At 68.8% G+C, this 52,897-nt stretch carries 69 protein-coding genes and 1 tRNA gene (2 of these 70 running past the window's edge); 48 read left to right on the top strand and 22 right to left on the bottom strand.

The window, feature by feature from the left end:
- Positions 1-657 carry the 5' portion of an ABC transporter substrate-binding protein gene (locus tag CK500_RS08885; RefSeq protein WP_233139050.1) on the bottom strand. 501 nt of this gene lie to the left of the window's left edge, so only the first 657 of its 1,158 coding nucleotides appear in the window; it begins with the start codon at positions 655-657; its stop codon lies off the left edge, out of view.
- A gap of 385 nt (positions 658-1,042) precedes the next feature.
- Between CK500_RS08885 and CK500_RS08880 the strand changes: the two genes are divergently transcribed.
- Positions 1,043-2,092, top strand: a complete 1,050-nt coding sequence (locus CK500_RS08880) for an AAA family ATPase (RefSeq protein ID WP_095636876.1) — start codon at positions 1,043-1,045, stop codon at positions 2,090-2,092.
- A gap of 2 nt (positions 2,093-2,094) precedes the next feature.
- Positions 2,095-2,727 carry a protein sorting system archaetidylserine decarboxylase gene (locus CK500_RS08875; RefSeq protein WP_095636875.1) on the top strand — a complete coding sequence of 211 codons (633 nt, stop codon included), beginning with the start codon at positions 2,095-2,097 and terminating at the stop codon, positions 2,725-2,727.
- A gap of 63 nt (positions 2,728-2,790) precedes the next feature.
- Here the strand turns inward: CK500_RS08875 and CK500_RS08870 are convergent, their stop codons facing one another.
- The gene (locus tag CK500_RS08870; protein ID WP_095636874.1) at positions 2,791-3,474 is read right to left on the bottom strand and encodes a haloacid dehalogenase type II; all 684 of its coding nucleotides are present in this window, start codon (positions 3,472-3,474) and stop codon (positions 2,791-2,793) included.
- Between the two features lie 81 nt (positions 3,475-3,555).
- Positions 3,556-4,359, bottom strand: a complete 804-nt coding sequence (locus CK500_RS08865) for a pirin family protein (RefSeq protein ID WP_095636873.1) — start codon at positions 4,357-4,359, stop codon at positions 3,556-3,558.
- 202 nt (positions 4,360-4,561) lie between these two features.
- On the opposite strand from CK500_RS08865, the gene sod reads away from it, so the two are divergent.
- Positions 4,562-5,161: a superoxide dismutase gene (sod, locus tag CK500_RS08860; protein WP_095636872.1), complete on the top strand. Its 600-nt coding sequence runs from the start codon at positions 4,562-4,564 to the stop codon at positions 5,159-5,161.
- An 83-nt stretch (positions 5,162-5,244) separates the two neighbouring features.
- Here sod and CK500_RS08855 read toward each other — a convergent pair whose 3' ends face one another.
- Positions 5,245-5,808 (bottom strand): response regulator transcription factor, encoded by a 564-nt coding sequence (locus CK500_RS08855; RefSeq protein WP_095636871.1) that lies wholly within the window; start codon positions 5,806-5,808, stop codon positions 5,245-5,247.
- A gap of 144 nt (positions 5,809-5,952) precedes the next feature.
- Here CK500_RS08855 and CK500_RS08850 point away from each other — a divergent pair, with 144 nt between their 5' ends.
- A complete protein-coding gene (locus CK500_RS08850; RefSeq protein WP_095636870.1) occupies positions 5,953-6,681 on the top strand; it encodes an RAD55 family ATPase in 729 nt (242 codons plus the stop codon).
- Between the two features lie 86 nt (positions 6,682-6,767).
- Here CK500_RS08850 and CK500_RS08845 read toward each other — a convergent pair whose 3' ends face one another.
- Positions 6,768-7,106, bottom strand: a complete 339-nt coding sequence (locus tag CK500_RS08845; protein ID WP_008847358.1) for a helix-turn-helix domain-containing protein — start codon at positions 7,104-7,106, stop codon at positions 6,768-6,770.
- Positions 7,107-7,291: 185 nt separating this feature from the next.
- Between CK500_RS08845 and CK500_RS08840 the strand changes: the two genes are divergently transcribed.
- The 6 genes from CK500_RS08840 to CK500_RS08815 all read left to right on the top strand — a co-directional run bounded on the left by CK500_RS08840 (position 7,292) and on the right by CK500_RS08815 (position 11,623).
- Positions 7,292-7,630 (top strand): hypothetical protein, encoded by a 339-nt coding sequence (locus CK500_RS08840; protein ID WP_095636869.1) that lies wholly within the window; start codon positions 7,292-7,294, stop codon positions 7,628-7,630.
- Positions 7,631-7,966: 336 nt separating this feature from the next.
- Entirely contained in the window at positions 7,967-8,554 is a 588-nt protein-coding gene (locus tag CK500_RS08835) for an archaellin/type IV pilin N-terminal domain-containing protein (protein ID WP_095636868.1), read from the top strand.
- A 2-nt stretch (positions 8,555-8,556) separates the two neighbouring features.
- On the top strand, positions 8,557-9,261 hold the full coding sequence (locus tag CK500_RS08830; protein WP_095636867.1) for an archaellin/type IV pilin N-terminal domain-containing protein: 705 nt from the start codon (positions 8,557-8,559) through the stop codon (positions 9,259-9,261).
- A 217-nt stretch (positions 9,262-9,478) separates the two neighbouring features.
- Positions 9,479-10,051 (top strand): archaellin/type IV pilin N-terminal domain-containing protein, encoded by a 573-nt coding sequence (locus CK500_RS08825; RefSeq protein ID WP_095636866.1) that lies wholly within the window; start codon positions 9,479-9,481, stop codon positions 10,049-10,051.
- A 2-nt stretch (positions 10,052-10,053) separates the two neighbouring features.
- Positions 10,054-10,725: an archaellin/type IV pilin N-terminal domain-containing protein gene (locus tag CK500_RS08820; RefSeq protein WP_095636865.1), complete on the top strand. Its 672-nt coding sequence runs from the start codon at positions 10,054-10,056 to the stop codon at positions 10,723-10,725.
- 85 nt (positions 10,726-10,810) lie between these two features.
- The gene (locus tag CK500_RS08815; RefSeq protein ID WP_095636864.1) at positions 10,811-11,623 is read left to right on the top strand and encodes a DUF7500 family protein; all 813 of its coding nucleotides are present in this window, start codon (positions 10,811-10,813) and stop codon (positions 11,621-11,623) included.
- 746 nt (positions 11,624-12,369) lie between these two features.
- On the opposite strand, the gene CK500_RS08810 is transcribed toward CK500_RS08815, so the two are convergent.
- Positions 12,370-12,440: transfer RNA gene (locus tag CK500_RS08810), tRNA-Gly, on the bottom strand.
- A 152-nt stretch (positions 12,441-12,592) separates the two neighbouring features.
- Here CK500_RS08810 and CK500_RS08805 point away from each other — a divergent pair.
- The 26 genes from CK500_RS08805 (at position 12,593) to secY (ending at position 28,397) form a co-directional block, all read left to right on the top strand.
- Positions 12,593-13,876 carry a PQQ-dependent sugar dehydrogenase gene (locus CK500_RS08805; RefSeq protein ID WP_095636863.1) on the top strand — a complete coding sequence of 428 codons (1,284 nt, stop codon included), beginning with the start codon at positions 12,593-12,595 and terminating at the stop codon, positions 13,874-13,876.
- 167 nt (positions 13,877-14,043) lie between these two features.
- On the top strand, positions 14,044-14,910 hold the full coding sequence (locus CK500_RS08800; RefSeq protein ID WP_095636862.1) for a putative RNA uridine N3 methyltransferase: 867 nt from the start codon (positions 14,044-14,046) through the stop codon (positions 14,908-14,910).
- A gap of 4 nt (positions 14,911-14,914) precedes the next feature.
- On the top strand, positions 14,915-15,931 hold the full coding sequence (locus CK500_RS08795; protein WP_095636861.1) for a 50S ribosomal protein L3: 1,017 nt from the start codon (positions 14,915-14,917) through the stop codon (positions 15,929-15,931).
- Positions 15,932-15,934: 3 nt separating this feature from the next.
- Positions 15,935-16,681 (top strand): 50S ribosomal protein L4, encoded by a 747-nt coding sequence (gene rpl4p, locus CK500_RS08790; protein ID WP_095636860.1) that lies wholly within the window; start codon positions 15,935-15,937, stop codon positions 16,679-16,681.
- On the top strand, positions 16,678-16,932 hold the full coding sequence (locus tag CK500_RS08785; protein ID WP_008007910.1) for a 50S ribosomal protein L23: 255 nt from the start codon (positions 16,678-16,680) through the stop codon (positions 16,930-16,932). Before rpl4p ends, CK500_RS08785 begins: the two co-directional genes overlap by 4 nt.
- 1 nt (position 16,933) lies before the next feature.
- Positions 16,934-17,656, top strand: coding sequence for a 50S ribosomal protein L2 (locus tag CK500_RS08780; protein WP_095636859.1), 723 nt, complete (start codon positions 16,934-16,936; stop codon positions 17,654-17,656).
- Positions 17,653-18,078, top strand: a complete 426-nt coding sequence (locus CK500_RS08775) for a 30S ribosomal protein S19 (RefSeq protein ID WP_004047226.1) — start codon at positions 17,653-17,655, stop codon at positions 18,076-18,078. Before CK500_RS08780 ends, CK500_RS08775 begins: the two co-directional genes overlap by 4 nt.
- Before the next feature lie 3 nt (positions 18,079-18,081).
- Complete coding sequence (locus CK500_RS08770) at positions 18,082-18,546, top strand: 50S ribosomal protein L22 (protein ID WP_095636858.1); 465 nt, start codon at positions 18,082-18,084, stop codon at positions 18,544-18,546.
- A complete protein-coding gene (locus tag CK500_RS08765; protein ID WP_095636857.1) occupies positions 18,546-19,487 on the top strand; it encodes a 30S ribosomal protein S3 in 942 nt (313 codons plus the stop codon). Before CK500_RS08770 ends, CK500_RS08765 begins: the two co-directional genes overlap by 1 nt.
- Positions 19,487-19,699 (top strand): 50S ribosomal protein L29, encoded by a 213-nt coding sequence (gene rpmC, locus CK500_RS08760; RefSeq protein WP_008847473.1) that lies wholly within the window; start codon positions 19,487-19,489, stop codon positions 19,697-19,699. The genes CK500_RS08765 and rpmC overlap by 1 nt, the downstream gene beginning before the upstream one ends.
- Before the next feature lie 2 nt (positions 19,700-19,701).
- The gene (locus tag CK500_RS08755; RefSeq protein ID WP_095636856.1) at positions 19,702-20,160 is read left to right on the top strand and encodes a ribonuclease P protein component 1; all 459 of its coding nucleotides are present in this window, start codon (positions 19,702-19,704) and stop codon (positions 20,158-20,160) included.
- Positions 20,151-20,495 (top strand): 30S ribosomal protein S17, encoded by a 345-nt coding sequence (locus CK500_RS08750; protein ID WP_008001361.1) that lies wholly within the window; start codon positions 20,151-20,153, stop codon positions 20,493-20,495. The genes CK500_RS08755 and CK500_RS08750 overlap by 10 nt, the downstream gene beginning before the upstream one ends.
- Complete coding sequence (locus tag CK500_RS08745; protein WP_004047220.1) at positions 20,495-20,893, top strand: 50S ribosomal protein L14; 399 nt, start codon at positions 20,495-20,497, stop codon at positions 20,891-20,893. Before CK500_RS08750 ends, CK500_RS08745 begins: the two co-directional genes overlap by 1 nt.
- 2 nt (positions 20,894-20,895) lie before the next feature.
- On the top strand, positions 20,896-21,252 hold the full coding sequence (gene rplX, locus CK500_RS08740) for a 50S ribosomal protein L24 (protein ID WP_095636855.1): 357 nt from the start codon (positions 20,896-20,898) through the stop codon (positions 21,250-21,252).
- Positions 21,249-21,974 (top strand): 30S ribosomal protein S4e, encoded by a 726-nt coding sequence (locus tag CK500_RS08735; protein ID WP_095636854.1) that lies wholly within the window; start codon positions 21,249-21,251, stop codon positions 21,972-21,974. The genes rplX and CK500_RS08735 overlap by 4 nt, the downstream gene beginning before the upstream one ends.
- Positions 21,967-22,491: a 50S ribosomal protein L5 gene (locus CK500_RS08730; protein WP_095636853.1), complete on the top strand. Its 525-nt coding sequence runs from the start codon at positions 21,967-21,969 to the stop codon at positions 22,489-22,491. The genes CK500_RS08735 and CK500_RS08730 overlap by 8 nt, the downstream gene beginning before the upstream one ends.
- Positions 22,488-22,661 carry a 30S ribosomal protein S14 gene (locus CK500_RS08725; RefSeq protein WP_004047216.1) on the top strand — a complete coding sequence of 58 codons (174 nt, stop codon included), beginning with the start codon at positions 22,488-22,490 and terminating at the stop codon, positions 22,659-22,661. Before CK500_RS08730 ends, CK500_RS08725 begins: the two co-directional genes overlap by 4 nt.
- Before the next feature lie 2 nt (positions 22,662-22,663).
- On the top strand, positions 22,664-23,056 hold the full coding sequence (locus CK500_RS08720) for a 30S ribosomal protein S8 (RefSeq protein ID WP_004047215.1): 393 nt from the start codon (positions 22,664-22,666) through the stop codon (positions 23,054-23,056).
- A gap of 2 nt (positions 23,057-23,058) precedes the next feature.
- The gene (locus CK500_RS08715; RefSeq protein ID WP_095636852.1) at positions 23,059-23,592 is read left to right on the top strand and encodes a 50S ribosomal protein L6; all 534 of its coding nucleotides are present in this window, start codon (positions 23,059-23,061) and stop codon (positions 23,590-23,592) included.
- A 3-nt stretch (positions 23,593-23,595) separates the two neighbouring features.
- The gene (locus tag CK500_RS08710) at positions 23,596-24,306 is read left to right on the top strand and encodes a 50S ribosomal protein L32e (protein ID WP_095636851.1); all 711 of its coding nucleotides are present in this window, start codon (positions 23,596-23,598) and stop codon (positions 24,304-24,306) included.
- Positions 24,299-24,760 (top strand): 50S ribosomal protein L19e, encoded by a 462-nt coding sequence (locus CK500_RS08705; RefSeq protein ID WP_008847481.1) that lies wholly within the window; start codon positions 24,299-24,301, stop codon positions 24,758-24,760. The genes CK500_RS08710 and CK500_RS08705 overlap by 8 nt, the downstream gene beginning before the upstream one ends.
- Positions 24,760-25,317: a 50S ribosomal protein L18 gene (locus tag CK500_RS08700; protein ID WP_050025370.1), complete on the top strand. Its 558-nt coding sequence runs from the start codon at positions 24,760-24,762 to the stop codon at positions 25,315-25,317. Before CK500_RS08705 ends, CK500_RS08700 begins: the two co-directional genes overlap by 1 nt.
- Complete coding sequence (locus CK500_RS08695; RefSeq protein WP_095636850.1) at positions 25,310-25,957, top strand: 30S ribosomal protein S5; 648 nt, start codon at positions 25,310-25,312, stop codon at positions 25,955-25,957. Before CK500_RS08700 ends, CK500_RS08695 begins: the two co-directional genes overlap by 8 nt.
- Complete coding sequence (locus tag CK500_RS08690; protein WP_095636849.1) at positions 25,957-26,421, top strand: 50S ribosomal protein L30; 465 nt, start codon at positions 25,957-25,959, stop codon at positions 26,419-26,421. Before CK500_RS08695 ends, CK500_RS08690 begins: the two co-directional genes overlap by 1 nt.
- On the top strand, positions 26,418-26,915 hold the full coding sequence (locus CK500_RS08685; RefSeq protein WP_095636848.1) for an uL15m family ribosomal protein: 498 nt from the start codon (positions 26,418-26,420) through the stop codon (positions 26,913-26,915). The genes CK500_RS08690 and CK500_RS08685 overlap by 4 nt, the downstream gene beginning before the upstream one ends.
- A 3-nt stretch (positions 26,916-26,918) precedes the next feature.
- Positions 26,919-28,397, top strand: a complete 1,479-nt coding sequence (gene secY, locus CK500_RS08680) for a preprotein translocase subunit SecY (RefSeq protein WP_095636847.1) — start codon at positions 26,919-26,921, stop codon at positions 28,395-28,397.
- 135 nt (positions 28,398-28,532) lie between these two features.
- Here the strand turns inward: secY and CK500_RS08675 are convergent, their stop codons facing one another.
- The 6 genes from CK500_RS08675 to CK500_RS17375 form a co-directional block, all read right to left on the bottom strand.
- Positions 28,533-29,531, bottom strand: coding sequence for a Gfo/Idh/MocA family protein (locus CK500_RS08675; protein WP_095636846.1), 999 nt, complete (start codon positions 29,529-29,531; stop codon positions 28,533-28,535).
- A 91-nt stretch (positions 29,532-29,622) separates the two neighbouring features.
- On the bottom strand, positions 29,623-29,880 hold the full coding sequence (locus CK500_RS08670; protein WP_095636845.1) for a DUF7542 family protein: 258 nt from the start codon (positions 29,878-29,880) through the stop codon (positions 29,623-29,625).
- Between the two features lie 100 nt (positions 29,881-29,980).
- Positions 29,981-30,196: a CbaC protein gene (locus tag CK500_RS08665; RefSeq protein WP_095636844.1), complete on the bottom strand. Its 216-nt coding sequence runs from the start codon at positions 30,194-30,196 to the stop codon at positions 29,981-29,983.
- On the bottom strand, positions 30,193-31,986 hold the full coding sequence (locus CK500_RS08660) for a b(o/a)3-type cytochrome-c oxidase subunit 1 (RefSeq protein ID WP_095636843.1): 1,794 nt from the start codon (positions 31,984-31,986) through the stop codon (positions 30,193-30,195). Before CK500_RS08660 ends, CK500_RS08665 begins: the two co-directional genes overlap by 4 nt.
- Positions 31,983-32,498 carry a cytochrome c oxidase subunit II gene (locus CK500_RS08655; RefSeq protein WP_095636842.1) on the bottom strand — a complete coding sequence of 172 codons (516 nt, stop codon included), beginning with the start codon at positions 32,496-32,498 and terminating at the stop codon, positions 31,983-31,985. The genes CK500_RS08660 and CK500_RS08655 overlap by 4 nt, the downstream gene beginning before the upstream one ends.
- A 7-nt stretch (positions 32,499-32,505) precedes the next feature.
- Entirely contained in the window at positions 32,506-32,682 is a 177-nt protein-coding gene (locus CK500_RS17375; RefSeq protein WP_198951536.1) for a hypothetical protein, read from the bottom strand.
- A 97-nt stretch (positions 32,683-32,779) separates the two neighbouring features.
- Here CK500_RS17375 and CK500_RS08650 point away from each other — a divergent pair, with 97 nt between their 5' ends.
- Together CK500_RS08650 and CK500_RS08645 are read left to right on the top strand one after the other, a co-directional pair.
- Complete coding sequence (locus CK500_RS08650; RefSeq protein ID WP_095636841.1) at positions 32,780-32,983, top strand: hypothetical protein; 204 nt, start codon at positions 32,780-32,782, stop codon at positions 32,981-32,983.
- 90 nt (positions 32,984-33,073) lie between these two features.
- Positions 33,074-35,512 carry a heavy metal translocating P-type ATPase gene (locus CK500_RS08645; protein ID WP_095636840.1) on the top strand — a complete coding sequence of 813 codons (2,439 nt, stop codon included), beginning with the start codon at positions 33,074-33,076 and terminating at the stop codon, positions 35,510-35,512.
- A gap of 15 nt (positions 35,513-35,527) precedes the next feature.
- Here the strand turns inward: CK500_RS08645 and CK500_RS08640 are convergent, their stop codons facing one another.
- From CK500_RS08640 to CK500_RS08615, 6 genes are all read right to left on the bottom strand, one after another.
- Positions 35,528-36,094, bottom strand: a complete 567-nt coding sequence (locus CK500_RS08640; RefSeq protein WP_095636839.1) for a hypothetical protein — start codon at positions 36,092-36,094, stop codon at positions 35,528-35,530.
- Between the two features lie 92 nt (positions 36,095-36,186).
- Positions 36,187-36,429, bottom strand: a complete 243-nt coding sequence (locus tag CK500_RS08635) for a SelT/SelW/SelH family protein (protein ID WP_095636838.1) — start codon at positions 36,427-36,429, stop codon at positions 36,187-36,189.
- Between the two features lie 50 nt (positions 36,430-36,479).
- Positions 36,480-37,568: a sensor histidine kinase gene (locus CK500_RS08630; protein ID WP_095636837.1), complete on the bottom strand. Its 1,089-nt coding sequence runs from the start codon at positions 37,566-37,568 to the stop codon at positions 36,480-36,482.
- Positions 37,569-37,658: 90 nt separating this feature from the next.
- Entirely contained in the window at positions 37,659-39,062 is a 1,404-nt protein-coding gene (locus CK500_RS08625; RefSeq protein WP_095636836.1) for a heme o synthase, read from the bottom strand.
- 129 nt (positions 39,063-39,191) lie between these two features.
- Positions 39,192-39,641, bottom strand: coding sequence for an adenylyltransferase/cytidyltransferase family protein (locus CK500_RS08620; protein ID WP_198951535.1), 450 nt, complete (start codon positions 39,639-39,641; stop codon positions 39,192-39,194).
- Entirely contained in the window at positions 39,638-40,159 is a 522-nt protein-coding gene (locus CK500_RS08615; protein WP_095636834.1) for a Mov34/MPN/PAD-1 family protein, read from the bottom strand. Before CK500_RS08615 ends, CK500_RS08620 begins: the two co-directional genes overlap by 4 nt.
- 149 nt (positions 40,160-40,308) lie before the next feature.
- Here CK500_RS08615 and CK500_RS08610 point away from each other — a divergent pair, with 149 nt between their 5' ends.
- A complete protein-coding gene (locus CK500_RS08610) occupies positions 40,309-42,255 on the top strand; it encodes a DHH family phosphoesterase (RefSeq protein WP_095636833.1) in 1,947 nt (648 codons plus the stop codon).
- A gap of 31 nt (positions 42,256-42,286) precedes the next feature.
- Here the strand turns inward: CK500_RS08610 and CK500_RS08605 are convergent, their stop codons facing one another.
- Together CK500_RS08605 and CK500_RS08600 are read right to left on the bottom strand one after the other, a co-directional pair.
- Positions 42,287-44,053, bottom strand: coding sequence for a phospholipase D-like domain-containing protein (locus CK500_RS08605; protein ID WP_198951534.1), 1,767 nt, complete (start codon positions 44,051-44,053; stop codon positions 42,287-42,289).
- Positions 44,054-44,107: 54 nt separating this feature from the next.
- Positions 44,108-45,481, bottom strand: coding sequence for a HEAT repeat domain-containing protein (locus CK500_RS08600; protein ID WP_095636832.1), 1,374 nt, complete (start codon positions 45,479-45,481; stop codon positions 44,108-44,110).
- Between the two features lie 143 nt (positions 45,482-45,624).
- Between CK500_RS08600 and CK500_RS08595 the strand changes: the two genes are divergently transcribed.
- Both CK500_RS08595 and dpsA read left to right on the top strand, forming a co-directional pair.
- On the top strand, positions 45,625-46,491 hold the full coding sequence (locus CK500_RS08595; RefSeq protein WP_095636831.1) for a carbon-nitrogen hydrolase family protein: 867 nt from the start codon (positions 45,625-45,627) through the stop codon (positions 46,489-46,491).
- Between the two features lie 73 nt (positions 46,492-46,564).
- Positions 46,565-47,113 (top strand): DNA starvation/stationary phase protection protein DpsA, encoded by a 549-nt coding sequence (dpsA, locus tag CK500_RS08590; protein ID WP_095636830.1) that lies wholly within the window; start codon positions 46,565-46,567, stop codon positions 47,111-47,113.
- 89 nt (positions 47,114-47,202) lie between these two features.
- On the opposite strand, the gene CK500_RS08585 is transcribed toward dpsA, so the two are convergent.
- Both CK500_RS08585 and CK500_RS08580 read right to left on the bottom strand, forming a co-directional pair.
- A complete protein-coding gene (locus tag CK500_RS08585; protein ID WP_095636829.1) occupies positions 47,203-47,640 on the bottom strand; it encodes a DUF5809 family protein in 438 nt (145 codons plus the stop codon).
- Between the two features lie 36 nt (positions 47,641-47,676).
- The gene (locus CK500_RS08580; protein ID WP_095636828.1) at positions 47,677-48,198 is read right to left on the bottom strand and encodes a DUF5810 domain-containing protein; all 522 of its coding nucleotides are present in this window, start codon (positions 48,196-48,198) and stop codon (positions 47,677-47,679) included.
- 541 nt (positions 48,199-48,739) lie between these two features.
- On the opposite strand from CK500_RS08580, the gene CK500_RS08575 reads away from it, so the two are divergent.
- The 7 genes from CK500_RS08575 to CK500_RS08545 all read left to right on the top strand — a co-directional run.
- Positions 48,740-49,984 (top strand): translation initiation factor IF-2 subunit gamma, encoded by a 1,245-nt coding sequence (locus CK500_RS08575; protein ID WP_095636827.1) that lies wholly within the window; start codon positions 48,740-48,742, stop codon positions 49,982-49,984.
- A 1-nt stretch (position 49,985) separates the two neighbouring features.
- Positions 49,986-50,405 (top strand): PIN domain-containing protein, encoded by a 420-nt coding sequence (locus tag CK500_RS08570; RefSeq protein WP_095636826.1) that lies wholly within the window; start codon positions 49,986-49,988, stop codon positions 50,403-50,405.
- Positions 50,406-50,424: 19 nt separating this feature from the next.
- Positions 50,425-51,000 carry a DNA-directed RNA polymerase gene (locus CK500_RS08565; protein ID WP_095636825.1) on the top strand — a complete coding sequence of 192 codons (576 nt, stop codon included), beginning with the start codon at positions 50,425-50,427 and terminating at the stop codon, positions 50,998-51,000.
- Complete coding sequence (spt4, locus tag CK500_RS08560) at positions 51,000-51,197, top strand: transcription elongation factor subunit Spt4 (RefSeq protein WP_004047158.1); 198 nt, start codon at positions 51,000-51,002, stop codon at positions 51,195-51,197. The genes CK500_RS08565 and spt4 overlap by 1 nt, the downstream gene beginning before the upstream one ends.
- Positions 51,198-51,235: 38 nt before the next feature.
- Positions 51,236-51,814, top strand: coding sequence for a GTP-dependent dephospho-CoA kinase family protein (locus CK500_RS08555; RefSeq protein WP_095636824.1), 579 nt, complete (start codon positions 51,236-51,238; stop codon positions 51,812-51,814).
- A gap of 95 nt (positions 51,815-51,909) precedes the next feature.
- Positions 51,910-52,218 carry a 30S ribosomal protein S24e gene (locus tag CK500_RS08550; RefSeq protein WP_095636823.1) on the top strand — a complete coding sequence of 103 codons (309 nt, stop codon included), beginning with the start codon at positions 51,910-51,912 and terminating at the stop codon, positions 52,216-52,218.
- 7 nt (positions 52,219-52,225) lie between these two features.
- A protein-coding gene (locus tag CK500_RS08545) for a bifunctional N(6)-L-threonylcarbamoyladenine synthase/serine/threonine protein kinase (RefSeq protein ID WP_095636822.1) crosses the window boundary here: on the top strand, positions 52,226-52,897 show its beginning. Its footprint extends 1,089 nt past the window's final position; only the first 672 of its 1,761 coding nucleotides appear in the window; it begins with the start codon at positions 52,226-52,228; its stop codon lies beyond the right edge, outside the window.

The raw sequence follows: 52,897 nt of genomic DNA, 5'->3' as shown, positions 1-52,897 counted from the left end.
GAGCGAGGCGGCGTCGTCGCTGATGTGGTTCTCCAGCATCTCGGCGGTCCGATCGAACGCCGCGCGGACGGCCTCCTCGTCGCCGTCGCCTTCGAGGAAGTCCATGTACGGCTGATAGCCGTTCTCGCCGAGCATCACGGCGGCCCACAGCTGCGTCGTCGTCCACGTCCCCGACATCGCGTGGGTCATCGGGACCGCGTCGGTCTCGTTCGAGACCGTCTCGAAGGCGTCGATGAGCGCCGCGGGGCTGTCCAGCGACTCGACGTCGATTCCGGCGTCCTCGACGACGGAGACGTTGTAGAACAGGCAGTTCAGTCGGTGCGATCCGAGCGGAACGGCGCGGTAGCTCCCGCCCTGCTGGTGGAGGTCGATGGCCTCCTCGACCATCGCGTCTTCGAACCCGTTCTCCTCCCAGACGTCGTCGACGCTGCCGAGGGCGCCCTCGTAGCGCTGGAGGTTCGGGCCCGGCCAGCCGGCGAACGCGCCCGGCGGGTCGTTGCTCTGGAGCCGGTTTGCCACGACGGCGTCGAGGTTCTCGTTGCCGCCGCCGCCGATGGGGTTCATGTCGAGGTCGGTGTCGGGATGCGCCTCGTTGAACGCCTCCTCCAGCGCCTCGGCCGCCGTGGCGCCGTCGCCGCCGGTCCAGCCGTGCAGCACCTCGACGGGGCCGGCCGCCCCGCCGTCGCTTCCGTCGGAGCCGTCACTGCCGTCGGAGCCGTCACTGCCGTCCGAACCGTCGCTGCCGTCGCTTCCGTCGCCGCCGTCGCCGCCGGCACAGCCGGCGATTCCCACGGTTGCGAGGGTACCGGCGCCGGCCACGTAGTGGCGGCGCGTGAGACGGTCAGCGTCGGATCGACTGTCTTGTGACATGTACAATGCTTATGGTTACTCCCGGTACTTAACGATTGATGTTCGTTTACTCCGATTGTTAATAATGTCTCCACATCGATATGCGCGGCCGCTGTTATCGGTGTACCGAACCGGTGTTCGACTCGGCGGGCGGACCGACCGATTCTTGAGCGCGTGGCCCGGAAGACGCGGTATGGAGGGACCGCTGTGGATCGACGCGCACGCTCCGGCGCTCGACGAGATCCGTCAGGACGAGGCGCGCGAGCGGCTGGAGCGCGCGGTCGACGAGCCGATGAACCTCGTCGTTCAGGGACCGCCCGGCGTCGGGAAGACGGCGGCCACGCGGGCGCTGACCCGGGCCGCCCACGAGAACCCCGACGCCGATCTGATCGAGATCAACGTCGCCGACTTCTTCGGCCGGACGAAAAAGGAGATCCGGACCGACCCCCGCTTCGAGGGGTTCCTGCAGGGACGCAGCCGGATGGCGAAACGCGACATGATAAACCGGGTGCTGAAGGAGTCGGCGTCGTACGCGCCGATGTCCGGCGAGTACAAGACGGTCCTCCTAGACAACGCCGAGGCGATCCGCGAGGACTTCCAGCAGGCGCTCCGGCGGGTGATGGAACAGCACCACCGCACCACGCAGTTCGTGATCGCCACCCGCCAGCCGTCGAAGCTCATCGCGCCGATCCGCTCGCGGTGTTTCCCGGTCCGCGTGCGCGCGCCGACGACCGACGAGGCGATCGACGTGCTCGAAACGATCTGCGAGCGCGAGGGCGTCGACTACGACGGCGACGGGCTGGAGTTCGTCGCCAGCGCGGCCGGCGGCGACCTCAGGGAGGCGATCCTCTCGGCGCAGGCCACCGCGGTCGAGGGCGGCGAGATCACCATGTCGACCGCCTACGAGACGCTCGGCGAGGTCGGCGACGACGACGCGATCCGGGAGGCGCTCGCCGACGCCCGCGCTGGCGACCTGAAGGACGCGCGCTCGACCCTCGACGACCTGCTCGACGAGGGCGGGTACGACGGCGGGGAACTGCTCCGGGAGACCCTGCGGGTCGCCCGCGCCGGCTCCGAGTACGGCGGCGACGAGCTCGCGCGGCTCCACGTCCTCGCCGGCGAGGCCGACCTCGACCTGGTCGACGGGCTCGACGACCGGACCCACCTCGTCCACCTGCTCGCGGCGTGGGCGGCGGGGCGAACCGAGCTCCGCCCCGACCTCCGGGAGCCCGCGGAGGCCTGACGATGGGACGGAACCCCCCGCTCTCGGCGGTGCTCCCGTTCGACGTCGTCGACGAGGCGTGGCGGCTGGCGCTCGCGCCCGCGCTCCTCGGGGCCGCGACGCTCCCGCTCCTGCCGCCGGTCGGCGTCGGCCTGCTCGCGCTCGCGCTCGGCGTCCTCTGGTTCCACCGCGACCCCGACCGCTCGACGCCCGACGCGGAGGGCGTCGTCGTCGCCCCCGCGGACGGCACCGTGAGCGTCGTGCGCGAGGAGGGCGAGCGCCTCCGCGTCGGCGTGTTCATGAACGTCACCGACGTGCATGTGAACCGCGCGCCGCTCGCGGGCGAGGTCCGCGAGGTGCGCCACCGTCCCGGCGCGAACCGGCCCGCGTTCGACAAGGAGTCCGACCGCAACGAGCAGGTCGCGATCGACTTCGGCGAGTACGAGCTGCTGGTCATCGCCGGCTGGTTCGCCCGCCGGATCCACCCCTCGGTCGAGCCCGGCGACGCCGTCGACCGCGGCGAGCGCGTCGGCCACGTCTCGTTCGGCTCGCGGGCGGACGTCATCCTGCCCGCCGACATCGACGAGGGCGACCTCCTCGTGAGCGAGGGCGACGCGGTGCGTGCCGGCGAGACGATCGTCGCGGAGCGCGACTGAACTTCGTCGCCAAACGCGACTGAACTCGCGGAGCCGGCTCTTCTCGGTCTTCGATCGGCCGCCTCAGACCCCCAGCGCCTCGGCCAGCTCGTGGATCGACTCGACCGTGCGGTCCGGGTCGCCAGCGAACGGCTCCCACGGCGTCCCCTTCCTGTCGAGGCGGACCGCCTGCATCCCCGCGTGCGACGCGCCCAGCACGTCGAACCAGCCCGCGGTGACGTGGACGATCCGGTCGATCGGCGTCCCCGTCCGGGCGGCGCCGTGGCGGTACAGCTCGGCCGCCGGCTTGAACGTCTCCACCTCGTCGGCGCTTATCGTGTCCGCGACGAGATTCTCGATCCCGGCGTGTTCGACCATCGAGTCGAGCATCTCCGGGTTCCCGTTCGAGAGCACGTACGGCTCGTACCCGCCCTCGCGCAGGCGCTCGATCCCCGACCGCACGTCGTCGAACACCTCGAGCTCGTGGTACACCGCGAGGATCTCGTCGCGCTCTTCGGTCGACAGGTCGACGTTGTGGGCCGCCAGCGCGTACGTCAGCGCGTCGCGGTTCATCTCGTAGAAGGGCTGGTAGGCGTCGATCGCGTTCGCGACGAACGTGTACGCCAGCGACCGCGACCGCCAGAGCCGCGACACCGGCTCCGGGTCGGGGACGCGGTCGGCGAGCGCCGCCTCGGCCGCCTCCACGTCGACGAGGGTGCTGTACGAGTCGAAGGTGACGGTCCGAACGCGGTCCGGGTCGAGTGGCATTCGGTCGCCCCTTCGGCGGCCCGCGTTATCATACCCCGCGGTTCGTTCGTCCGGAGCATCTTCCCTCTCCCGACGGGCGGGCTACAGGACGAACGGCCCCTGCTGGCGGATCGGCTCCCCGTGCGGTCGACCGGAGACGGCGACGAAGCGGAGCCCCGGTTCCCCGTCGCTCTCGACCGTCACGTCCCGCGCGTCCGCGTTCGGGAGCACGTCGCCCGCGGCGAACTCGCGGGTGGCGCCGGCCTCTGCCTCGGAATCGACGTCGGCGCCCGCGTCGGCGTCTCTGACCGTTCCGCTCCCCTCGACGCCGTAGAGGAACCCGGACCACTCGTCGGGGACTTCCCACGTCCACGCGTCGGTGACGCGGACGTCGAGGTACTCCATCGGGGTGTACAGCTCGATCGGCGACCCCTCGCCCACGACGGTGGTGACGGTCGCGCCGTCGCGCTCGGTCGTGGGGAGCTCCTCGGTGCCCGCGTCGACGTAGTCCGGGTCCGCCTCCTTCTCCTCCCGCGGGAGGTTCACCCACAGCTGGAGCCCGTTGCAGGCCTCGCCGTCGGCGGGGAACTCGGAGTGGCGGATGCCGCTCCCGGTCGTGATCCGCATCGCCTCGTCCTCGCGGGCGGTGTGCTCGACGCCGAGCGAGTCGGCGTGGTCCATCCCCCCCTCGATCATGTACGAGACGATCTCGAACCCCTTGTGCGGGTGCATCGGGAATCCCTTGTCCGGGTCGATGTAGAACCGCTCGAACAGCACGAACGGGTCGAGGTTGTCGGGGTGGGCGTTCGTCGGGAACGCGCGGTCGGAGTTCACGCCCGTCCCGTGTCGGACCGTCTCGCCCGAGAGCGGCTCGACGCCGCCCGCGGTCGTCTCGTCTGGTGTCATACACGATCTGACGAGTTTGGCACGCATAAGCTCCGCGCCGCCGGAAGACAAAAACAGTCAGATTTCAATCATTTATAAATCAAAAATCTCTAAGTAGGCGTTTGAAGGCTAATTTAGGGATAAACAGATCAGACAGATTAGTTACTGAAATGCGTTACAGAGAACGTTCTTACCCGTGGCACGCATGGGATGGAATGTAGACATGAGCTACGAATTAGATCCGCTGCCGTACGAGTACGACGCGTTAGAGCCGCACATTTCCGAGCAGGTGCTCGAATGGCACCACGACACCCATCATCAGGGGTACGTGAACGGGTGGAACGCGGCCGAGGAGACGCTCGAGGAGAACCGCGAAGCGGGCGACTTCTCGTCGTCGGGCGGGGCCATCCGCAACGTGACGCACAACTCGTCGGGGCACATCCTCCACGATTTGTTCTGGCAGAACATGTCGGCCGAGGGCGGCGACGAGCCTGAGGGCGACCTCGCGGCTCGGATCGAGGAGGACTTCGGTTCCTACGAGGCGTGGAAGGGCGAGTTCGAGGCGGCGGCCTCGGCGGCCGGCGGCTGGGCGCTCTTAGTGTACGACACGTTCTCGAACCAGCTTCGGAACGTCGTGGTGGACAAGCACGACCAGGGCGCGATCTGGGGCGGTCACCCGATCCTGGCGCTGGACGTGTGGGAGCACTCCTACTACCACGACTACGGTCCGGCCCGCGGCGAGTTCGTCGACAACTTCTTCGAGGTCGTCGACTGGGACGAACCGTCGAGCCGCTACGAGCAGGCCGTCGAGCTGTTCGAGTAACGCTCCACACCTGACGCGCTCCGCGCGTCGAAATCCCGAATTTTCCGAATTTCCCGAATTTTTCGCACCCTGACCCAAGAGCGTCAGGCCTCGCCGAGGTCGCGGAACATCGCGCGGTAGTCGTCGGACGACAGCGACTCGCCGAGCTCGTCGATGTCGGCGTCGAGCGTTTCGAGCCGTTCGACGAGCTCGGCGTACGCCTCGTTCCCCTCGCGCTGGGCCGCCGGCTTCTGGGCGTTGAGCACCGCGCGCTTGCTTGCCAGCGCCGCGGCCTCCTGAATCAGGTCGTCGTACTCGCTGCGGGTCAACAGCGTGTCGATCGCCGCCAGCAGCTTCGTCCGGCTGACGGGCTTCGTGAGATACAGATCGAACCCCATATCGATGATGTCGAAGTCGGGCTCGACGGCGGTGACCATCGCGACGCGGCAGTCGTAGCCGGCCTCGCGGATGTGATCGAGCACGTCGTCGCCGCTCCCGTCGGGGAGGCGTCGGTCGAGCAACACCACGTCGACCGCGCCGTCGACTCGGTCGATCGCTTCGGCGGCGGTCTCGGCGAGGTCGACGTCGTATCGCTCTTCGAGGAAGCCGGCGTACAGCGCGGCGATGTCGGGCTCGTCTTCGACGACGAGGACCGATGGCTCGCTCACCGCCGATCACCGCCGGAAACGACGGGGGACGCTTCACCGGGCATACAGGAAGGGGCGGTGTGTCGAGGAATAAACCTGTCGGCGTCCGTGCGGTCGGTCCGTCGGATCGTCTTTTATATACTCCGGTCGCCAAGGAAGGGACGAATGTCAGAACTCGTCTCCACCGGGGTCGAGGGGCTCGACTCCATCCTCACGGGCGGAATCACGGAGCGATCGACGGTCCTCGTCTCCGGGAACCCCGGCACCGGAAAGAGCATCTTCGGAATTCAGTATCTCCACCACGGCGTCGCCGAACACGACGAGCGCGGCGTGTACGTCTCCTTCGAGGAGGACGAAGCGGACATCCGCGGCGCCGCCGAGTCGATCGGGCTGGAGGGGTTCGGCGACTACGTCGACAGCGGCGACATCGTCATCCTCGACAAACGCGAGATGCTGCGCGAGACCGACTTCTCGACGGCGGTCGACAAGCTCCTCGACACGATCGAGGACGGGGACTTCGACCGGCTGGTGCTCGACTCGCTCTCGATGTTCCAGCTCTTCTTCGACGCCGAACAGGAGAAGCGGACGTACCTGCTGAAGTTCTCGGACATCCTCAAGGCGAACGGGCTCACCTCCCTGCTCATCAACGAGCAGGGCGCGGTGTTTCCCGACACCGAGGTCGGACTGGAGAACTTCCTCACCGACGGGAACATCTACTTCATCCAGACGCCGACCGATTCCGGCGTCAACCGCTACGTCTGGGTGGCGAAGATGCGGAAACAGGACATCGACACCGACATCTTCCCGATGGAGATCGGCGAGGGCGGGATCACCGTCCACGAGCGGGCCGGCGGGTTCTCGATGATGGGCCGGTCCGACGAGCCCTCGTTCTGAGTTCGGACGAGAGACGGAGAAGGCGACGCGGGGACGAACGCGTTATTGCGGGGACGAATACGGGTCGCGGGGACGGACGGAGAGCGTTACTGACCCGACGAGAGGTCGCGCCACACGTCGTCGAGCCGGTTTTTCACCGCGGAGCGCTCCTCGACCTCGACGGTGAGCCCGTCGCGGAAGTCGACCTCGACGCCGTCCACTTTCCGGCGGTACACCTTCACGCGGCGGTGCTCGTCCGACAGCGGACGGTCGTGAAGCTCCAGCAGATCGGCCTCCTCCAGCTCGTTGATCCGGCGGTAACACGTCGCGATCGGTACGTCGAGCTCGTCGCTCAGGTCCTGTGCGGACATCGCGTCGCCGGTCGCCGTCAGGATGTCCGTGTTGTACTTGTTACCGAGCACCGTGATCAGGTCGTCCCCCACCATTCACGTTATCGTAGTTGATTATTGGGGCTTAAAAGGATACCGGTGATCGACACGGCCGAAGAAATCGACCCGGGGCGCCGCCGTCCGCCGGTACCGGGCGTTCGGTTTCAGCGGCTATTCGCGAGTGTTATCGACGGTGATAGCCGCCACCGTAGGTTTATAAGTCGACTCCGGTCACGGTGGGTATGGAGCTCATCGAGGGTCTGTATCTCGTGACGACCACCGTGCTGGCCGGCGCGAGCGCGACGCTGCTCGCGTTCGCGGTCTCGGCGTATCGGTCGTCGGGTCGGACGGCGATGGCGTACCTCGCGGTCGGATTCGGACTCGTCGTCCTCGCCGCCGTGGCGACGCCCGCCGCCGCCTTCCGGACCTCGTTCGCGAACCCGCAGGCCCTGCTGCTCGTCAACACCGGGCTGTTAGCGGCGTCGATGGCGCTTGTCGCCGGGAGCCTCGCGGTGTACGAGCCCGGCACGCAGGAGTTCGTAATCCCCGACTCGGAGCTGGCCCGGATCCAGGACCGCTGAGGCGGGCCGGGACCGGGAGGAACGGGACGTACGACACCCCCGAATTTCGATAGATTTTCAGACCTTTCTGATCATCGTACGCGAGAGTGTGCGGCTCTCCTTCCTCCGATCGGAGCTGATCGACCCGCTCACACCGTGTGCTCTCAGATCCAGACGCGATAACACGATCGCGATATCGTTGATACATTCAGAAATTTCAAAGTAGAAAATAATGCGATAATCGCAACACTGCAGCGTCTTATCAGTTCAAATAATCGGCACGGAGTCTTTAATAGGGAAATCGCACTTCGTAGCGATAACGCCCGCCGGGCAGGCCGGGGGCCGACGCAACACACAATGTTCGAAACAATACTGGACGAGGAAGAGCGCGGTCAAGTGGGGATCGGGACCCTCATCGTGTTCATCGCGATGGTGCTGGTGGCGGCGATCGCCGCCGGCGTCCTGATCAACACGGCCGGGTTCCTCCAGACGCAGGCGGAAGCAACGGGCGAAGAGAGTACGAGTCAGGTGAGCGACCGGCTGCAGGTCGTGAGCCAGTCCGGGAACGTGACGGCCCAGGAAGTCGACCGCCTGGACATCGTGGTCGCGAAGGCCCCCGGCGCGGGGAACATCGACCTGAACGAGACGAGCGTCGAGATCATCGGCGCCGACGGTCAGGAGTCGTTCAAGATCTCCGACGAGGAGAACGCCTCGATCAACATGTTCACCGGCGATCCCGGTGATGTCGTGCTGATCGACAACAGCGACCGCGCGGAACTCAGCATCGAACTCGGTACGGACTCCGCAACGAGTGTCGAGTACGATGTCCTTCAGCCCGGTGAAGACGCCACGGTGACGTTCACGACGGCGTCCGGCGCGACGACGACGACGGAGATCCGCGTTCCGACGACGCTTACGGACAATCAGAGTTCGGTGAGGCTGTAACAATGTTCGAGTTCATTACTAACAACGAAGACCGCGGTCAGGTGGGTATCGGGACCCTCATCGTGTTCATCGCGATGGTGCTGGTGGCGGCGATCGCCGCGGGCGTGCTGATCAACACGGCCGGCTTCCTGCAGTCGCAGGCGGAAGCGACCGGCCAAGAGAGTACGGACCTCGTCTCCGAGCGCATCGACGTGACGAGTTCCGTCGGTATCGTCGGTAATGCGTCCGCAGGCGAACTCAGCGAGATCCGGATCGGCGTCTCGGGCGCCCCCGGTGCCGACCAGATCGACCTCAGCGAGACCACTATCCAAGCCGTCGGACCGAACGGACAGGCCAACCTCGTGTTCACGGATGTGGAGGCAGACGGTACTACTGATCTCAGCGACAGCTCAAGTGTGACTGACATCGCACAGGGTGAGTTCGCCGTCCAGAACAGCACCGGTGCCTACGTCTCCGAGAACGACGCCGTTCTCAACGACGAGGAGAGCTACACGATCGTCGTGAATCCGGGCGCAGAGCCGTTCGGTGACCTCGAGGACGTGAGCGCTTACTCCTCCGGGCCGATCTACGACGACGCTGGTAACTCGTCGTTCTCGCAAGGACAGAGCTCGTCGCTGGAGCTCGTCTCGCCGTCCTCGGCGACGACGCAGGTCGAGCTTACCGCGCCCGACCTCTTCCAGACCGACGACGAAGCGGTCCGGCTCTAACGAGCCTCGAACCGACTCCCGACCGCACTTCTTCCTTATTCGCGCTCTGAGTGACAACGGTGGAACGACTATAGATAATATATTTTATACAACTAGCGGTACTATCTTCTCTCGATTTTTCTCTATCACCCCAGATAATTTGGAGCAATCCCTTATTACTCACTCTCGTCACCTCTCGGTAGAGCCCGCGAACGGACGACGGGCAACAACCGACAAAATGTTCGAATTCGCAACAGACGACGAGAGAGGCCAGGTGGGTATCGGGACGCTCATCGTGTTCATCGCGATGGTGCTGGTGGCGGCGATCGCTGCCGGCGTCCTGATCAACACTGCCGGCTTCCTGCAGACGCAGGCGGAAGCGACGGGTGAAGAGAGTACGAGTCAGGTCTCCGATCGGGTCCAGATCGTGAGCCAGTCCGGGAACGTGACCGACTCACAGGAGGTCGACAAGCTCCAGATCATTCTCGCGAAGGCCCCCGGTGCGGGGAACATCGACCTGAACGAGACGAGCGTCGAGCTCATCGGGAGCGGCGGACAGGAGACGTTCAGCGTCGGCGACGAGGGTAACGCCTCGATCGACATGTTCGCCGGCACGAGCGACGCGGTGCTCATCGACAACAGTGACCGTGCGGAGCTGGAGATCACGCTCTCCACCGACATCGATTACCCGGTTCTCCAACCCGGTGACCGGCTCTCGGTGACGTTCACGACGGCGTCCGGCGCGACGACGACGACGGAGATCCGCGTCCCGACCACGCTTACCGACGAGCAGAGCTCGGTGAGGCTGTAACAATGTTCGAGTTTATCAACAATAACGAAGAGCGCGGTCAGGTGGGCATCGGGACGCTCATCGTGTTCATCGCGATGGTGCTGGTGGCGGCGATCGCCGCGGGCGTGCTGATCAACACGGCCGGCTTCCTGCAGTCGCAGGCGGAAGCGACCGGCCAAGAGAGTACGGACCTCGTCTCTGAGCGGATCGACGTGACGAGTTCTGTCGGCATCGTCGGCGACAACAGCAGCGGCGACCTCAGCGAAATCCGGATCGGCGTCGCGGGCGCCCCCGGTGCCGACCAGATCGACCTGAGCGAGACGACGATACAAGCCGTCGGGCCGAACGGGCAGGCCAACCTCGTGTTTAATGCGACGTCGAGGGACGGTGACGCACTGAACGCGACCGCTGGCGACGACGCGACGAACGTCTCGGAGAACGGGTTCGCAGTCCAGGACGGCTCCGGGAACTTCGTCAGCGCTGATAACGCCGTCCTCAACAGCGAAGAGAGCTTCACCATCGTGATCAATCCCACGCTGAACCCGTTCGGTGACGACGTCGTCGGATCCGGCGACGCCTTCGGTGAGGGTCAGTCCGCCACGCTCGACATCGTCTCGCCGTCCTCGGCGACGACGCAGGTCGAACTCCGTGCGCCCGACCTCTTCACCCAAGACGGCGAAGCGGTCCGGCTCTGACGAGCCTCGAATAGCCACCTAACCACTGTCTCGGCGGATCCCTCCGCCCGGAACACCTATTTTCTCGCGCCACCACGGCTACGCCATGAGCGACCGCGACGCACCGGCGGCGGACCCGGACGCACCGCCGGCCGACCCCGACGAGCTCGACTTCACCGACGACGAGAGCGTCGTCGAGATCGGGGAGAGCCGGTACGTCGTCGGGACGAACGGTCGTCCCAACGTCCGCCGGACGCAGCCGGATCGGTCCCCCGACGCCGAGACGGGGTTCACATCTGCGGACCCGGCGAATCCGGAGGAACGCCGGCCGCCGGATCCGGACGCGGGGGCGGCGGGAGGCGGTGCGAGCGGGACCGGCGTCGGATCTGAGGCGCCCCGCGGCGCGGGCGGTCAGCCGCAGGGCGGAAACGCCCCACAGGCCGGGAGCGCGGGACAGCCACAGGGCGGCGCCGGACGACCGCAGGGCAACCGTGCGCAGCGTACCGCCACCCAGCCCCAGAACGCTCCCGCTGGCAGTCGACAAGGCGCCCGCGGCGCTCCCGAGGTCGACCGGCAGTCGGTGAGCCGGTGGCTGGCGAACTCCTTCGACGACGACGGGTTCACCTACGGGATCGACGCGACGCTCCACGTCGACGGCGACACCACTCGCCAGCGGATGGTCTCGAACGACGTGACGGCGACGTTCGACTCGCTCGTGACGTGGTTCGCGTCCAACGCGGGCCCGAGCTCGCCGACGCCGGAGGCGCTCGGGCTCCTGCTCGTCGCGAGCGAGACGACCGTCGATGTCCCACCGGTGGCGATCAAGCGCTTCGCCGCGAGCCAGGGGCTCACGGCGAGCGACAGCATCGGCGATCTGGTGCGCGCGGCGGAGGAGGCCGACGGCTTCCGGATCGAGTAAGGGACGCCCCAGATGGCGGTTTCTGAGTGCGTGGCTTTACCGGAATCTCAACGTTCGGCCCGTGGGTCCGGTTGTAACCGCCGTTCGCTAACGCCACTTCCTAAGTGACTGCGGGAGTGGGTATAGCAAATTGACTGATCGGTTGTTTATAAGTAGTCTTGTGGTGTTGCTGGCGGCTGTTTATAAGCGATCAGCGTGCCTGTGGTGAAGATCCGCAAAGCTCCAGCCGTTCTCGGCTCCCACAGCTCGCTGCGGTCCTCGGTCGCTACGCTCCCTGCGGTCCTTGCGTCGCTGGGGTTCGCCGAGAACGGCTGCCCCTTTGAGTCCCACCCGACGGCAGACCGCAGCCTCACGCCTCCCCAGCCTCGTCGGCGGCTCCCGTCGGTCGCCGCCGACTCCCTCGCGCGTGCTCCTCGCGCCCTTCGGGCGCTCGGAGGCACGCGCCACCGCAACAGCCGTTTATAAGGAATCGTCGCTGCCGCTCACAGCTCGCTTAAATACTGTTTCGCTGCCGCCAATCTGCGATACTCACTCCCGCCATCGATCAAGAGACAAAATGCACCGGTCGAGACTCCCGGCGAGCGCAGCGAGCGGGGAGTCAGGGCGGTGCGCGACCGTAGGGAGTGCACCGGCCGAGATTTGAACCAGGGAAAGACGGTCCCGCTCGCTCACTTCGTTCGCTGCGCGGGCTGCGTCTTTCTGAGTTCAAATCCCTCTCGGTGATTTTGCTCACTTCGTTCGCAAAATGCACCGGCCGAGATTTGAACTCGGGTTGCAACCATGGCAAGGTTGCGTGATACCACTACACTACCGGTGCGTGCTTCGCATCTCCACATAGCCCGAGTCGGAGATATAAGGGTTCCGAACGACGGTCGTCGTCTCCGCCGACCCGGATCGACCCGCCTCGTCGCGCCCGGCCGCCGGAAGCGTCATCGGTCGCGGGACCAAGACGGACACGAGACGGTTCCCATGACGCGTCACCCCGCCCCAGCCGCCGACAGGCGCACAGTACTTCGAGCCGCCGGCGGTCTCGCGGCGCTCCCGCTGGCCGGCTGTCTCGGTGACCGCGGAAACGACGGGACCGCCGACGGCGCCGACGGCGAGGAGGACGACAGCGACGACGACGCCGGCGCCCCCTCCGACGACGGCGCGGACGTCGAGCACGCCGTCGAGCGCGTCGCCGAGGGGTTCGAAAATCCGTGGGGGCTCGCCTTCCTCCCCGGGGACGGCCGCCTTCTCGTGACGGAGCGCCCCGGTCGGCTCTCGCTCGTCGACCCCGAGGACGGCTCCCGCTCGGCGGTGGAGGGCGTCCCCGAGGTCCACGCCGCCGGACAGGGCGGGCTCCTCGACGTCGCGGTCCACCCCGCTTACCCGGACGACGCGCGCGTGTACCTCACGTACGCGGCGACGAACGACGCGGGGGAGTCGGCGACCCACGTCGGGACCGGTCGGCTCTCGCTCGCCGATCCCGACGCCCCCGCGCTGGACGGCTTCGAGGCGGTCCACGTCGCGGGGCCGTTCGTCGACTCGGAGATCCACTTCGGATCGCGCGCGACGTTCGGCCCGGACGGCGCGCTGTTCGTCACGGTCGGCGACCGGCGCGACACCGACTTCGGTCCGGAGCACGTCTCGCAGGACCGGTCGAACGAGCTCGGATCGACCCTCCGGCTGACGCCCGACGGCGACGCGCACCCCGACAACCCGTTCGTCGACGACCCGGGGGCGAGGGACGCGATCTACAGCTACGGGCACCGGAACCCGCAGGCGATGGCGGTGCGCCCGGAGACGGAAGCGGTCTGGCAGTGCGAGCACGGCGAGGAGGACGGCGACGAGATCAACGTCGTCGAGCGCGGCGGCAACTACGGCTGGCCGATAGCGACCGAGGCGTGCCGCTACGGGACCGACGACCCCCTCGCGCCCGCGCACGACGAGCGCGACGACGTGACCGCGCCGGTCCACTACTGGCGCTGCGGCACCGAGGGGTTCCCGCCGAGCGGCGCCCTCTTCTACGAGGGCGACGCGTTCCCAGAGTGGCGCGGCGACCTGTTCGCGGGGACGCTCGCTTCCCAGTACCTCGGACGGTTCACTGTCGAGGGGGCGGGCCCCGGGGACGCGACCGTCACCGAGCGCGACCCCCTCCTCGCCGACCGCGGCTGGCGGGTCCGAGCGCTCGCGGTCGAGCCGGGCACGGGCCGCCTCTACGTCGCGGTCGACGACGGCGACGCGCCCGTCGTCCGGATCGTTCCGGAGTGAAGTCCGCGGCGCGAACGGGTGGGGGACACCGCCGACCGTGTGACTCACTCTCTCGATAGTCGGCCCGAAACGGCCGCCAGACCCCGTGTGAACGCGCCACAGCCCGGAAGCGGGACCGCTACCCTTTTAGGCCGTCGTCCGAAATCGAGGGGTACAGTCTCGCCACGATGCGTACCGAAGACGGACTCACGATCTGCGTTCCGTCTTCGGTCGTCCGGGAGGCCGAGGACGATCGCGAGGCGACTCGCAAACTCGGCTACGTCGCCCGTGCGGCGGCGGTGTTCCGGGCGGATCGACTGGTCGTCTTCCCCGACAGGGAAGGCGAGCGGCGACGGGGCGGCGAGTACGTTCGGACCGTGCTGGGGTACGCCGCGACCCCTCCGGGGCTCCGCAAGGACCTCTGGGGGGAGCGCGACGAGCTCCGGTACGCCGGCGTGCTCCCGCCGCTCCGCGTGCCGTGGCGGACCGGCTCGACCCCTAGCGGGGAAGAGTCGAAAACACAGGGACTCGTGACCGAGGTCGGACCTGAAGGCCGCGTCCGGGTCAATTCCCCGCTGCGGGAACACCCGATCTCCCTGCTCGTTCCCTCCGGAATGGAGGTCGAGCAGGGGGAGCGCGTCACCATCAGGGTCTCTTCGAGAGAACCGGTCCGCGCCCGCATCACCGGGAAGCCGGAGGACGGTTTCCAGGTCGTGGAAGCGGACCTGTCGGAAGCGCTCGCCGGCGACGGCTTGGCCGTCGCGACGTCGCGACACGGGGAGGAACTCTCCGTCTCGCGGCTCGGTGACATCGTCTCGGACGCGCGGGAGGCCGGCGGGTACACCGTCGCCTTCGGCTCGCCCGAGCGAGGGCTTCCGGAGATGCTCGGGCTTTCGCCCGACGGCATTCGGGCGGCCGTCGCCGACGGCCGCTCGGTCGAACCCGATCCGGGGTTCGACCTCTGGCTGAACACGATCCCGGCACAAGCGAGCGAGGTCGTCCGGACGGAGGAGGCTCTGTTCGTGACTCTCGGCTCGCTCACACTCACGGAGTAAACACATGCCACAACCAAGCCGACCACGAAAAGGCTCGCTGGGCTACGGCCCGCGTACCCGCGCAGACCGCGAGGTCCCGCGCATTCGATCGTGGCCCGACGACGACGGAGCCCCCGCACTGCAGGGGTTCGCCGGCTACAAGGCCGGAATGACGCACGTCGTTATGGTCAACGACGAGGCCAACTCGCCGCGTGAGGGGATGGAAGAGTCCGTTCCCGTCACCGTCGTCGAGACGCCGCCGATGTACGCGGTGGCCCTGCGCGCCTACGAACAGACGCCGTACGGAAAGAAGCCGGTCGAAGAGGTATGGGCGACCGAGTTCCACGAGGAGCTCGACCGCGCGCTCGACCTCCCGGCGGAAGACACCTTCGAGGAGGACGCCGAGGAGCTGCGCTCGCTGCTCGACGAGGGCGCGGTCGACGACGTCCGCGTCATCACCCACACTGTCCCCTCGGAGCTCGCGAACGTTCCCAAGAAGAAGCCCGACGTGATGGAGACCCGAGTCGGCGGCGGCTCCCTCGAGGAGCGCGTCGACTTCGGGCTCGACCTCGTCGCTGAGGGCGGCGCCCACGAGTTCGGCGACGTCTTCCGCGCGGGGCAGTACACCGACGTCTCGGGCATCACGAAGGGGAAGGGGACCCAGGGTCCCGTCAAGCGCTGGGGCGTTCAAAAGCGGAAGGGCAAACACGCTCGCCAGGGATGGCGGCGCCGGATCGGCAACCTCGGTCCGTGGAACCCCTCCCGCGTTCGCTCCACCGTTCCCCAGCAGGGGCAGACCGGCTACCACCAGCGCACCGAGCTCAACAAGCGCCTCATCGACTTCGGCGAGGGCGACGACGCCTCCGTCGACGGCGGCTTCGTTAACTACGGCGAGGTCGACGGCGACTACGCGCTCATCAAGGGCTCGCTGCCCGGTCCGGACAAGCGCCTGCTTCGGTTCCGCCCGGCCATCCGGCCGAACGACCAGCCGCGCCTCGATCCCGAGGTCCGGTACGTATCCACCGCATCCAACCAGGGATAATCCATGAACGCAACAGTACACGACCTGGACGGCGGGGACGCGGGCAGCATCGAGCTGCCGGCGATCTTCGAGACCGCGTTCCGACCGGACCTCATCGGTCGGGCGGTCTCCGCCGCACAGGCTAACCGGAAACAGGCCTACGGTGCCGACGAGTTCGCCGGGCTGCGAACCCCCGCGGAGTCGTTCGGCTCCGGTCGCGGGCTCGCTCACGTCCCGCGCTCCGAGAACGTCGCCCGCCGCGTCCCGCACGCCGTGTCGGGCCGCGCCGCGCACCCGCCGAAGGCCGAGAAGGACCAGACGAAGAGCCTCAACGACAAGGAACGACAGCTCGCGATCCGGTCGGCCATCGCGGCCACCGCCGACGCCGAGCTCGTCGCCGAGCGCGGTCACGCGTTCGACGAGGACCTCGACCTCCCGCTCGTCGTGAGCGACGAGTTCGAGGACCTCCAGAAGACCCAGGAGGCCCTGGGCGTGCTCGAGGCCGTCGGCGTCGACGCCGACATCGAGCGCGCCGAGGAGGGTCGCTCCGTCCGAGCCGGCCGCGGGAAGACCCGCGGTCGCAAGTACAGCCAGCCGAAGTCCGTCCTCGTCGTCACCAGCGAGGAGCCGTCCCGCGCCGCCCGGAACCTCTCGGGCGTCGACGTCGCGACCGCGCGAGAGGTCAACGCGGAAGACCTCGCGCCGGGCGCGCACCCGGGTCGACTCACGCTGTGGACCGAGAGCGCCGTCGAGGAGGTGGCAGACCGATGAACTCCATCATCGAGCATCCGATCGTCACCGAGCAGGCGATGAACGAGATGGACTTCAAGAACAAGCTGCTGTTCCTCGTTGACGTCGACGCGACCAAGCCCGAGGTCCGCGAGGAAGTGCAGGACCGGTACGACGTCTCCGTCGTCGACGTGAACACGCAGGTGACCCCACAGGGGGCGAAGAAGGCCACCGTCACGCTCTCCGAGGACGACGACGCGACCGAGATCGCATCGCGCATCGGGGTGTTCTGATATGGGACGACGAATCCAAGGACAGCGGCGCGGACGCGGCGGCCCGACGTTCCGGGCCCCCTCGCACCGCTACAAGGCGGAACTGTCGCACAAGAAGCTCGAAGACGTGGACACGATCACCGGCGAGATCGTCGGGATCGAACACGACCCCGCCCGCTCGGCTCCGCTCGCGGAGATCGAGTTCGAGGACGACGACCGTCGGCTCGTGCTCGCGCCGGAAGGCGTGCGCGTGGGCGAGACGATTCAGGTCGGCGTCTCCGCGGAGATCAAGCCCGGGAACACGCTCCCGCTGGCGGAGATCCCCGAGGGTGTCCCGGTCTGTAACGTCGAGAGCAACCGCGGGGACGGCGGGAAGTTCGCGCGCGCCTCCGGCGTGTCGGCGACGCTTCTCACCCACGACCGCGACGTCGCGGTCGTCGAGCTCCCCAGCGGCGAAGTGAAGCGGCTCGATCCCCAGTGCCGCGCCACGATCGGCGTGGTCGCCGGCGGCGGCCGGACGGAGAAGCCCTTCGTCAAGGCCGGTAACAAACACCACAAGATGAAAGCGCGCGGGACCAAATACCCGCGCGTGCGCGGCGTCGCGATGAACGCCGTCGACCACCCCTTCGGTGGCGGTGGTCGCCAACACCCCGGCCAGCCGAAGTCGGTCTCGCGGGACGCCCCGCCGGGACGCAAGGTCGGTGACATCGCATCCAAGCGCACCGGACGAGGTGGCAACAAATGAGTTCTGACTACCGCACCGGCCGCGAGGGCAAGGAGTTCGCCTACCGCGGTCACTCGCTCGACGAGCTGCAGGAGATGGACGTAGAGGAAGTCGCGGAACTGCTCCCCGCACGCCAGCGGCGAAGCATCGTTCGCGGCCTCGGCACCGAACAGCAGAAGCTGCTGGAGACGGTCCGGAGCCGCGACAAGGAGACGACGGCGGACGACCCGATCCGGACGCACCTGCGCGACATGCCGGTCCTGCCGGAGTTCGTCGGCGTCACCTTCTCCGTGTACAACGGACACAGCTTCGAGCGCGTGCAGGTCGAACCCGAGATGATCGGTCATTACCTCGGCGAGTTCCACCTGACTCGAAGCACCGTCGAACACGGTCAGGCCGGCATCGGCGCGACCCGGTCCTCGAAGTTCGTGCCCCTCAAGTAACCCATGGGAATCAACTACAGCGTCGAGGCCGACCCGGAGACCACCGCCAAGGGGATGCTCCGCGAGCGGCCCATCAGCGTGAAGGACAGCAAGGAGATCTCCCGGGAGATCAAAGGCGAGACGGTCGCCGACGCCGAGGAGTTCCTGCAGGAAGTCATCGACGAGGAGACCTCGGTGCCGATGCGCCAGCACAACGCCGGCGCGGGCCACCGCTCCGACATCGACGGCTGGGACGCGGGACGGTACCCCGAGAAGGCCGCCAAGGACTTCCTGAAGCTCTTAGAGAACGTCAAGAACAACGCAGACGAACAGGGCTTCGACGGCGACGAGATGGTCATCAAACACGTCGCTCCCCACAAGGTCGGCGAGCGACCCGGCCGGAACCCGCGCGCCGCGGGTGCCACCGGATGGAACACCACCCTCGCCGACGTCGAGCTCATCATCGAGGAGCCGGAGGCTGACGAATAATGGCTGACGAACACCAATTCATCGAGGACGGCCTGCGCCGTTCACAGATCAACGAGTTCTTCGCGGACGAGCTCGGCCGCGCCGGCTACGGCGGCATGGACGTCGCCCAGACGCCGATGGGCACGCAGATCGTCCTGAAGGCCGAAAAGCCCGGCATGGTGATCGGGAAGGGCGGGAAGAACATCCGCAAGATCACCACCGAGCTCGAGGACCGCTTCGACATGGACGACCCGCAGATCGACGTTCAGGAGGTCGACGAGCCCGACCTGAACGCCCAGATCGTCGCGGACCGTCTCGCGAACGCACTGGAGCGCGGCTGGTACTTCCGGAAGGCCGGGCACACGACGATCGACCGGATCATGGATGCGGGCGCGCTGGGCGCCGAGATCGTCCTGTCCGGGAAGGTCACCGGCGCGCGTTCGCGCGTCGAGAAGTTCAACCGCGGCTACATCAAGCACAACGGTGAGCCCGCGGAGGAAGTCGTCGACCACGGCCAGGGCGTCGCGGTGATGAAGCTCGGGACGATCGGCGTCAACGTGAAGATCATCCCGCCGGGCGCGCAGCTCCCGGACGACTTCGACATCCGCGAGGACGCCGAGGTCCCCGAGGTCGAGCAGGCGGCGGTCGACGTCGACGCCGACGAGGGCGTCGAGTCGCTGCTCGAAGAGGAGCCCGAGGAGGTGCCCGACGTGGGCGCCGACGACGACGTCGAGGTCCCCGACGACGACCCCGCAGAGGTCATCGACGAGGAGGTCGTCGAGGAAGTCGTCGAGGAGACCCAGGAGACGGCCACGGAGGCGACCGACGTCGCCGCCGAGGAGCCGGTCGGCGACGCGGAGGCCGACGACGTCGACGAGCTCGACGAGGAGATCGAAGAGGAGGCCGCGGACCTCGTCGCGGAGATGGAGGCCGCGGACGAAGACGAGGAGGAGGACGAATAATGGCGATCCTCTACACGGACGAGATCCGCGACATGACGGCAGCCGAGCGGCAGGTCGAGCTCGAGGAGCTCGAGACCGAGCTGCTCAACTCGAAGGCGCAGCGCGCCGCCGGCGGCATGCCGGAGAGCCCGGGCCGCGTCAAGGAGCTGAAGAAGACGATCGCGCGGATCAAGACGATCCAGGCGGAAGAAGGCGACTTCGACGACGAATAACGATGATATCCCCCGACCAGCTCGTTCGGCACGAACTCGTCGGCCTCCCGGTTCGGGTGGTCGACGCCGACAGCGACGCCCACGTGGGCATCGCCGGTCGCGTGCTGTCCGAGACGTTCGGCACCCTCGTGGTGCGAACGGGGTCGGGGGACAAACGCGTGCCCAAGTCGGGCGCGACGTTCGAGTTCGCGGTCGTCGATCGACCGACCGCCCGCACAGATGAAGCCGCCGACGACGGACAGTCGTCGGGGTCCGCGTCCCAACTCGGGTCGGATACTACGGGGGTCCGCCCCCGTCAGTCTGGCCCGTCCGGGTCCGCAAGCGTCGTCACCGGTGACGGCGCGGGTCCGGCGAGCCACAACGGCGAGTGCAAAGACGCGGTCTACGCGACGGTGGATGGCGAGCGGTTACGGCATCGGCCCGCCGAACGCACCGAACAAGGTGTCACACAATGGCGATAGGAATCGACGTACCCACGCCTCCGGAGCCAGACAACCCGGAGGATTACGACTACGAGAAGTGCCCGTTCTACGGGCAGCTCTCCGTCCGCGGCCAGACCCGTGAGGGGACGGTCGTGTCGACGGATATGGAAAAGACCGTCATCGTCGAGCGAGAGTACGACGTGTTCGTACCGAAATACGACCGGTACATGAAGCGTCGCTCGCGCATCCCGGCCCACGTGCCGGGCGTGCTCGACTCGCTCGAAGTCGGTGACGAAGTGAAAATCGCGGAGACGCGACCGCTCTCGAAGACGAAGTCCCACGTCGTCGTCGAGAACCTGTCGGGTGATCAGTGATGGAGGCGCTCAAGGCCGACGTCACGCAGGGGCTCTCGAAGGGCTCGCTCATCACGTGCGCCGACAACACCGGCGCCCGTGAGCTGAAGGTGATCTCCGTGTCGGGCTACTCCGGCACGAAGAACCGCCACCCGAAGGCAGGTATCGGCGACAAGGTGACCGTCTCGGTCACCAAAGGGACCCCGGAGATGCGGCGGCAGGTGCTGGAGGCGGTCGTCGTCCGCCAGCGCAAGCCGATCCGCCGTCCGAACGGCACGCGCGTGAAGTTCGAGGACAACGCGGCCGTCATCATCGACGACCTCGAGGAGCCGCGGGGCACGGAGATCAAAGGCCCCGTCGCCCGCGAGGTCGCCGAGCGCTTCGGGAGCATCGCCTCGACCGCGACGATGATCGTCTAATCATGACGAAACAGCCACGCAAACAGCGAAAACGGTCGGAGACCGCGCCGCTCCACGAGCGGCAGAACCAGGTCCGGGCCACCCTCACGGACGAGCTCCGCGAGGAGTACGGCCAGCGGAACGTCCGCGTCAACGCCGGCGACACCGTCGAGGTGCTTCGCGGCGACGCGGCCGGCACGGAGGCCGAGGTCATCTCGGTCGACCTGTCCGCGGAACGGATCACCGTCGAGGACGTCACCGTCGAGAAGGCGGACGGGGAGGAGGTTCCCCGCCCCATTCCGGCGAGCAACGTCCGGGTGACCGAGCTGGACCTGGAAGACGAGCGCCGGGAGGCGCGGCTCCAGGAGGATAACGAATGACGCGACACCAGAAGCGACTGTCAGTACCGAACTCCTGGCCGGTCGAGCGCAAGACGAACACGTTCACCGTGAAGGCGGGCGCGGGCCCGCACGGCGAGGCGGGCGTTCCGCTCGTCGTCCTGCTGCGGGACGTGCTCGGCTACGTCGACTCGACGAAGGAGGCGCGCTACGCGCTGAACAACGACTCGGTCCTCGTCAACGGGGACGCCGTCTCGGACGAGCAGCGTCCGATCGGGATGTTCGACATCCTGGCGTTCCCCGAGCGCGGGGAGTACTTCCGCGTCTTCCCCGACGAGGGCGGTCGGCTCGCGCTGACCCCCGTCGACGAGGAGGCCGCCGGCAGCCGGCTCGGGAAGATCACGAACAAGTCCGTCGTCCCCGGTGGCGACGCGCAGCTGACGCTCCACGACGGGACGAACGTCCTCGTGGACGCCGACACCGAGTACGACACGAAGGACTCGATCGTCGTCGACAACGAGTCGAAGGAGATCGTCGCCCACTTCGAGTACGAAGAGGGCGCCCTGGTCACCGCCGTCGCCGGCCAGCACGCCGGCCGCATCGGCGAGGTGGCCGACATCGACGTGACGCTCGGCTCCGGCTCGAACACGGTCTTCGTCGGCGACGACGAGGACGGCTACGAGACGGTCGAGGAGTACCTCGTCGTTATCGACGAGAACTTCACCGGCGACGACGCCGACGAGGCGGGTGATTCGGATGAGTGAATCCGAGAGCGCCGCCCACGAGATGCGCGAGCCGTACCTCGAGAAGGTCGTCGTCCACATGGGCGTCGGACAGGGCGGTGAGCCGCTCGCGGACGCCGAGGAGATCATCGAGGAGATCACGGGCCAGCAGTCGGTCCGGACCACCTCGAAGCGCACCATCGCCGAGTTCGGGATCCGCAAGGGCGACCCGATCGGCGTCAAGGTGACGCTGCGGGACGAGGACGCACACGAGTTCCTCGCGACGGCGCTCGACATCGTCGACGTCTCGCAGAGCCAGTTCGACGACACGGGCAACCTGAGCTTCGGGGTCGAGGACCACACCGACTTCCCGAGCCAGGAGTACGACCCGAGCATCGGCATCTACGGCCTCGACGTGACGACGACGATCGTCCGTCCCGGCTACCGCGTGTCGAAGCGGGACAAGGCGACGGCCTCGATCCCCTCGAACCACCGGATGACAGCCGAGGACGCGGCTGCGTTCCTCGAAACGAACTTCGACGTTGAGGTAACGGAATGAGCGAAGCGAACAACGACACGGGCGAGCACGCGTCGAAACGCACCGACTCCCGGCACACGTGCCGGCGGTGCGACCGCGAGCAGGGGCTCGTCGGCAAGTACGACATCAACCTCTGCCGGCAGTGTTTCCGCGAGGTCGCCCGAGACATGGGATTCGAGAAGTACAGCTGATCATGACGGGAAACGATCCATTCACCAACGCACTGGCCGGCATGGACAACGCCGAGAGCGTTGGCCACCTGTCGTACACGGTTGAGCCCGCCTCCAACATCATCGGCTCCGTCCTCGAGGTCCTCTACGACCGCGGGTACGTCGACGGCTTCGAGTACGTCGACGACGGGAAGGCCGGGAAGTTCGAGGTCGAACTGAAAGGAGCGATCAACGAGTGTGGCGCCGTCAAGCCCCGCTACTCCGCGGGCGCGGACGAGTTCGAGAAGTGGGAGAAGCGATACCTCCCCGCCCGTGACTACGGGACGCTCATCGTCACGACGAGCCACGGCGTCATGAGCCACTACGAGGCCCGCGAAGAGGGCATCGGCGGCCAAGTGATCGCATACGTCTACTAACAATGAACAGAGTCGAAATCGAGATTCCGGACGACGTCTCCGCCGAGACCGACCACCTCGAACTCACCGTCGAGGGCCCCAACGGGAGCGTCACGCGACGCCTCTGGTACCCCGACGTCGAGGTCACGGTCGAGGACGGTGTCGTCGCGATCGCTTCCGAGAACGAGGACGCGAAGACGAACGCCACGGTCGGCACCTTCGAGAGCCACGTCGCCAACATGATCCACGGCGTCACCGAGGGATGGGAGTACACGATGGAAGTGTACTACGCCCACTTCCCGATGCAGGTGACCGTGGAGGGCGACGAGGTCGTCATCGAGAACTTCCTCGGCGAGCGAGCACAGCGACGCACCCCGATCCGCGGGGACACGGACGTACAGATCGACGGCGAGACGGTCACCCTCTCGGGCTCCGACAAGGAGGCCGTCGGGCAGACCGCCGCCGACATCGAACAGCTGACGAAGGTGACCGACAAGGACACGCGCGTCTTCCAGGACGGCGTGTACATCGTCGAGAAGCCCACCGGAGGTGCCTAACCAATGGCCGAAGAACTGGAAGACATCAGCGGTGTCGGTCCCTCGAAGGCGGACGCCCTTCGCGAGGCCGGCTACGAGACGGTCGAGGACGTGAAGGCCGCCTCCCAGTCGGAACTCTCCGAGGTCGACGGCGTCGGCAACGCGCTCGCAGCGCGTATCAAGGCCGACGTCGGCGGGCTGGAGGTCGACGAGGAGGCGGACGCGGAGATCGAAGACGAGACGGACGAGGAGGAGGCCGACGAGGAGGAGGCCGAGTCCGAGGACGTCGAGACGGAGCTTCGCCCCCGCGGTCACGCCGACAAGACGCCGGAACTGGACGACGAGACCGCTCGCGCGCTCGCACAGAAGCACCGCGAGGGGAAACCGCAGTTCAACCGGCAGGACTACCACAAGAAAAAGCGGATCCCGACGTCGTGGCGCAAGCCGCGCGGCGGGCTCTCCAAGCAGCGGCGCCGCATGAAGGCGAAGGGCCCCGTCGTCGAGGCGGGCTTCCGATCGCCGAAGGCGTCCCGCGACCTGCACCCGAGCGGCTTCGAGGAGGTCCGCGTGCACAACACGGACGACCTCGAGGGCGTCGACGGCGACACGCAGGCGGTGCGGATCGCCTCGAAGGTCGGCGGTCGCAAGCGCGAACTGATCGAAGACGAGGCGGAGGAGCGCGGCATTCGCGTGCTGAACCCGACCTACGTCGAAGTGGAGGTCAACGATGAGTGATCTGAAGGCGCAGAAACGGCTCGCAGCGGACGAGCTGGACGTCGGCAAGGGCCGCGTCTGGCTCGACCCCGAGGCACAGGAGGAGATCGAGGACGCCATCACGCGAGAGGACGTCCGCGAGCTCATCGAACAGGGCACCATCCGCGCGAAGGACGCGAAGACGAACTCCCGCGGTCGGGCCCGCGAGCGCGCCGAGAAGCGCTCGTACGGTCATCAGTCGGGCGCCGGGACCCGGAAGGGGAAGTCCGGCGCGCGACAGAACACGAAGGACGACTGGAAGGCGCGGATCCGCGCGCAGCGCGCCCGCCTGAAGGAGCTCCGAGACGAGGAAGACGTGCTCGACGCCAGCGAGTACCGCACGCTCTACAACAAGGCGAGCGGCGGCGACTTCGAGGACGTCGCGCGACTGGAGGCGTACATCCAGACGCAGTACGGTTACGAGGTGACGGACTAATGGCGACAGGACCACGATACAAGGTGCCGATGCGGCGCCGCCGCGAGGTCCGGACGGATTACCATCAGAGGTTGCGCCTGCTGAAATCGGGCAAGCCTCGCCTGGTCGCTCGGGTGAGCAACGCTCACGTCAGGGCGCAGCTGGTGACTCCCGGATCCGACGGCGACGAGACCCACGCGGCCGCCTCCAGCGAGGAGCTCGGCGAGTACGGCTGGGACGCCCCCACGGGCAACCTCCCCAGCGCGTACCTCACCGGCTACCTCGCGGGCGCCCGCGCCGTCGACGCCGGCCTCGACGAGGCCGTCCTCGACATCGGGCTCAACACGGCGACGCCCGGCAACAAGACGTTCGCAGTACAGGAAGGAGCGATCGACGCCGGCCTCGAAATCCCGCACAACGACGACGTGCTGGCCGACTGGTCGCGCACGCGCGGCGAGCACATCGCCGCGTACGCCGAACAGCTCGACGAGCCGCTGTACAGCGGCGATTTCGACGCCGCAGACGTACCCGAGCACTTCGACGACGTGCTCGCGACAATCCAGGAGGACCATGAGTAGACACAACGACGGCTGGGAACCGCGGACGCGACTCGGCCGCAAGGTACAGAACGGCGATATCTCGTCAATGGAACAGGCGCTCGACTCCGGGCTCCCGCTGAAGGAGGCCGAGATCGTCGACCAGCTCCTCCCGGGGCTGGAAGACGAGGTGCTGGACATCAACATGGTCCAGCGGATGACTGACTCCGGACGCCGCGTGAAGTTCCGCTGCGTGGTCGCCGTGGGCAACCGCGACGGCTACCTCGGCTACGCGCAGGCCCGGGACGACCAGGTCGGCGGCGCCATCCAGAAGGCGATCGACGTCGCGAAGCTGAACATCATCAAGGTCGACCGCGGCTCCGGGTCCTGGGAGGACCAGCCCGGCGGCACCAACTCCCTCACCCGCAAGGCCGAGGGGAAGGCCGGCTCCGTCACCGTCGAGATCCAGCCCGCCCCGCAGGGGCTCGGGCTGGCCGCGGCGGAAACGGTCCGGAACATCCTGGAGCTCGCCGGCGTCGAGGACGCCTGGACGAACTCCGACGGCAACACCCGCACGACCGTCAACCTCGCGAAGGCGACGTTCAACGCCTTGGAGAACGCGGCGCAGTCCCGCACTCCGCAGCACGCTCGCGAAGTTCACTACGAGGAGGGTGGTCGATGATGCAGGCGATCGTGCAGCTCCGCGGCGACGTGAACCTCGAGTACGGCGTCGAGGACACCCTCGACATGCTGAACATCGGGCGCGTCAACCACGCGACGTTCGTCCCCGAGACGGACTCGTACCGCGGTATGATCACCAAGGTGAACGATGTCGTCGCGTTCGGGGAACCGAGCGTCGACGCGGTCGCGGCCACCATCGCGCGACGCGGCGAGCCCCTCGAGGGCTCGGCCGACATCGACGACGAGTGGATCGACGACAACACCGACTACGCCGATCTCGAGGCGCTGGCCGAGGCGCTCGTCGACGAGGAGACGACCCTGCGCGAGCAGGGCCTCTCGCCGACGCTCCGGCTCCACGCCCCCCGCGGCGGTCACGAGGGCATCAAACACCCCGTGATCGAGGGCGGCGAACTCGGGAAACACAGCACCGAGGAGATCGACGGTCTCCTGGAGGCGATGCGATGACGAGCAAGAAACGTCGACAGCGCGGCTCCCGGACGCACGGCGGCGGAACGCACAAGAACCGGCGCGGCGCCGGTCACCGCGGCGGCCGCGGCGCGGCCGGCCGCGCGAAACACGAGTACCACAACTACCCGCCGCTCGGCAAGTACGGCTTCAAGCGGCCCGAGAGCACGCAGGTCGAGGTCCTCGAAGTGAAGGTTCAGAAGCTCGACGAGGACGCGGCGCTGTACGCCGCGGAGGGCCTCGCCGAGGAGGACGGCGACGCGTACGTCGTCGACGCGCGCGACGTCGTCGAGGACGGCCACGAGGCCGACGTCGTGAAGGTGCTCGGCGGCGGGCAGGTCCGCCGCGAGCTCCGCGTCACTGCCGACGCGTTCACCGCCGGCGCGGTCGAACTCATCGAGGAGGCCGGCGGCGAGGCGACGCTCTCCGAGCGCGCCGAAGCGGCCGCTGACGAACCGGAAAACACTTCCAACGACGAGGACGACGAGGAGTAACCAATGAGTTGGAAGGAGGTCGCCGAACCGGTGCTCACGCGGATGCCCGTCGTGGAGCGACCCGCGGGTCACGTTCCGTTCAAGCGGAAGCTCATGTGGACGGCCGGCATCCTGATCGTCTACTTCTTCCTGACCAACATCAACCCGTTCGGGTTGGCGGCGGGTCAGGGGACGGACTTCTTCGGGCAGTTCCGTTCGGTGCTCGCCGGGGAGTCCGGGTCGCTGCTACAGGTCGGCATCGGGCCGATCGTCACGGCGTCCATCGTTCTGCAGCTGCTGGGCGGCGCGAACCTGCTGGGGCTCGACACCGACGACCCGCGTGACCAGGTCCTGTACCAGGGCCTCCAGAAGCTGCTGGTGATCATCGTCACCGCCCTGACGGCGGCCCCGATGGTGTTCACCGGCGAGTTCCTTCCAGCGGACGAGGCGGTCGCGGGAGCGCTCGGCATCAGCACGTTCGGCGTCGAGCTGCTGATCTTCGCGCAGGTGTTCGTCGGCGGTATCCTCATCTTGTTCATGGACGAGATCGTGAGCAAGTGGGGCGTCGGCTCCGGCGTCGGGCTGTTCATCATCGCAGCCGTGAGCCAGCAGATCGTCGGCGGGTTCTTCAGCTTCTCGGCGCTCGGCGCGTCCGGGTTCTTCGCGAGCTGGTACGGCATCATCGTCGGTGACGTGCCGGTGTCGCTGTCGCCGTTCACGGCGGAGGGGCTCCAGAACCTGCTGTTCGATCCCGGGAACATCTTGGCGCTTTTCACCACGCTGTTCATCTTCGGGATCGTCGTCTACGCGGAGTCGGTCCGCGTCGAGATCCCGCTGTCGCACGCGCGGGTGAAGGGCGCTCGCGGGCGCTTCCCGGTGAAGCTCATCTACGCGTCCGTCCTGCCGATGATCCTCGTTCGCGCGCTGCAGGCGAACATCCAGTTCCTCGGGCAGCTCCTCTCCTCGCAGTGGGCGGGGATGCCGGCGCGGCTCGGCGTCTACAACGACGCCGGACAGCCCATCTCCGGGTTCTTCTACTACCTGAACCCGATCCAGGCCCGCACGGACTGGATGTGGTTCCTGGGTGAGATCCCGGCGTCGGTCGAGCCGTGGATGATCGCGGTCCGGCTGCTTATCGACCTCACGTTCATGGTCGTCGGCGGCGCGATCTTCGCGATCTTCTGGGTCGAGACCACCGGGATGGGCCCGGAGGCGACAGCGAAACAGATCCAGAACTCCGGGATGCAGATCCCCGGGTTCCGCCGGAATCCGCAGGTCGTCGAGAAGGTCATGGAGCGGTACATCCCACAGGTGACCGTCATCGGCGGCGCCCTCGTCGGGCTGCTCGCCGTCATGGCGAACCTGCTCGGCACCATCGGTCAGGTCTCCGGAACCGGGCTGCTGCTCGCGGTCTCCATCACGTACAAGCTGTACGAGGAGATCGCAGAGGAGCAGCTGATGGAGATGCACCCGATGATGCGCCAGATGTTCGGCAACGAGTAGCGACGTTACCCCTCGACCGCCCTCTCGGGCGGCTCGACCGTCTCTTTATCCACTTCCCGCCAGCGACGCGATTCGGACTGCGGTCGCGGAAAGTCGGCGAAACGGCGCCGCGGTCGGCTCACTCGACCGCTCGGCTCACTCGATCGCCACCGATCCGCTTCCGTCGGCGCTCTCGGATAGCGCGTCGATGACTCGCATGTTCGCGACCGCCTCCCCGCCGTCGGTCAACGGGCTGGCGTCGCCGGCGACGCAGTCGGCGAAGTGTCCCACCTGCAGCCGGTACTGGTCGACGGGATCGAACGTCTCGACGCCGCGCCGACCGTCGATCTCGTAGGTCAGCTCCGTCCGTTCGTCCGTGGGCGCGTCGAACGCACGCTCGACCGCGACCCAGCCGTTGGTCGCGTCGATCCGGTAGCGCTGGATCAGCTGCGTATCGAAGCCGGAGGCGATCCGCGCCGACCGACCGTCCTCGTACTCCAGCACGCCCGCGAGCTCCGTGTCGACGCCGGCGTCGCGGGTGTCGTGCGTGTGCGCGTACGCCCGGTCCGGCTCGCCGAGGACGGTTCTGGCGAGCGAGACGGGGTAACAGCCGACGTCCATCAGCGAGCCGCCGGCGAGCTCCGGGTCCAACCGCACGTCGTTCGGGCGGTCGTACAGCGGGAACCGGAACGTCGAGGTCACCGTGCGCACGTCGGCCAGCTCCTCCGCTACTAGCTCGAGGACGCGTTCCGTACGCGGGTGGTACCGGTACATGAACCCCTCCATCAGGGTGACGCCTCGGTCCGCGCAGTGGTCGGTCACCGCGCGCGCCTCCGCCGCGTCGACCGCGAGGGGTTTCTCGCAGAGCACGTGGAGGCCGGCGTCGGCGGCTCGCGTCGTCCACTCGGCGTGGAGCCCGTTCGGGAGCGGGACGTACACCGCGTCGATCCCGGCGTCTTCGAGCAGGGCTTCGTAGGAGCCGTGACTCCGCGGAATCGCGTGCTCCTCGGCGAACCGCCGTGCGCGCTCGCCGTCCCGAGACGCGACCGCGCCGACCGCGTGGTCGCTCGCCGCGATCGCCGGGACGACCGCTTTGCGGGCGATCCCCGCGGTTCCGAGCACGCCGAAGGTGAGCCGATCGTCTGATGTACTCATGTCGTCGCCGACGCCCCCGACGATCAAAAAGTCGTGTGTCTCGACCGCGGCGGCGATTCCGGCCCGGCCTACCACTTCGCTTCCGTCTCGGCTACCGCTCCGACTCCGGCTCCGGCGGGTCCGGATCGACGAGCGGGGAGTCCTCGTTCGCGCACCCAGGGCGACCGCAAACGCCGGCGTCGGCGCCCGCCCGCGAGACGCCGGCGTCGAGCGACTGGATCTCCCAGTCGACGCCGTGACCCGTCGTCGACTCGTGGTCGTCCACGGCGGTTCGGGCGTCGCGAAGCCGGTCGTAGGCCGCTGCGAACGAGCAGTCGTCACACCGAACCGCGACGTGCGTCTCGTCCATGGTCGCCTCTTGCGCTCCGTCGTCATAACCGCCGCGGTCATCGGGTACTCGGCAGAGGGCGGGAGAGCGTCGACCGCCGAATACTGGGGACCGGTGGGCGCTAGGCCGGCTCGTCGCCCTCCGGATCGGTCCGCCAGCCCCCCTTGAGGACGACGAACCAGACCGCGAGGCCGGCGAGCACGAAGACGGCGGCCATGTACGGGATCAGCGGCAGCTCGATCCCGACGAAGTCGAGTACGGTCCGGAGCTCGTAGACGATCACGCCGACGATCGCGAGCGTCACGAGGAGTCCGCCGCGGCTCACGTCGACGGTCATCCGACCACCTCGGCCAGCGAGGCCGACGCGTCGACGACACCTCCGACCACCGCGGCCGCTCCGTTCGCGAGCGCGTCGAGCACGGGGGTGAGCCACACCGGGAACGTCCCGACGCCCGGCCCGAGCAGCCCGCCGCGGTTGATGATCGCCGCCAGCGGGAGCGCGTACGCGAGGACGACGAGCGTGACCGCGATACCGACCCACAGGCGCAGGTTATCGAGCACGCGCGGCGCGTCGTCGGGCCCGGACAGCGCCGGCGGCAGCTCCTCCGCGAGCCCGGAGATCTTGGGGTTCCCCATCGTGAGCACGAGGTTCCCGATGAACAGGACCGTCGAGACGAACAGCAGCGTCCCGCCGATCGCGATCTGGATGTTGAGCTCCTCGAACCCCCCGAACATCGTCGGGTAGTCGAACCCGGAGTACTCCGGCTCCGCGGTCCGCCGCGGAACGCCCAGTATCCCCTGCGCGTGCATCGCGTTCGACATCAGCGCCATGCCGACGAACCAGACCACGACCTGGACCAGCCCGATCGCTCGGCTGTAGATCGGCTTGTTGGTGATCTGGGGCCAGAGCCAGTAGGTGGCGGCCATGAACGTGAGCGCGACCGCGGTCCCCACGGTGAGGTGGAAGTGACCCGGGACCCAGATCGTGTTGTGGATCATGTAGTTGATGTTCATGCCGGCGTTCACCATTCCGGAGAAGCCGCCGGCGGCGAACATCAGTCCCGCGAGCATCATCCCGGTGAACGCCGGGTCCCGCCACGGGAGGTCGGTGAGCCAGCCGAGGAGGCCGGTCCCGCCGCGCTGGCGGGCGCCGTACTCCACGCTCGCGACGACCGTGAACGCGGTGAGCAGGCTCGGCAACAGCAGGAACATCGTGTTCGTCATCGAGATGAACTTGAACCCCTCCGCGATCCCCGGATCGAGGTACTGGTGGTGGATCCCCACCGGGGTCGAGAGGAGCAGGAACAGCACGAACACGACGCGCGCGAGCGGGTCGCTGAACAGTCGCCCGCCGGCGATCTTCGGAAGCACCGTGTACCACAGCAGGTACGCCGGCATCAGCCAGAAGTACACCACCGGGTGGCCGAAGAACCAGAACAGCGTCCGGGTCAGCGTCGGGTTCACCTGATCGATCAGCCCGAGCGACCACGGCAGCAGGAAGATCAGTACCGAGGCCGCCACGGCGGACGACGCGATGTACCACATCGCCATCGTCGTCAACACCATGAACGTCTGCAGCGGGATCCGCTCGTCGGGGTTTTCGCGCTTCCACGCGAGCCACGTCCGGAAGTAGTCGGCGCCGGCGATCCACGATCCGACGATGAAGACGGCGAGCCCCGCGTAGAACATCGGGTGCGCCTGCAGCGGGGCGTAGAACGTGAAGAGAACGTCGGCGCTCATGTCGAGCTCGTTGACGAAGCCGGCGAGGATCGAGATCCCCGTCATCGTCATCCCGGCCGCCATGAGGCCGTACCACGTCCACGTGATCCGGATGTCGATCACCGGCCTGTCGAGGCTCCGCACGACCGCCCACGTGAACAGGCCGACGAGGAAGAACGTCGTGAAGCTGAGCGCGAGGAACACGCCGTGTGCGGTGAGCGACGTGTAGTAGTCGGTGGAGCTGATGAGCCCCCGGAAGACGCCGGTCCGGTGGAGCGTCTGAATGATCCCGAAGACCGCACCGAGGGTGAGCGCGAGGAACGACCCGAGCAGCGCGGCGCGAACGACACGCGCCTCCTCGGGGAACTTGTCGGCGAACGTCCGATCGCCCTCGATCGCCTCGCTCATTCGCCGTCACCCCCGCTGGCGCGCTCCTCGTAGGCCGACTGACTCACGACCTCCAGTTTCCCCTCCATCGCGTGGTGGGCGGCGCCGCAGTACTCGTTACAGACGATGCCGTACTCGGCCGGTCCGTCGGTCTCGACGGTGATCTCGGAGACCTCGCCGGGTACCACCATCGTGTTGGCGTTCGTCCCGGCGACTTCGAACCCGTGGATCACGTCCGCGGAAGTGACGTAGAACGTCACGGTGCTGTTCGCCGGCACGACGATGGGATCGGGCTGGAACCCGAACTGGCGAGCGACGACGTACGCCGCGTACTCGTTCTCCCCGACCTGTTCGACGCGGGGCTCCGAGAACCGATCGTCCTCGTCGAGCGCGCCGGCGTCGATCGCCGGCTCGCTGTCGCTCACCATCGCGACCCCCGGTCCGACGGCGCCGTACGTGACCGAGCCGAGGAGGAACAGTATCAGAAGCACCGACGCCGCGAGCCAGAGCTTCTCGTAGGCGTGAATGTGCATCTCGTGATCACCCCACGATGACCAGGTCGCGGCCGAGGAACTCGATGTAGTAGATGTACACCCACGACACAACCAGGATCGCGAAGTAGATCGCGATGAGCGTGAGGGTCCCGATCGGATCGAACTCCTCCGTCTCTCCGCCAACGTCCTCCGCAGACGCGTGTGCGGTCTCGTTTCGGCCCATGGGTGGCGTTATTGACAAGAGACTATATAACATCCACCCGTTCTCGGACCCTGAAAACAGGAATATTATATATAATCGGCGGTGCCTTGGTTACGGCATGAACTTCTCGCTCCAACAGGCCGTGCTCCTCGTGCTCGGCGGGCTCGTCCCCGCGGCGGTGTTCATCGCGGACCGCTCGGAGCTGTTCGTCGCGATCACGCTGGTGAACGTGCTACTCATCTGGACGAGCCTCCGGATTGCCACCGGCGGGGGCCTGCCCGGGTTCGGCGACGGAAGCGCCGCGGACCCCGAACAGGCGTAGTCGGGCGGGCGTCGTCGACCAGACCGCACCGAGCGAAGCGCGGCGGGTCGGATCAGCGTCCCGCCCGCGGAACGCCGAAAGCGGACCCACATGCCACACTGTACACTCTGTGACCTCCCGACCGGAGACGATCCCCACACGGCTCCGGACGTCGACGGCGAGTTCTGCTGTCGGGGGTGTCTCGCGGTCGCGCGGTCGCTCGGCGACGCCGAGGAGTTCGGCGGGGTTGACGGGGAATTCGAGGTCGGGATTGACGACATCGAGGAGCGACGCCCGCGGGCGGAGCCGGGCGACGAGTTCGACGGCGAGACGACCTTCCTCCACGTCGACGGGATGCACTGCGCGACCTGCGAGTCGTTCCTCGAGATGACCGCGGGCGAACAGCCCGGCGTCGCGGCCGCGGAGGCGAGCTACGCGACGGACACGATCCGCGTCGACTACGACCCCGAGACCGTCGAGGCCGACGAGCTCCCCGAGCGCCTCTCCGTCGCCGGGTACTCCGCGAGCCACCGCGCCGACCCCGACGCCGAGCGCGACGACGCGGTCGTCCGATTCCTGATCGGCGGCGGCTTCTTCGGGATGATGGCGATGCTGTGGTACGTCGTCTTCCTGTACCCCACCTACTTCGGCTACGAGCCGTTCCTCGATCTGGGCGGGATATCCGGGCTGTACCTGTTCACGCAGATCTGGCTGTTCGCCTCGATCGTCTTATTTTACACGGGCTATCCCATCCTGCGGGGCGCCTACGTGAGCCTGCGCGCGCGGCAGCCGAACATGGATCTCCTGGTGTCGCTCGCGGCGGCCAGCTCGTACGCGTACAGCACCCTCGCGATGCTGCTCGGACGGACCGACCTCTACTTCGACGTGACGATCGCGGTCATCTTGGTCGTCACCGCCGGCAACCACTACGAGTCGCTGATCAAGCGGCGCGCGACCGGCGCCCTCTCGGAGCTGACGACCGCGACGGAGCGCGACGTCCGGACCGAGGCGGGCGAGACGGTCGCGGCGGACGCGGTCGACCCCGGGGATCGCCTGCTCGTGCGACCCGGCGAGCGCGTCCCGTTCGACGGGACGGTCGTCGAGGGGACCGCGGCGGTCGACGAGGCTCTGGTCACCGGCGAGTCGCTCCCGGCGACGAAACGCGAGGGCGACGCGGTCCGCGGCGGCACCGTCGTCACCGACGCCCCGGTGGTCGTCGAGGTTGGCGAGGACGCCGAGAGCACCCTCGACACGCTCGTCCGGCTGCTCTGGGAGATCCAGAGCTCGCGGTCGGGGATCCAGCGGCTCGTCGACAGGCTGGCGACGGCCTTCGTCCCCCTCGTCGTCGCCGTCGCGGTCCTCGCGGCCGGCGCGACGCTCGCGTTCGGCGGCGCGCCGCCGGAGGCGGCGCTGGTCGGGCTCACGGTGCTCATCGTCTCGTGTCCGTGCGCGCTCGGGCTCGCGTCACCGCTCGCGGTCGCGGCCGGCGTCCGCGACGCGGCCCGACGGGGGATCGTGATCGTCTCCGACGCCGTCTTCGAGGAGGCCGCCGACGTCGACACGGTCGTGCTCGACAAGACCGGAACCCTCACCGACGGGGAGATGCGGCTGCTCGGGACGACGACGGACGAGACCGACCCCGAGACCGTCCGGAACAGGGCCGCGGCGCTGGAGCGCGCCTCGGCCCACCCGGTCGCGGAGGCGATCGTCGCGGGGGTAGCGGGGGAGGGGCGGGAGGCGGAACGCGACCGCGGCGGGAACGACGCCCGCCCGCGCGCGGCGAGCGACGGCGGGGCGGTCGCCGAGCCGTCGCCCGCCGCAGACGTGACGGTCACGGACAGGGGCGTCTCGGGTCGGATCGACGGCGACGAGGTCGTCGTCGGCCACCGCTCGCTGTTCGAGGGCGGGGAGTGGGCCGTCCCCGGCTCGCTCGACGCGGCCGGCGAGGAGGCCCGCGAGGCCGGCCGCGTTCCCGTGTACGTCGGCTGGGACGGTGCCGTCCGGGGCGTGCTCGTCGTCGGCGACGAGGTGCGCGACGGCTGGGAGGCGGTCGTCGAGGAGCTCGCGGCGGACGGACGCCGGGTCGTCGTGCTCACCGGGGACTCGCCCGCGGCGGCCCGGCGGTTCGAGGCGCACCCCGCGATCGACGAGGTGTTCGCGGGGGTCCCGCCGGCGGCGAAGGCCGAGACGGTCCGGCGGCTGACCGCGACCGAGCGCGTCGCGATGGTCGGGGACGGGAGCAACGACGCGCCCGCGCTCGCGGCGGCGGACGTCGGCGTCTCCGTCGCCAGCGGGACCGATCTGGCGGCCGACGCGGCCGACGCCGTCCTGCTGGAGGACCGCCTCTCGGCGATTCCGGAGCTGTTCGCGGTCACCCGCGGGACGAACCGCCGGCTCAAACAGAACCTCGGGTGGGCGTTCGTCTACAACGCGGTCGCGATCCCCATGGCCGTCTCTGGGGTCCTCAACCCGCTCTTCGCCGCGGTCGCGATGGCGACGAGCAGTCTCCTCGTGGTGTCGAACTCCGCGCGCGCGGTTTACGCCGAGTAGCGTCGCGCGTGGCCGTCACGCGTCGGCCTCCTCGCGTCGCCCCGGGAGCAGCCGCCGCGCCAGCGCCCCCAGCCGCTTGTACGCGAGGTTGACGTACAGCCCCGCGAGGAAGACCGTCCCGGCGACGAGCGGGAAGTCGGACGTTCCCTCCCCGAGGATGACTCCCGACAGCAGGTAGATGCCGACGCCGAGCGGCAGGGCGGCGGGCAGCCGGAAGTTGTACCGGAGCAGGTCGCCCGCCGAGCTGTCGAACTCGTCGATCAGCGCCGTGAAGACGAACCCCAGCGCGCCGAACAGGCTGAACGCGTACACGTACGACGGAACGACGCCGTCGGCGATCCGGTTCAGCTCCGCGAACGGGACCTCGTACGCGACGACCGTGCCGGCCACGAGGAGGACCGTCAAGAGCAGGTCCACCCCGATCACGGCGAGCCCGACCCGCGACCGGTACCACACGCGGCGCGTCCACTCGCGCTCGGTCGGCGCCCGGTCTTCGGCATCCCGGTCTTCGGTCCCGCCGTCCGCGGATTCGGCGGCGCGCCTCCCGTCGTCGTCCGGACCGCCGACCGATCGATCCGTCATCGATGCGAATTGTTAGCGTGCCGTAATAAACGTGTCCCGGCCGGCGTCGCGCGTCCCGGCCGGCGTCTCCCGATCGCGCGGACGTAGAGCGTCTACGCGGCCGCGCTGACGTGCGGTTTGACCGCGCGCACGATGGCGTCCACGTCGTACTCGTCTTCCGTCTTGTCGAAGACGACCTCGCCGTCCGCGCGCACGACGAACACGCCGTCGTCGCCGGTCACCAACGCCACCTCGTCGATCTCCTCGCCGAACTGCTTGAGGATCGCCTCCGAGACGTCTTGGGCGCGATTCAACATGCCGCACGGGACGCAGTACTCGACTTCGATGCGTGTCATACGTCCCCGCTTCGCGCCGAACGAACTAAAAACACACCGCGTCTCGGTCGTCATCCCTCCGATCGCCGGTCGACCCCGGTGATCTCGAACCGCGTACCGTCCTCGCCCCCGCCGCCGATCCGCAGCTCCCAGTCGTGTGCCTTTACGATCCGGTCCACGATCGCGAGTCCGAATCCCGTTCCGTCGGGCGACGACGTGAACCCGGTCTCGCGAACCCGGTCGACGTGCTCTTCGGGGATGCCGACGCCGTCGTCCTCGACGTAAAAGCCGTCCGCGCCGTCGAGCGCGCCCACCCGAACGGTCACGTCGCTGCCGCCGTGTTCGACGCTGTTCCGAAAGAGGTTCTCGAAGACGTGCGACAGCCGGTCGCGGTCGGCCCGCAGGGTCATCGATCCGTCCACGCGGAGCGTCGCGTCCGCCGCGTCCACGCGCGACCAGCACTCCCGCGCGCACTCGGCGAGCCCGACGTCGTCGACGTCGTCGACGACCTTCCCCTCGCGGGCGAGCGTCAGCGTCTCCTCGATGATCTCGTCCATCCGATCGAGCGCGGGCTCGATCTCGGCCAAGTGCTCGTCGTCCGGGTGCGCCCGGTACGCGAGGTCGAACCGACCGCGGACGACGTTGAGCGGATTCCGGAGGTCGTGTGACACGACGCTCGCGAACTCCTCGAGCCGGTCGCGCTCGTTGCGGAGCTCGGCCTGCCGGATCCGGCTCCGCTCCGCCGCGACCTCGCGCTCGATCGCTCTCGCCTCGAACAGCCCGATGAGCAGCCCGATACCGCCGCCGAAGCCGACCGCCCAGCGAATCCAGCCGAACACCTGAAACGCGGATTCCGTCGGCAGCGTTGCCATGAAGCCCGCGTTGACGAGGAGAAAGCCCGCCGCGCCCGCGACCCACCAGCGGTTTATCCGTCGATACCGCGGCGAGGAGAGCTCCGACCTCGGGGCCCAGTAGATCACGTACCCGACGCCGAGCACGACCGCTATCGAGGAGAGGAATCCCACCCAGTAGCCGCCGGGGAGGGAAACGAGCCCAGCCGCGATGACCGCGGCCTCGGCGACGTGTGAGAGGAGGAGCACGACGCTGAGCCCCCAGACGGGCCACAGCGAGCGTACGGCTGTGCTCGACGTGTCGGCCATTCAATTACGCCACCTTCCCCGCGAAGGCATATAAACCGCGTCGGCCCGGCTATCATCGCCGATACCGTCGACGGGTCTCCGAACCGCCGCTCAGACCACGAGCGCGTCGAAGACGACGGCAAAGAGTAGGAGGCCGAGGTAGGCGTTCGACGCGTGGAACGCGCGGAACGCCGCCGACTCGGTCTGTTCGTAGTGGAGCCGGACGACGGTCCAGAGGAACAGCGCGCCGACGGCGACGCCCACGGCGGCGTAGAGCGCCCCCAGCGGCTCGGCGACCGCCGCGAGCGCGACCGCCGCGACGAGCGTCGCGCCGAGGTACCAGACGATGTGCCGGCGGGTCGTCGTCTCGCCGCGCACCACGGGCATCATCGGGAAGCCGCCGCGCTCGTAGTCGTCCTTGTAGGCCAACGCGAGGTTGTAGAAGTGCGCGGGCGTCCACAGGAAGATGATCGCGGCGAGCAGCAGTCCGCCGCCCCCGATCTCGCCGGTCACCGCGGCCCAGCCGATGAGGGCTGGGAGCGCGCCGGCGGCCCCGCCGATCACGGTGTTCTGCACCGTGTTCGGCTTCAGAACGAGGGTGTACACGACGCTGTAAAAGGCGATCGCGAGCAGCCCGAGCGCCGCCGTCAACGGGTTCACCGTCCAGAACAGGGCGAGCGAGACGACCGTGAGAAGCCCCCCGAACGCGAGCGCGTGGGGCACCGGCACGAGGTCGGTCGCCAGCGGGCGGTCGTTCGTGCGCTGCATCCGCTTGTCTACGTCGCGTTCGAACACGTGGTTGAACGTGCCGGAGGCGCCGATCGAGAGCGCGCCGCCGACGAGGGTCGCCGTCACGACGCGGGGGGTGAACCCAGCCCCGCCGGCCAGCGCCATCGCGGCGGCGGCGACCAGACAGAGCAGCCACATCAGCCGCGGCTTCATCAGCCGGAAGTACGCCGCCGCGGTCGCCTTCAGCCGCGGGACCGCGGCGGTCGGCACGTCGGCCTCCGGTGCCTCCTCGACCGGCGGGAGGTCGTCGGTCCCCGGCTCGAAGTCGGCGGGCGCGTCGTCCGGGTCGCCCGTCTCGGCCTCCAGCCACCACGCGAGTCCGGCCAGCACGGCCGCGAAGATGGCCACACCGAGGAGGAGGTGGACGGAGCCGAGCGCGGCCGGGAGCCCGCCGACGGCGACGAGCGCGCCCACGCCGGCCTGGGCGGGGTACACGATCAGCGCGAGGGTGAGCGCGGCCCGGATCCGTCGGCTCGCGCCGTCGAGCCACGCGAGGGCGGCGGAGAGGGCGACGAGGACCCCGACGGCGACGGCGATCAGGCGGTGGCCGAGCGCGATCCAGCCGGCGGTCTCCGCGGGGAGCTGGGCGCCGGTCCCGCAGGCCGGCCACCCCCCGCAGGCGGCGGCCGCCTCGGTGAGCGAGGTCGTGGCACCGACGACGACGAGGAGGTAGACGCCCATCGCCGTTGCGGCCAGCACCGCGGGGAATCTGTCGGGGACTGTCACTGGCGGAAGTTGGGCGCCGGTCCATATATGTCCCGCGCTTCGTCGAATCGGAGCCACGCGACGGTCACACGGCTGCAGTCGCCCCGGGACCCGCGCCGTCGTCACGTCTTGTCCGAGTCCGCGCCGTCGTCACGTCCCGTCGGAGCCCGCACCGCCGCGCTCCCGGAGAACCCGATCGACGATGTCGCCGCTGGAGAGCAGTTCGTCCTCGTACCGCGGGTCCCGGGCCGAGGCGCGTTCGACCCGGCAGTCGATGCCGCGTTGGGCGAGCGCGTCGGCGATGTCGGCCTCGTCGTGGTGCTGGTCGAACCCCAACACGATCACGTCGGGGTCGAGGCGTTCGATGGGGACGAACACGTCCTCGGGGTGCCCGAGGTGCGCCTCGTCGACCGCGTCGAGCGCGGCGACCATGTCGCGGCGCTGCTCGGCACAGAGGATCGGCGCCGGCTTGTGGGTGACGTTGGCGCGGCGGGCGACGATGGCGTGGAGCTCGTCGCCGTACGTCGCCGCGTCCTCCAGGTAGTGGACGTGGCCGGGGTGGAGCAGGTCGAAGGTCCCCTGCGCGACGACCCGCGTCATCGGAACCACGAGAGGAAGCCCCCGCCGTCGCGTCGCTCCTCGCCGAGCTCGCGGTCGATGTCCTCCTGCGTGAAATCGAAGAAGTGCTCGTCGGGGACCTCCACGTCGAGCACGTCGAGGGTCGTCTGTCTCCCCTCGTTGTCGAACGCCTTCCAGTCGCCCCACCCGTACGGCGCGCCGACGATGATGTGAACGCGTCCCTGTCCGAACGTCGCGAGGTCGGCGTCGCTCGGGCGGAGCGCGCCGTTCGGGTGGGAGTGGACCGAGCCGACCGCGCGCATGTCGTTCGGCTTCATGTGGGTGCGGACGCTCGCGCTCGTCGGGTTCGACTCCGTGCCCGGGATGACGAGCACGTCGGTGATCACCTGTCCGTCCCGGTCGAGGTCGAGCTTCCGGGCGTCGTCCGCGCGGAGGAACCCCATGTACTCGTCGGGGTGGCTCTCCTCGCTCGCCTCGAGGACGAACTCCATGGTCTCCCGGGCGATCCCGAGGAGCTCGTCCGAGCGGAACAGTCGCATACGCGACGGGAGGGTCCGTCGCCCCATATGGATTCCGGACCGCGGGGCGGCGGTCGACGATCCGCCGGGATCGCGGCCGAACTCCGATGCCTGACGCGGCCGAGACGCGAGAGAACAGGCTTAACACCGCCCGTTCCCGATGAGCGTCCATGAGCGAGAACACCGCCGGGGATTCCGGCACGCGGGGCGATTCGAGCCCCGAACTCGACGCCGACGCGGCGGAGGGGGCGGCCGACGACCGGCCGACCGTCTACGATCTGGCACCGGACTGCACCCTCGAAGACGCCGAGGTCGACGCGCTGTACCACGCCGAGGTCAACGGCGTCGTCGACTACGGGATCTTCGTCGACGTCTCGGACGCCCTCTCTGGGCTCGTCCACGAGTCGAACCTCGACGGCACCTACGCCGTCGGCGACCGGCTGGTCGTCCGGCTGACCGAGGTGAAGGAGAACGGCGACGTGGCGTTCGACGACGAGGACCTCGACGACTACCGCACGGAGACGGTCGCCCACGAGCCGACCGTCTCCCGGGTCCGCGGGCTCGCGCCCGGCGACGAGGTCACGGTCGAGGGGGAGATCGTGCAGGCGAAACAGACGGGCGGCCCGACGATCTTCGCCGTCGCGGACGCCTCCGGCGTCGTCTCCTGTGCCGCCTTCGAGGAGGCCGGCGTCCGCGCGTACCCCGAGGTCGAGGTCGGCGACATGGTCCACGTCAGCGGGACGATCGAGACCCGCGAGAACGCCCTCCAGCTGGAGGTCGACTCGCTGAAGCGGCTCCCCGAGGAGCGGGCGACCGAGGCCCGCGAGCGGTTCGAGGCGGCCCTCGACGAGCGCGCCGCGCCCGCCGACGTCGACCCCCTCGTCGAGTGGGAGGCGTTCGAGCCGATCCACGATGACCTCCGCGAGCTCGCCCGGCTGCTCCGTCGCACCGTGCTCGCCGGCCGCCCGATCCGCGTCCGGCACCACGCCGACGGCGACGGGATGTGCGCCGCGATCCCCGTCCAGCTCGCCTTGGAGAACTTCGTCCGCGACGTGCACGAGGACCCGGACGCGGCCCGCCACCTGTTCAAGCGGCTCCCGAGCAAGGCGCCGTACTACGAGATGGAGGACGTGACCCGCGACCTCAACTTCGCGTTGGAGGGCCGCGCCCGCCACGGGCAGAAGCTCCCCTTCCTGCTGATGCTCGACAACGGGTCGACCGAGGAGGACGTGCCCGCCTACGAGAACCTTGCGCACTACGACATCCCCATCGCGGCCGTCGACCACCACCACCCCGACCCCGAGGCGGTCGAGCCCCTGCTTGACGCCCACGTCAACCCCTACCTCCACGACGAGGACTACCGGGTCACGACGGGGATGATGTGCGTCGAGCTCGCCCGCCTGATCGACCCGTCGATCACCGAGGAGCTGGAGCACGTCCCGGCCGTCGCCGGGCTCTCCGACCGCTCGAAGGCGGAGGCGATGGACGACTACATCGCTCTCGCCGAAGACGCCGGCTACGACGAGTCGGACCTGCTCGACATCGGCGAGGCGCTCGACTACGCCGCCCACTGGCTGCGCTACTCCGAGGGGAAGACGCTCGTCAACGACGCCCTCAACGTGGGCTGCGAGGACGAGGAGCGCCACGAGGAGCTCGTCGAGTTCCTCTCCGAGCGGGCGGACCGCGACGTGCAACGCCAGCTCGACGCGGTCGACGACCACGTCGACCACGAGCGGCTCGCCTCCGGCGCGCACCTCTACCGCATCGACTTGGACGAGTACGCCCACCGGTTCACCTACCCCGCGCCCGGGAAGACGACCGGCGAGCTCCACGACACCCGCGTCAAGGAGACCGGCGATCCGGTCATCACGATCGGCTACGGTCCCGACTTCTGCGTGCTCCGGTCCGACGGGGTCCGCCTCGACATCCCGAACATGGTGACCGAGCTGAACGAGGAGCTCCCCGAGGCGGGCGTCTCCGGGGGCGGTCACCTCGTCGTCGGCTCGATCAAGTTCGTGAAGGGCCGGCGGAGCGAGGTCATCGAGGCGCTCGTCGAGAAGATGGCCGGCGCGGAGATCGACGAGGCGCTCTCGTCGACGGCCGTGATCGACGACTGACGCGGGTCCGCCGGCGTCTCGCGACCACGCCTCACGCGAACGCCACCTCGCGTCTCGCGACGGCGCCGGCCCCCGCGAATGCGAGCCCTACCCCGCCGAGTAGTCCAACCGGCAGATGGACGCCGCCGCCGCGCCAGTCGGCGGCGTACGCGCGGGCGTAGAAGTCCGCGACCGACTCGTCTTCGACCGCGAGCAACACCTCCCTGTTCTCCGTCGCCGCGCCCTCGTTCCAGTTGAGGCTGCCGACCACGGCGGTGTCGTCGACGACGAGCCCCTTCGCGTGGACCTTCCCGAACCGGCCCCTCGGCTCGGCGATCGCCACCTCGATCGGCTCGTCGGCCAGCGCCGCTCTGAGCGCGCGGTTCGTCTCTCGGTCGTACCACGCGCCGGACACCAGGAGGTGCACGTCGACGCCGCGGTCGGCCGCTCGTCGGAGCGCGCGAACGATCCGATCGTCCGGCCCGCCGGTCCGCGGGACCACGGCCAGCACGCGGTCGTCGGCGGCGTCGATCCGCGCGACCAGGCGGTCGGCGGCGTTCCCCGGCGCCGTCAGGAGCTGGACGTCCGCCCCCGTCGCGCTCGGCGGTTCGAACCGCGTCGGATACGACGCGTTCGCCGTCCCGGAGCCGTGGAACTCGGTGTCGCTCCGGAACGACGACCACGTCCGGGCGTCGGGTGCCGTCGCGTCCTCTCGGAAGAGGGCGGCGAGGTCGTCTGCGGCCGTCTCGTCGTCGACATCGCCGCCGGTCGCCTCGCCGCCGTCCGACGACCCGGACTCGCCGGTGACGACGCCCCAGCCGCGGTTGGTCCGCCCGCCCGTCCCGGACGCCTTCCAGTTCTCCGTGAGGACGACCGCGCGGTCGTCGGCCACCGCGTACTTCGCGTGGTGGAAGCGGAACCGTTCGGGGTCGGCGTCGAGCACCCGGACCTCGACCCCGGCGGCCGCGATCCGGTCGAGGAGCCGCGCGCTCCGCGCGGAGAAGCCGCCGACCGGCGACCCCTCGACGAGGACCCGCACCTCGACGCCGCGGTCGGCGGCCGCGACCAGCAGGTCGGCGACGCGCTCCGACTCGAGCGTGTAGCCGGCGAGCAGCAGCCGGTCGTCGGCCGCGCGGAGCGGCTCGACGGGAACGTCCGGGCTGTCCGGCAACACGAACGGCCTCACGGTCGCGTTCGCGGTTCGCATCGCCGCCTGCGGCTCGTGGCCGCGTGGCCGCCACTCGCCCCAGTCCGCGCGCCAGCGGTGCCCCTCGGGCGCGCGGTCGTACTCGACCGCGGCGACCGCCGTCCCGTTTCGCCTGAGCTCGATCCGGTCGCCGGACGCGGCGAGCGGGAAGTGGTCGTCGAGCGTCCGGAGCTCCGGGTCGCCGACGCCGCCGGTGCCGGCGGCCGTGGTCCCGTCGTCGAGCAGGGGCGTCGAGTTCGCGGGATCCATCGACAGGGCGACGACGCCGCTCGCGTTCGCCGGAATATCCGCCTCGTAGTAGCCGTCGGAGAGCGACCAGTTCCCGCGCTCGGGGAGTCGAACGACTAGGTATTCGCCGCGGTTCCCCGCCGCTGTCGGATTCGGGAACAGCTCGAGGATCCGCGGCTGCTCCGCCACGAGCGTTCGGTTCGCCGTCCCGTCGCTCGACTGCGCGACGGCGCCTCCCGGATCGGTTCCCGCGGCCTCTGAACCGATCTCGGTGCCCGCCGCAGCGGCGACCGGCACAGCGGTCGTCAGGACGAGCAGCGCGAGCGCGACGGCGGCGGCGCTCGTGACCGAGCCGCTCGCGAGACGGGACGGTTCGGGCGACACGGAGTGTCTGCCCGCGGCATCAGATAAGAAAGGTCGCTCGGATCGGGGTCGCCGTCAGGCGGTCGGCGCCGCCTCGTCGAGCGCGCGCTCGGCCTTCTCGGCCTCGGTGGAGACGATGAAGGAGTGCTCGTCGCCGTACTCGGCGACCGCTTCGAGCGCCTCGCGCGTGCCGATCTGTCGGAGCGCCCACCCGGCGGCGGCCCGGACGTCGTCGGAGGCGTCGTCGGCGAGCGCGTCGGCGAGGGGATCGATCGCGCGCGTGTCACCGATGAGCCCGAGCGCGCGGGCGGCGTGGGGGCGCACGAGATCCTCGGTGTCGCCCTCGGGGTCGAGCTGGTTCGCGAGCGGCTGGACGGCCTCCGTCGCGCCGATTTCGCCGAGCGCCTTGAACACGACCTTCTGGAGCTGCGGGTTCGAGTCCTCGGAGACGTACTCCACGAGGGTCTCCGTCGCCTCGTCGGCCGCCATCTTCCCGAGGATGCGGACGGACGGCTGGTCGCGCTTCTCGGCGCGGCCGAGCAGCTCCTCGACCGACGCCTCGGTCTTCCCGCGCTTCCCCATCCGCTCGAACGCCTCGAGGCAGTGGCGCTCCATGAAGTCGGACTGCAGGGAGTCGAGCGCGAGCAGGATCATGTCGACGTTGCCGCGCTTCTCGTGCTCCTTCAGCGCGGCCCACTCGACCGGGTAGTCCTTGTAGTGGCCGAGCACGTCGTAGTACCCCTGTGCGCGGAGCTGCTCGTGCGTCTCGAGGTCGTCCCACTCCTCCGCGTCGTCGAGCCCCGCCTCGAGGCCGTCCGTCGCGTCGAGCAGCGCCGCGATCGTCTCGGCGTCGTCGTCGGGGTCGAGACCGGCGTCCGCGACCGCCTCGGCCACCGCGTCGAGCGCCTCGACGAGGTCGTCGATCCCCTCGTGATCGGGGAACGAATCGACGGAAACCGACTCGGACGCCGCCTCGACGAAGACGTCCACGGCGTCGGCGGCGTCGTCGCGCCCGTCCGCGGTCCACTCGGTGTCTTCGAGCGTCGACGCGGCCGCTTCGATCGCGTCGATCACGTCCTCGGCGTAGGGCCCTCGCGCCTCCTCGACGCCGTCGCGGAGCTCCGCGATCCGGTCTTCGAGATCGCCGCGCGGGTCGTCGGCGTCGTCGTCGTCCTCGTCCGGTTCCGGGAGATCGGCCTCGTCGAGCCCCGCTTCGGCGTCGTCGAGGAGCGCCTCGACGTCGTCGAGATCCGCCTCGGTCTCGGCGCCGTCGAGTCGGCCCGCGATCTCGTCGAGGTACTCGTTCAACGAGTCCTCGGTCACTTCGTCGGGAAGCGTCGGCGCGGCGGCCGCGTCCGTCGACTCGCCGGCGCCGCCCGCCTCCTCCGCGTCGTCCGCGGCGTCGGCCCCCTCGGAGGCGTCGGCCGGGTCGTCGTCGCCGTTGCTCATACACCACGAACTGCGCGCGTAATCCATTAAGACGTTTCCCTTCGCCGGCGGGGCGAGCGCGACCACGTCGCGGAGACGACGAGGTCGACGCGCCCGGACGCGACGACCCCGCCCTTTAGCCCCCGCCTCGCCAACGTCTCCCCGTGACCGAGACCGACGACACCGGCGCGGGACCGACGATCGCCGTGCCGCAGATCCCCGTCGACGACTGCGCCGTCGAACGGAACCTCGACCGGATCCGCAGTCGCGTCGCCGCCCTCCCCGACCGGGTCGACGTCGCCGTCCTCCCCGAGTACGCGCTCACGGGGTTCGTCGACGACGACCGGATCCGGGCGGTCGCGCTCGACAGGGACGCGGCGCTCGACCGACTGTCCGCTATCGCCGACGACACCGGTGTGGCGCTAACGGCGGGGTACGCGGAGCGCGACGGCGACGAACTGTTCAACGCGACCGCGTACGTGTCGCCGGAGGCGTTCACCGGCGGTTCGAGCGACCGCGACGGGGAGGCGACCGTCTACCGGAAGCGGCACCTCTGGGGCGAGGAGGCGGAGCGGATGGCGGCGGGGTCCGAGCGCGTCGTGGTCGACACGCCCGCGGGCCGGACGGGACTGCTAACGTGTTACGACCTCAACTTCGTGGCGGAGAGCGCGTGGTTCGCCGACCGCTTGGTCGACGCGCTGTTCGTCCCCGGCGCGTGGCCCGCGGCGCACGTCCGGAACTGGCGGCTCCTCCTCAGGGCCCGCGCCCTCGACGGCGTGCGGTGGGTCGTCGGCGCTGGTCGGACGGGGAGCGCGGGCGGGAACGGCGACGGAGACGGTGGTGGCGACGGCGAGCGCGGCGACCGGAGCGAGCGTCGCCGGTACGCCGGCAACTCCCTCGTTGCGCGACCCGACGGTCGGGTCGCCGCGGAACTCGGTCGCGGCGAGCGGGACCTCGTCGCGACGCTGGACCGCGACCTGCTCGCCGATCAGCGCGACCTCGTCGGCGCCGTGTCAGATATGGAAAAATAGTTTTCCACATCAAAAAATCTGGTTGTTATTGTGGAAACTATTAAGTGGTGCGCGCGTGTACGTGTAAATAGACATGAGCACTCAGAAAGAGGCCCGTCAGCGGTACGGCGACGTCCACGAGAGCGAAGCGCTGCGCATCCCCGAGGAGAAGGCGGAGCAGCTCGTCGACGCGCTCAACTCCGATCTCGCCGCGACGTACGTCCTCTACCACCAGGTGAAAAAGCACCACTGGCTCGTCGAGGGCGCGGAGTTCCACGACATCCACGAGTACCTCGGTGAGGTCGCCGCGGACCTCGAGGAGGGCGCCGACGTGATCGCCGAGCGCGCGCAGGCGCTCGGGGGCGTGCCGCTCTCGGGCGGCGCGAACTACGAGGAGCACGCGCCGGTGAGCGCCGAGGACGCCGACGCCTACGACATCCGCACCTCGCTGGAGAACGACCTGGAGATCTTCGGCGACATCATCGAGCAGCTCCGCGAGCACATCCAGCTCGCCAACAACCTCGGCGACTACACCACCGAAGAGCAGCTCCGCGAGATCCTCGAAGGCGTCGAGGAACACGGCCACCACATCGAGCACTACCTGGAGGACGACACCCTCGTCAGCCAGGGCACGCTCGAATAGAAATAGGCGTCATCGACACTCCCCATCTGCGGTCGCTCTGATTCTTTTAACGCTCGTTCGCGAGCGACGGCTGTGCGGTTTATAGCTGACTACCGGCCGGACTCGTAGAACTCCTCGCGGTACACCCGCCCGAACGCGTTCCGGCGCAGGGTGCTGGCGGCTGCGTCGGGCTCCTCCTGATACGTCGCCGCGACCACGGTGTCGGCGAAGGGGATCGGGTGCCACACCACGTTGTCGACGTTGTCGGAGCCGATTTGGACCACTTCGTCCTCGTCGAACGCGCTCTCGGCGAGCCACTCGTCGAACTCCCCCGCCTCGCCGACGTGGACCGCGAGCATTTCGGCGAACGTCGCGTCGCGGGCGGTCCGGATCACCTCGGGCGTGACTCGCTCGTCGTACTCGTCGGCGTCGAACGACATCGCCTTCGTCGCCTCGCGGACGACGACCTGCGCGACCGGGCCGACCTCCTCGTAGCGTTCGAGCGCGTCGGCGCGAGTCTCCGGGGCGAACGTCCCTCTGGTCTCCATACCCGTCGTTCGCCGCCGACTGAAAAGGGCGTTCCGTTACGCGGACGAGTCGTCGCGGTCGTCGGAGCCGTCGGAGCCGTCGCTCTCGCTGTCCCCGTCGTTCGCGTCGCCTTCGCTCTCCCCGGCCTCCCGCGCCATCTCGCGGGCCTCGCGGATCGCGTCGGCGACCGCCGGATCGGTTCCGCCGTTTCCGCCGGTCGGGTTGACGGCGCCCCGGCCGCCGCCAGCGGCGTGGCCGTGGTCGGCATGGTCGTGGCTGTGACCGTGACCGGCGTGGTCGTGACCGCCCGACCCGACGCCGTCGTGCGCTCCGAGGTCGACGTCGGGACGACCGCGGTCGACGGTGTCCTCGAACACCTCGTGGTACTCGGCGTCCTCGGCGTGGGGCGTCACCTCGGCCGCGAGCGTCGCCGGCTCCCGATCGCTCCAGTCGGGGGCGTGGTCGTCGAGCCACGCCTCGTGGTCGCCGCCGTGTAGCATCGCCGTGAACGCGAGGTGATGCGCGAGGTGTTCGCCGTCGCGCTGGGGCGTCTCGCAGACGGGGCAGGCGTATCCCATGTCGGACGCGGGTTCGGTCGTGAGGCGTAAAGCCGCGTCGGACGTGGGTCGCTCGCGATCACCGATTCGTCTGAGGGTCGTCGCTGACGCCGACACGGTGAACGCGGATCTGGTTACGGCTGCTTTCCTGTACACGATCGGCACTGGACGGCTAACTCCGTCAAAGCCCCAGTCGGGAGGACTCGCATGACTCGCTGCGCTCCTCACTCGGTCGCTCACGCTGTTCGCTCTCTCGTTGCGGTGCTTGGTCGTCGAGCGTCGTCCTCCCGACTGCCCCTTTGAGTCCCACCCCGCACCGCACAGCGACCGCACCTCACGCCTCCCCAGCCTCGTCGGCCGGCGCTTATAAGCGCCGGCCGACTCCCTCGCGCGTGCTGCTCGGCCGCAAAGCGGCCTCGCAGGCACGCGCCACCGCACCGTGTCGGTGGCTCCGGGCCCCTCGTCGCCGCCTCACCGCGCACGCCACCGCACCTATAACAGCAACTTTATCACTCGCACGGGGCGAATTTCGCATAAGACTACTCCGTTAGGAGGTCCAACAGTGACTGAAGCCAACACACAACCGGAGGTGAACATCGGTCTCGTCGGTCACGTCGACCACGGGAAGACGACGCTCGTGCAGGCGTTGTCCGGCTCGTGGACCGACCAGCACAGCGAGGAAATGAAGCGCGGCATCTCGATCCGGCTGGGGTACGCGGACGCGACGTTCCGGCGCTGTCCCGGCGTCGACGCGCCCGAGTGTTACACCGTCGACGAGGAGTGCGAGGACGGCTCCGCGAGCGAGCCGGTCCGGACGGTCTCGTTCGTCGACGCGCCGGGCCACGAGACGCTGATGGCGACGATGCTCTCCGGCGCCTCGATCATGGACGGGGCCGTCTTGGTCGTGAGCGCGACCGAGGACGTCCCGCAGGCGCAGACGGAAGAGCACCTGATGGCGCTCGATCTCATCGGCATCGAGAACATCGTCATCGCGCAGAACAAGGTCGACTTAGTCGACCGCGACCGCGCCGTCGACAACTACCGGCAGATTCAGGAGTTCGTCGAGGGCACCGTCGCGGAGGACGCGCCGATCGTCCCCGTCTCCGCGCAACAGGAGGTCAACCTCGACCTCCTCATCGACGCGATCGAGTCGGAGATCCCGACCCCCGACCGCGACCCGTCGGAACACGCGCGGATGTACGCGGCCCGCTCGTTCGACATCAACCGCCCGGGCGCGACCGCGGCGGACCTCAAGGGCGGCGTCGTCGGCGGCTCGCTCGTCGCGGGCGAGCTGTCGGTCGGCGACGGGCTGGAGATCCGACCGGGCCGCGAGGTCGACGAGGAGGGCCAGACGGAGTGGCGCCCCCTCGAGACGACGGTGCGCTCGCTGCAGGCCGGCAGCAACGACGTGGAGTCCGCCCGACCGGGCGGACTGCTCGGCGTCGGCACCGGACTCGACCCGAGCCTGACGAAGGGCGACGCGCTCGCCGGGCAGGTCGCCGGCGAGCCCGGCACGCTCCCGCCGACCCGCAACGAGTTCGAGATGCAGGTCGACCTCCTCGACCGCGTCGTCGGGAAGGAGGACGACGAGAGCGGCGAGAGCGACATCGAGGAGATCAGCACCGGCGAGCCGCTGATGCTCACGGTCGGCACCGCGACGACGGTCGGCGCGGTGACGAGCGCGCGCGACGGCGAGTGCGAGGTGAGCCTCAAGCGACCGGTCTGCGCCGAGGAGGGCGCGCAGATCGCGATCAACCGGCGCGTCGGCGCGCGCTGGCGGCTCATCGGCGTCGGGACGCTCTCGTAGCGTGACCGACGCCGCCCGCGAGGCCGACGGGACCGCCCACATCGAGGTCGTCGCGCTCGACGCGAGCGCCCTGATGGCGCCGGTCGAGGCGGACCTGCGGCTGTTCGAGGAGCTCGATCGGCTTCTCGGCGCCTACGAGGCCGTCGTCCCGGCCGCGGTCGTCTCGGAGTTAGACCGGCTGCAGGGCGGGAACGGCGAGGAGGCGACCGCGGCGAGCGTGGGCGCGGACCTCGCGACGCGGGCGGAGACGGTGGCAACGGACGAATCGTACGCCGACGACGCGCTGGTCGAGCTGGCCGCCGAGGGCCGGGTCGACGGCGTCGTCACCAACGATCGACCGCTGGCGAACCGGGTGCTGGAGGCGGGCGCACCAGTAATCGGTTTAAGGGGTCGGAACACACTGGCGATAACGGAACCCTAGCGGACGCGGACAACCAATCATGTACAAACGAGTTCGACTCAAGGATACGGTCGAGGTGCCGCCGAAACACCTGGCGGACGTCACCGACGAGCGGGTGAAAGCCCTGCTGCAGGACAAACTGGAAGGACGAATGGACGAGGACGTGGGCAGCGTCGTGAGCGTCATCGAGGTCCACGACATCGGCGAGGGCGCGGTGTTGCACAACCGCCCCGGCGTCTACTACGAGGCCGAGTTCGACGCGCTGACCTACGACCCCGACATGCAGGAGGTCGCCGACGGCACGGTCGTCGAGACGGTCGAGTTCGGTGCCTTCGTCGGCATCGGGCCGGTCGACGGCCTGCTGCACGTCTCCCAGATCACCGACGAGTACCTCACGTTCGACGGGGCGAACCAGCAGCTCGCCTCCTCGGACTCCGACAAGACCCTCGGCGTCGACGACGCCGTCCGGGTGCGCGTGGTGACCAAGAGCATCGACGAGCGCAACCCCCGCGACTCGAAGATCGGGCTCACCGCGAAACAGCCCGGGCTCGGCAAACACGAGTGGCTGGAGGGCCAGCGACAACACCGCGAACAGACCGGTGAGGAGGCCGACTGATGGCCGAGGACCGCCTGGCGTGTCGTGAGTGCCACCACGTCAACGACCCGGACTCCCAGACCTGCGAGCACTGCGGGTCGTCGTCGCTCACCGAGGACTGGGCGGGCTACGTCATCATCACCCAGCCCGAGGAGAGCCAGATCGCGGAGGAGATGAACGTCACGAAGCCCGGCTCGTACGCGCTGAAGGTCCGCTGACGGCGCAGAAGCGGTTCCCCCGAGGTCCCCGACACACTATGCTCACGCTCCCCGACTCCCTGCGCGACGCCTTCAAGGAGCCGCTCGGCCCGGTGACGACCGACGCCGCCGAACTGCTCGCCGGCGCCGCGGAGACCCGCGGCGAGCGGGTGGCGCCCGACGCCCCGATCGTCGCGGTCGGCGACGTGGTCACGTACCACCTGCGGGAGGCCGGCCGCGTCCCCGACGTCGCGCTGATCGACGGGAAGACCGAGCGCGAGGCGGTCGACGCCGCGATCGAGTCCGCGCTCGCGGCCGCGGACGACCGCCGGATACGGGTGGAGAACCCCGCCGCGTCCCTGTCGGCGGAGCTGCTCTCCGCGCTCGCCGCGGCGCTCGCCGACGCCGACCCGGTCATCATCGAGGTGACCGGCGAGGAGGACCTGGCCGCCCTGCCGGCGATCCTCGCGGCGCCGGACGGTTCGAGCGTCGTCTACGGCCAGCCCGGCGAGGGGATGGTCCGCGTCCCGGTCACGCCGGAATCCCGCGCGGAGGCGCGCGAGCTGTTCGAGGCGCTCGACGGCGATGTCGAGGCGGCCTACGAGGCGCTCGGTCGGATCCCGGACGACGATCGGTGAGCGTCGGGCGGAGACCGCCGGACGCTCGTCGCCGGCGACACCCCCGCTTCGAAATCCTTTTACAGCTTTCGAGGGGATATACCCCTAACTGAACCATGGACGTCGATATCATCTCCGAGGAGGAGAACCCGATGTTGCACCGCACGGACATCCGTTTCGAGACGACCCACGAGGAGGCGACCCCCTCGCGGCTGTCGGTCCGCGACTCCCTCGCGGCCAAGCTCGACAAGGCCTCCGAGGAGGTCGTCGTTCACGAGCTGGACACGAAGTTCGGCATGCGGAAGACGGTCGGCTACGCGAAGGTGTACGACAGCGCGGAGGACGCGCTCGACGTCGAGCAGGAGCACATGCTCGAACGCAACAAGATCGGCGGCGAGGGCGACGCGGACGCCGAGGAAGCCTAACGGCCGAATGCGCGTTCTCGGCATCGAGGGGACGGCGTGGTGCGCGAGCGCCGCCCTGTACGACGCCGAGACCGACTCCGTTCTCATCGAATCGAACCCCTACGAGCCGGACAGCGGCGGCATTCACCCGCGCGAGGCCGCCGAGCACATGTCCGAGGCGATCCCCGAGGTCGTCGACGCGGCGCTGACTGCGGCCGAGGAGGAGTACGGGCCGGACGCGGTCGACGCGGTCGCCTTCTCCAGGGGTCCCGGACTCGGTCCCTGTCTCCGCACGGTCGGCACCGCCGCCCGGTCGCTCGCGGGGGCGCTCGACGTGCCCCTCGTCGGGGTCAACCACATGGTGGCGCACCTGGAGATCGGTCGCCACCGGTCAGGCTTCGAGAACCCGGTGTGTCTGAACGCCTCCGGCGCGAACGCCCACCTGCTCGGCTACCACGACGGGCGCTACCGCGTGCTCGGGGAGACGATGGACGCCGGCGTCGGCAACGCGATAGACAAGTTCACCCGCCACGTCGGCTGGGACCACCCGGGCGGCCCCAAGGTCGAGGCGGCGGCGCGGCGGTACGCGGAGGGGAGCGACGGGCTGGGGGGCCTCCTCGACCTCCCGTACGTCGTCAAGGGGATGGACTTCTCGTTCTCCGGGATCAGCTCCGCCGCCAACGACGCGTACGACGACGGC

The sequence above is a fragment of the Halorubrum salipaludis genome (assembly GCF_002286985.1).
GTDB classification, from domain to species: Archaea; Halobacteriota; Halobacteria; order Halobacteriales; family Haloferacaceae; genus Halorubrum; species Halorubrum salipaludis.
This window is presented reverse-complemented; position numbering and strand designations above follow the sequence as displayed.

Coding starts and splice junctions, on each gene's coding strand:
- CK500_RS08880 (WP_095636876.1), top strand. CDS start 1,043: ATGGAGGGACCGCTGTGGATCGACGCGCACGCTCCGGCGCTCGACGAG.
- CK500_RS08875 (WP_095636875.1), top strand. CDS start 2,095: ATGGGACGGAACCCCCCGCTCTCGGCGGTGCTCCCGTTCGACGTCGTC.
- CK500_RS08870 (WP_095636874.1), bottom strand. CDS start 3,474: ATGCCACTCGACCCGGACCGCGTTCGGACCGTCACCTTCGACTCGTAC.
- CK500_RS08865 (WP_095636873.1), bottom strand. CDS start 4,359: ATGACACCAGACGAGACGACCGCGGGCGGCGTCGAGCCGCTCTCGGGC.
- sod (WP_095636872.1), top strand. CDS start 4,562: ATGAGCTACGAATTAGATCCGCTGCCGTACGAGTACGACGCGTTAGAG.
- CK500_RS08850 (WP_095636870.1), top strand. CDS start 5,953: ATGTCAGAACTCGTCTCCACCGGGGTCGAGGGGCTCGACTCCATCCTC.
- CK500_RS08845 (WP_008847358.1), bottom strand. CDS start 7,106: ATGGTGGGGGACGACCTGATCACGGTGCTCGGTAACAAGTACAACACG.
- CK500_RS08840 (WP_095636869.1), top strand. CDS start 7,292: ATGGAGCTCATCGAGGGTCTGTATCTCGTGACGACCACCGTGCTGGCC.
- CK500_RS08835 (WP_095636868.1), top strand. CDS start 7,967: ATGTTCGAAACAATACTGGACGAGGAAGAGCGCGGTCAAGTGGGGATC.
- CK500_RS08830 (WP_095636867.1), top strand. CDS start 8,557: ATGTTCGAGTTCATTACTAACAACGAAGACCGCGGTCAGGTGGGTATC.
- CK500_RS08825 (WP_095636866.1), top strand. CDS start 9,479: ATGTTCGAATTCGCAACAGACGACGAGAGAGGCCAGGTGGGTATCGGG.
- CK500_RS08820 (WP_095636865.1), top strand. CDS start 10,054: ATGTTCGAGTTTATCAACAATAACGAAGAGCGCGGTCAGGTGGGCATC.
- CK500_RS08815 (WP_095636864.1), top strand. CDS start 10,811: ATGAGCGACCGCGACGCACCGGCGGCGGACCCGGACGCACCGCCGGCC.
- CK500_RS08805 (WP_095636863.1), top strand. CDS start 12,593: ATGACGCGTCACCCCGCCCCAGCCGCCGACAGGCGCACAGTACTTCGA.
- CK500_RS08800 (WP_095636862.1), top strand. CDS start 14,044: ATGCGTACCGAAGACGGACTCACGATCTGCGTTCCGTCTTCGGTCGTC.
- CK500_RS08795 (WP_095636861.1), top strand. CDS start 14,915: ATGCCACAACCAAGCCGACCACGAAAAGGCTCGCTGGGCTACGGCCCG.
- rpl4p (WP_095636860.1), top strand. CDS start 15,935: ATGAACGCAACAGTACACGACCTGGACGGCGGGGACGCGGGCAGCATC.
- CK500_RS08785 (WP_008007910.1), top strand. CDS start 16,678: ATGAACTCCATCATCGAGCATCCGATCGTCACCGAGCAGGCGATGAAC.
- CK500_RS08780 (WP_095636859.1), top strand. CDS start 16,934: ATGGGACGACGAATCCAAGGACAGCGGCGCGGACGCGGCGGCCCGACG.
- CK500_RS08775 (WP_004047226.1), top strand. CDS start 17,653: ATGAGTTCTGACTACCGCACCGGCCGCGAGGGCAAGGAGTTCGCCTAC.
- CK500_RS08770 (WP_095636858.1), top strand. CDS start 18,082: ATGGGAATCAACTACAGCGTCGAGGCCGACCCGGAGACCACCGCCAAG.
- CK500_RS08765 (WP_095636857.1), top strand. CDS start 18,546: ATGGCTGACGAACACCAATTCATCGAGGACGGCCTGCGCCGTTCACAG.
- rpmC (WP_008847473.1), top strand. CDS start 19,487: ATGGCGATCCTCTACACGGACGAGATCCGCGACATGACGGCAGCCGAG.
- CK500_RS08755 (WP_095636856.1), top strand. CDS start 19,702: ATGATATCCCCCGACCAGCTCGTTCGGCACGAACTCGTCGGCCTCCCG.
- CK500_RS08750 (WP_008001361.1), top strand. CDS start 20,151: ATGGCGATAGGAATCGACGTACCCACGCCTCCGGAGCCAGACAACCCG.
- CK500_RS08745 (WP_004047220.1), top strand. CDS start 20,495: ATGGAGGCGCTCAAGGCCGACGTCACGCAGGGGCTCTCGAAGGGCTCG.
- rplX (WP_095636855.1), top strand. CDS start 20,896: ATGACGAAACAGCCACGCAAACAGCGAAAACGGTCGGAGACCGCGCCG.
- CK500_RS08735 (WP_095636854.1), top strand. CDS start 21,249: ATGACGCGACACCAGAAGCGACTGTCAGTACCGAACTCCTGGCCGGTC.
- CK500_RS08730 (WP_095636853.1), top strand. CDS start 21,967: ATGAGTGAATCCGAGAGCGCCGCCCACGAGATGCGCGAGCCGTACCTC.
- CK500_RS08725 (WP_004047216.1), top strand. CDS start 22,488: ATGAGCGAAGCGAACAACGACACGGGCGAGCACGCGTCGAAACGCACC.
- CK500_RS08720 (WP_004047215.1), top strand. CDS start 22,664: ATGACGGGAAACGATCCATTCACCAACGCACTGGCCGGCATGGACAAC.
- CK500_RS08715 (WP_095636852.1), top strand. CDS start 23,059: ATGAACAGAGTCGAAATCGAGATTCCGGACGACGTCTCCGCCGAGACC.
- CK500_RS08710 (WP_095636851.1), top strand. CDS start 23,596: ATGGCCGAAGAACTGGAAGACATCAGCGGTGTCGGTCCCTCGAAGGCG.
- CK500_RS08705 (WP_008847481.1), top strand. CDS start 24,299: ATGAGTGATCTGAAGGCGCAGAAACGGCTCGCAGCGGACGAGCTGGAC.
- CK500_RS08700 (WP_050025370.1), top strand. CDS start 24,760: ATGGCGACAGGACCACGATACAAGGTGCCGATGCGGCGCCGCCGCGAG.
- CK500_RS08695 (WP_095636850.1), top strand. CDS start 25,310: ATGAGTAGACACAACGACGGCTGGGAACCGCGGACGCGACTCGGCCGC.
- CK500_RS08690 (WP_095636849.1), top strand. CDS start 25,957: ATGCAGGCGATCGTGCAGCTCCGCGGCGACGTGAACCTCGAGTACGGC.
- CK500_RS08685 (WP_095636848.1), top strand. CDS start 26,418: ATGACGAGCAAGAAACGTCGACAGCGCGGCTCCCGGACGCACGGCGGC.
- secY (WP_095636847.1), top strand. CDS start 26,919: ATGAGTTGGAAGGAGGTCGCCGAACCGGTGCTCACGCGGATGCCCGTC.
- CK500_RS08675 (WP_095636846.1), bottom strand. CDS start 29,531: ATGAGTACATCAGACGATCGGCTCACCTTCGGCGTGCTCGGAACCGCG.
- CK500_RS08670 (WP_095636845.1), bottom strand. CDS start 29,880: ATGGACGAGACGCACGTCGCGGTTCGGTGTGACGACTGCTCGTTCGCA.
- CK500_RS08665 (WP_095636844.1), bottom strand. CDS start 30,196: ATGACCGTCGACGTGAGCCGCGGCGGACTCCTCGTGACGCTCGCGATC.
- CK500_RS08660 (WP_095636843.1), bottom strand. CDS start 31,986: ATGAGCGAGGCGATCGAGGGCGATCGGACGTTCGCCGACAAGTTCCCC.
- CK500_RS08655 (WP_095636842.1), bottom strand. CDS start 32,498: ATGCACATTCACGCCTACGAGAAGCTCTGGCTCGCGGCGTCGGTGCTT.
- CK500_RS17375 (WP_198951536.1), bottom strand. CDS start 32,682: ATGGGCCGAAACGAGACCGCACACGCGTCTGCGGAGGACGTTGGCGGA.
- CK500_RS08650 (WP_095636841.1), top strand. CDS start 32,780: ATGAACTTCTCGCTCCAACAGGCCGTGCTCCTCGTGCTCGGCGGGCTC.
- CK500_RS08645 (WP_095636840.1), top strand. CDS start 33,074: ATGCCACACTGTACACTCTGTGACCTCCCGACCGGAGACGATCCCCAC.
- CK500_RS08640 (WP_095636839.1), bottom strand. CDS start 36,094: ATGACGGATCGATCGGTCGGCGGTCCGGACGACGACGGGAGGCGCGCC.
- CK500_RS08635 (WP_095636838.1), bottom strand. CDS start 36,429: ATGACACGCATCGAAGTCGAGTACTGCGTCCCGTGCGGCATGTTGAAT.
- CK500_RS08630 (WP_095636837.1), bottom strand. CDS start 37,568: ATGGCCGACACGTCGAGCACAGCCGTACGCTCGCTGTGGCCCGTCTGG.
- CK500_RS08620 (WP_198951535.1), bottom strand. CDS start 39,641: ATGACGCGGGTCGTCGCGCAGGGGACCTTCGACCTGCTCCACCCCGGC.
- CK500_RS08615 (WP_095636834.1), bottom strand. CDS start 40,159: ATGCGACTGTTCCGCTCGGACGAGCTCCTCGGGATCGCCCGGGAGACC.
- CK500_RS08610 (WP_095636833.1), top strand. CDS start 40,309: ATGAGCGAGAACACCGCCGGGGATTCCGGCACGCGGGGCGATTCGAGC.
- CK500_RS08600 (WP_095636832.1), bottom strand. CDS start 45,481: ATGAGCAACGGCGACGACGACCCGGCCGACGCCTCCGAGGGGGCCGAC.
- dpsA (WP_095636830.1), top strand. CDS start 46,565: ATGAGCACTCAGAAAGAGGCCCGTCAGCGGTACGGCGACGTCCACGAG.
- CK500_RS08585 (WP_095636829.1), bottom strand. CDS start 47,640: ATGGAGACCAGAGGGACGTTCGCCCCGGAGACTCGCGCCGACGCGCTC.
- CK500_RS08580 (WP_095636828.1), bottom strand. CDS start 48,198: ATGGGATACGCCTGCCCCGTCTGCGAGACGCCCCAGCGCGACGGCGAA.
- CK500_RS08565 (WP_095636825.1), top strand. CDS start 50,425: ATGTACAAACGAGTTCGACTCAAGGATACGGTCGAGGTGCCGCCGAAA.
- spt4 (WP_004047158.1), top strand. CDS start 51,000: ATGGCCGAGGACCGCCTGGCGTGTCGTGAGTGCCACCACGTCAACGAC.
- CK500_RS08555 (WP_095636824.1), top strand. CDS start 51,236: ATGCTCACGCTCCCCGACTCCCTGCGCGACGCCTTCAAGGAGCCGCTC.
- CK500_RS08550 (WP_095636823.1), top strand. CDS start 51,910: ATGGACGTCGATATCATCTCCGAGGAGGAGAACCCGATGTTGCACCGC.